This window comes from Paenibacillus sp. S29, from assembly GCF_049319765.1.
Taxonomy (GTDB): domain Bacteria; phylum Bacillota; class Bacilli; order Paenibacillales; family Paenibacillaceae; genus Paenibacillus; species Paenibacillus polymyxa_B.
Map to the genome: position 1 here is coordinate 115,344 of NZ_JBMOUI010000005.1, position 57,671 is coordinate 173,014.

62 protein-coding genes (2 of these 62 cut by a window edge) are annotated in these 57,671 nt (G+C 41.5%); 53 read left to right on the forward strand and 9 right to left on the reverse strand.

Features of this window, described 5'->3' with window-relative positions; translation table 11 throughout:
• A protein-coding gene (locus ACL9RM_RS10335; RefSeq protein ID WP_422759365.1) for a methyl-accepting chemotaxis protein crosses the window boundary here: on the reverse strand, window positions 1-1,277 show its 5' portion. The gene continues 424 nt to the left of window position 1, outside the view; only the first 1,277 of its 1,701 coding nucleotides appear in the window; the start codon lies at window positions 1,275-1,277; its stop codon lies beyond the left edge, outside the window.
• Window positions 1,278-1,816: 539 nt separating this feature from the next.
• Between ACL9RM_RS10335 and ACL9RM_RS10340 the strand changes: the two genes are divergently transcribed.
• Together ACL9RM_RS10340 and ACL9RM_RS10345 are read left to right on the forward strand one after the other, a co-directional pair.
• Window positions 1,817-3,019: an MFS transporter gene (locus ACL9RM_RS10340; RefSeq protein ID WP_250266394.1), complete on the forward strand. Its 1,203-nt coding sequence runs from the start codon at window positions 1,817-1,819 to the stop codon at window positions 3,017-3,019.
• Between the two features lie 117 nt (window positions 3,020-3,136).
• Window positions 3,137-3,298 (forward strand): hypothetical protein, encoded by a 162-nt coding sequence (locus tag ACL9RM_RS10345; protein ID WP_414126320.1) that lies wholly within the window; start codon window positions 3,137-3,139, stop codon window positions 3,296-3,298.
• A gap of 105 nt (window positions 3,299-3,403) precedes the next feature.
• On the opposite strand, the gene ACL9RM_RS10350 is transcribed toward ACL9RM_RS10345, so the two are convergent.
• Window positions 3,404-3,871, reverse strand: coding sequence for a hypothetical protein (locus tag ACL9RM_RS10350; protein WP_250266392.1), 468 nt, complete (start codon window positions 3,869-3,871; stop codon window positions 3,404-3,406).
• Between the two features lie 309 nt (window positions 3,872-4,180).
• Between ACL9RM_RS10350 and ACL9RM_RS10355 the strand changes: the two genes are divergently transcribed.
• The 13 genes from ACL9RM_RS10355 (at window position 4,181) to ACL9RM_RS10415 (ending at window position 17,160) form a co-directional block, all read left to right on the forward strand.
• Window positions 4,181-5,191, forward strand: a complete 1,011-nt coding sequence (locus ACL9RM_RS10355) for an ABC transporter permease (protein ID WP_250266391.1) — start codon at window positions 4,181-4,183, stop codon at window positions 5,189-5,191.
• A gap of 36 nt (window positions 5,192-5,227) precedes the next feature.
• On the forward strand, window positions 5,228-6,136 hold the full coding sequence (locus ACL9RM_RS10360; RefSeq protein WP_250266390.1) for an ABC transporter permease: 909 nt from the start codon (window positions 5,228-5,230) through the stop codon (window positions 6,134-6,136).
• Between the two features lie 35 nt (window positions 6,137-6,171).
• On the forward strand, window positions 6,172-7,764 hold the full coding sequence (locus tag ACL9RM_RS10365; RefSeq protein ID WP_250266389.1) for an ABC transporter substrate-binding protein: 1,593 nt from the start codon (window positions 6,172-6,174) through the stop codon (window positions 7,762-7,764).
• A gap of 134 nt (window positions 7,765-7,898) precedes the next feature.
• On the forward strand, window positions 7,899-9,170 hold the full coding sequence (locus ACL9RM_RS10370) for a M20 family metallopeptidase (RefSeq protein ID WP_250266388.1): 1,272 nt from the start codon (window positions 7,899-7,901) through the stop codon (window positions 9,168-9,170).
• Window positions 9,171-9,183: 13 nt separating this feature from the next.
• Window positions 9,184-10,119, forward strand: coding sequence for a DUF1177 domain-containing protein (locus tag ACL9RM_RS10375; protein ID WP_250266387.1), 936 nt, complete (start codon window positions 9,184-9,186; stop codon window positions 10,117-10,119).
• Window positions 10,120-10,182: 63 nt separating this feature from the next.
• Complete coding sequence (locus ACL9RM_RS10380) at window positions 10,183-11,172, forward strand: ABC transporter ATP-binding protein (RefSeq protein WP_250260796.1); 990 nt, start codon at window positions 10,183-10,185, stop codon at window positions 11,170-11,172.
• On the forward strand, window positions 11,156-12,157 hold the full coding sequence (locus tag ACL9RM_RS10385) for an ABC transporter ATP-binding protein (protein ID WP_013311307.1): 1,002 nt from the start codon (window positions 11,156-11,158) through the stop codon (window positions 12,155-12,157). The genes ACL9RM_RS10380 and ACL9RM_RS10385 overlap by 17 nt, the downstream gene beginning before the upstream one ends.
• A 214-nt stretch (window positions 12,158-12,371) precedes the next feature.
• Window positions 12,372-12,815, forward strand: coding sequence for an Hsp20/alpha crystallin family protein (locus tag ACL9RM_RS10390; RefSeq protein ID WP_250266386.1), 444 nt, complete (start codon window positions 12,372-12,374; stop codon window positions 12,813-12,815).
• 259 nt (window positions 12,816-13,074) lie between these two features.
• Window positions 13,075-14,085 carry a phosphotransferase enzyme family protein gene (locus ACL9RM_RS10395; RefSeq protein ID WP_250266385.1) on the forward strand — a complete coding sequence of 337 codons (1,011 nt, stop codon included), beginning with the start codon at window positions 13,075-13,077 and terminating at the stop codon, window positions 14,083-14,085.
• Window positions 14,086-14,165: 80 nt separating this feature from the next.
• The gene (locus tag ACL9RM_RS10400) at window positions 14,166-15,320 is read left to right on the forward strand and encodes an immunity 26/phosphotriesterase HocA family protein (protein WP_250266384.1); all 1,155 of its coding nucleotides are present in this window, start codon (window positions 14,166-14,168) and stop codon (window positions 15,318-15,320) included.
• A 32-nt stretch (window positions 15,321-15,352) separates the two neighbouring features.
• Window positions 15,353-15,871, forward strand: coding sequence for a hypothetical protein (locus tag ACL9RM_RS10405; RefSeq protein WP_250266383.1), 519 nt, complete (start codon window positions 15,353-15,355; stop codon window positions 15,869-15,871).
• A 36-nt stretch (window positions 15,872-15,907) separates the two neighbouring features.
• Window positions 15,908-16,567, forward strand: coding sequence for a DUF2625 domain-containing protein (locus tag ACL9RM_RS10410; protein ID WP_250266382.1), 660 nt, complete (start codon window positions 15,908-15,910; stop codon window positions 16,565-16,567).
• A 56-nt stretch (window positions 16,568-16,623) separates the two neighbouring features.
• Window positions 16,624-17,160, forward strand: a complete 537-nt coding sequence (locus tag ACL9RM_RS10415) for an SMI1/KNR4 family protein (protein ID WP_250266381.1) — start codon at window positions 16,624-16,626, stop codon at window positions 17,158-17,160.
• A gap of 79 nt (window positions 17,161-17,239) precedes the next feature.
• On the opposite strand, the gene ACL9RM_RS10420 is transcribed toward ACL9RM_RS10415, so the two are convergent.
• Window positions 17,240-17,824 (reverse strand): RBBP9/YdeN family alpha/beta hydrolase, encoded by a 585-nt coding sequence (locus ACL9RM_RS10420; RefSeq protein WP_250266380.1) that lies wholly within the window; start codon window positions 17,822-17,824, stop codon window positions 17,240-17,242.
• 286 nt (window positions 17,825-18,110) lie between these two features.
• Here ACL9RM_RS10420 and ACL9RM_RS10425 point away from each other — a divergent pair, with 286 nt between their 5' ends.
• On the forward strand, window positions 18,111-19,856 hold the full coding sequence (locus ACL9RM_RS10425; protein WP_250266379.1) for a methyl-accepting chemotaxis protein: 1,746 nt from the start codon (window positions 18,111-18,113) through the stop codon (window positions 19,854-19,856).
• 114 nt (window positions 19,857-19,970) lie between these two features.
• Here ACL9RM_RS10425 and ACL9RM_RS10430 read toward each other — a convergent pair whose 3' ends face one another.
• Window positions 19,971-20,540 carry a DUF1697 domain-containing protein gene (locus ACL9RM_RS10430; protein WP_250266378.1) on the reverse strand — a complete coding sequence of 190 codons (570 nt, stop codon included), beginning with the start codon at window positions 20,538-20,540 and terminating at the stop codon, window positions 19,971-19,973.
• Window positions 20,541-20,572: 32 nt separating this feature from the next.
• Window positions 20,573-21,223, reverse strand: coding sequence for a hypothetical protein (locus ACL9RM_RS10435; protein WP_250266377.1), 651 nt, complete (start codon window positions 21,221-21,223; stop codon window positions 20,573-20,575).
• 213 nt (window positions 21,224-21,436) lie between these two features.
• On the opposite strand from ACL9RM_RS10435, the gene ACL9RM_RS10440 reads away from it, so the two are divergent.
• The 20 genes from ACL9RM_RS10440 to ACL9RM_RS10535 all read left to right on the forward strand — a co-directional run bounded on the left by ACL9RM_RS10440 (window position 21,437) and on the right by ACL9RM_RS10535 (window position 42,451).
• On the forward strand, window positions 21,437-22,426 hold the full coding sequence (locus ACL9RM_RS10440; RefSeq protein ID WP_250266376.1) for a hypothetical protein: 990 nt from the start codon (window positions 21,437-21,439) through the stop codon (window positions 22,424-22,426).
• Window positions 22,427-22,458: 32 nt separating this feature from the next.
• A complete protein-coding gene (locus ACL9RM_RS10445; RefSeq protein ID WP_250266375.1) occupies window positions 22,459-23,397 on the forward strand; it encodes an ADP-ribosylglycohydrolase family protein in 939 nt (312 codons plus the stop codon).
• A gap of 234 nt (window positions 23,398-23,631) precedes the next feature.
• Window positions 23,632-26,019, forward strand: coding sequence for a polyprenyl synthetase family protein (locus tag ACL9RM_RS10450; protein ID WP_250266374.1), 2,388 nt, complete (start codon window positions 23,632-23,634; stop codon window positions 26,017-26,019).
• A 228-nt stretch (window positions 26,020-26,247) separates the two neighbouring features.
• On the forward strand, window positions 26,248-26,787 hold the full coding sequence (locus tag ACL9RM_RS10455; RefSeq protein WP_250266373.1) for a CueP family metal-binding protein: 540 nt from the start codon (window positions 26,248-26,250) through the stop codon (window positions 26,785-26,787).
• A gap of 285 nt (window positions 26,788-27,072) precedes the next feature.
• The gene (locus ACL9RM_RS10460; protein ID WP_250266372.1) at window positions 27,073-29,136 is read left to right on the forward strand and encodes a methyl-accepting chemotaxis protein; all 2,064 of its coding nucleotides are present in this window, start codon (window positions 27,073-27,075) and stop codon (window positions 29,134-29,136) included.
• Window positions 29,137-29,354: 218 nt separating this feature from the next.
• Window positions 29,355-29,486 carry a hypothetical protein gene (locus ACL9RM_RS10465; protein ID WP_323873113.1) on the forward strand — a complete coding sequence of 44 codons (132 nt, stop codon included), beginning with the start codon at window positions 29,355-29,357 and terminating at the stop codon, window positions 29,484-29,486.
• A gap of 98 nt (window positions 29,487-29,584) precedes the next feature.
• Complete coding sequence (locus ACL9RM_RS10470) at window positions 29,585-30,286, forward strand: tyrosine-type recombinase/integrase (RefSeq protein ID WP_250266371.1); 702 nt, start codon at window positions 29,585-29,587, stop codon at window positions 30,284-30,286.
• Window positions 30,287-30,434: 148 nt separating this feature from the next.
• A complete protein-coding gene (locus tag ACL9RM_RS10475) occupies window positions 30,435-31,637 on the forward strand; it encodes a protein kinase family protein (RefSeq protein WP_250266370.1) in 1,203 nt (400 codons plus the stop codon).
• A gap of 154 nt (window positions 31,638-31,791) precedes the next feature.
• Complete coding sequence (locus ACL9RM_RS10480; RefSeq protein WP_061829663.1) at window positions 31,792-32,289, forward strand: hypothetical protein; 498 nt, start codon at window positions 31,792-31,794, stop codon at window positions 32,287-32,289.
• A gap of 160 nt (window positions 32,290-32,449) precedes the next feature.
• Window positions 32,450-33,472: a GTP pyrophosphokinase gene (locus tag ACL9RM_RS10485; protein WP_250266369.1), complete on the forward strand. Its 1,023-nt coding sequence runs from the start codon at window positions 32,450-32,452 to the stop codon at window positions 33,470-33,472.
• 166 nt (window positions 33,473-33,638) lie between these two features.
• Window positions 33,639-33,980 (forward strand): hypothetical protein, encoded by a 342-nt coding sequence (locus tag ACL9RM_RS10490; protein ID WP_250266368.1) that lies wholly within the window; start codon window positions 33,639-33,641, stop codon window positions 33,978-33,980.
• Window positions 33,981-33,985: 5 nt separating this feature from the next.
• On the forward strand, window positions 33,986-34,984 hold the full coding sequence (locus ACL9RM_RS10495; RefSeq protein WP_250266367.1) for a Shedu anti-phage system protein SduA domain-containing protein: 999 nt from the start codon (window positions 33,986-33,988) through the stop codon (window positions 34,982-34,984).
• Between the two features lie 100 nt (window positions 34,985-35,084).
• Entirely contained in the window at window positions 35,085-36,179 is a 1,095-nt protein-coding gene (locus ACL9RM_RS10500; RefSeq protein ID WP_250266366.1) for a GTP pyrophosphokinase, read from the forward strand.
• A 599-nt stretch (window positions 36,180-36,778) separates the two neighbouring features.
• Window positions 36,779-37,144, forward strand: coding sequence for a hypothetical protein (locus ACL9RM_RS10505; protein ID WP_250266365.1), 366 nt, complete (start codon window positions 36,779-36,781; stop codon window positions 37,142-37,144).
• A gap of 531 nt (window positions 37,145-37,675) precedes the next feature.
• The gene (locus tag ACL9RM_RS10510; RefSeq protein WP_422759366.1) at window positions 37,676-38,371 is read left to right on the forward strand and encodes a hypothetical protein; all 696 of its coding nucleotides are present in this window, start codon (window positions 37,676-37,678) and stop codon (window positions 38,369-38,371) included.
• Between the two features lie 195 nt (window positions 38,372-38,566).
• Window positions 38,567-39,376 carry a hypothetical protein gene (locus ACL9RM_RS10515; protein ID WP_250266363.1) on the forward strand — a complete coding sequence of 270 codons (810 nt, stop codon included), beginning with the start codon at window positions 38,567-38,569 and terminating at the stop codon, window positions 39,374-39,376.
• Between the two features lie 147 nt (window positions 39,377-39,523).
• On the forward strand, window positions 39,524-40,162 hold the full coding sequence (locus ACL9RM_RS10520) for a hypothetical protein (protein ID WP_250266362.1): 639 nt from the start codon (window positions 39,524-39,526) through the stop codon (window positions 40,160-40,162).
• 197 nt (window positions 40,163-40,359) lie between these two features.
• Entirely contained in the window at window positions 40,360-40,731 is a 372-nt protein-coding gene (locus tag ACL9RM_RS10525; RefSeq protein ID WP_422759368.1) for a DUF5071 domain-containing protein, read from the forward strand.
• 172 nt (window positions 40,732-40,903) lie between these two features.
• A complete protein-coding gene (locus ACL9RM_RS10530; RefSeq protein WP_250266361.1) occupies window positions 40,904-41,392 on the forward strand; it encodes a hypothetical protein in 489 nt (162 codons plus the stop codon).
• Between the two features lie 312 nt (window positions 41,393-41,704).
• Window positions 41,705-42,451 (forward strand): class I SAM-dependent methyltransferase, encoded by a 747-nt coding sequence (locus tag ACL9RM_RS10535; RefSeq protein WP_250266360.1) that lies wholly within the window; start codon window positions 41,705-41,707, stop codon window positions 42,449-42,451.
• 217 nt (window positions 42,452-42,668) lie between these two features.
• On the opposite strand, the gene ACL9RM_RS10540 is transcribed toward ACL9RM_RS10535, so the two are convergent.
• Window positions 42,669-42,956: a DUF6809 family protein gene (locus ACL9RM_RS10540; RefSeq protein WP_023989605.1), complete on the reverse strand. Its 288-nt coding sequence runs from the start codon at window positions 42,954-42,956 to the stop codon at window positions 42,669-42,671.
• Window positions 42,957-43,109: 153 nt separating this feature from the next.
• Here ACL9RM_RS10540 and ACL9RM_RS10545 point away from each other — a divergent pair, with 153 nt between their 5' ends.
• The gene (locus ACL9RM_RS10545) at window positions 43,110-43,334 is read left to right on the forward strand and encodes a helix-turn-helix domain-containing protein (protein WP_250266359.1); all 225 of its coding nucleotides are present in this window, start codon (window positions 43,110-43,112) and stop codon (window positions 43,332-43,334) included.
• A 105-nt stretch (window positions 43,335-43,439) separates the two neighbouring features.
• Window positions 43,440-43,895: an NUDIX hydrolase gene (locus tag ACL9RM_RS10550; RefSeq protein WP_250266358.1), complete on the forward strand. Its 456-nt coding sequence runs from the start codon at window positions 43,440-43,442 to the stop codon at window positions 43,893-43,895.
• Window positions 43,896-44,137: 242 nt separating this feature from the next.
• Here ACL9RM_RS10550 and ACL9RM_RS10555 read toward each other — a convergent pair whose 3' ends face one another.
• Window positions 44,138-44,887 carry an SDR family oxidoreductase gene (locus tag ACL9RM_RS10555; RefSeq protein WP_250266357.1) on the reverse strand — a complete coding sequence of 250 codons (750 nt, stop codon included), beginning with the start codon at window positions 44,885-44,887 and terminating at the stop codon, window positions 44,138-44,140.
• A 238-nt stretch (window positions 44,888-45,125) separates the two neighbouring features.
• Here ACL9RM_RS10555 and ACL9RM_RS10560 point away from each other — a divergent pair, with 238 nt between their 5' ends.
• The 11 genes from ACL9RM_RS10560 to ACL9RM_RS10610 all read left to right on the forward strand — a co-directional run bounded on the left by ACL9RM_RS10560 (window position 45,126) and on the right by ACL9RM_RS10610 (window position 51,918).
• Window positions 45,126-45,695 carry a TetR/AcrR family transcriptional regulator gene (locus ACL9RM_RS10560; protein WP_250266356.1) on the forward strand — a complete coding sequence of 190 codons (570 nt, stop codon included), beginning with the start codon at window positions 45,126-45,128 and terminating at the stop codon, window positions 45,693-45,695.
• Between the two features lie 128 nt (window positions 45,696-45,823).
• Window positions 45,824-46,036: a hypothetical protein gene (locus ACL9RM_RS10565; protein ID WP_104497136.1), complete on the forward strand. Its 213-nt coding sequence runs from the start codon at window positions 45,824-45,826 to the stop codon at window positions 46,034-46,036.
• Window positions 46,037-46,210: 174 nt separating this feature from the next.
• Window positions 46,211-46,660: a GNAT family N-acetyltransferase gene (locus ACL9RM_RS10570; protein WP_250266355.1), complete on the forward strand. Its 450-nt coding sequence runs from the start codon at window positions 46,211-46,213 to the stop codon at window positions 46,658-46,660.
• An 89-nt stretch (window positions 46,661-46,749) separates the two neighbouring features.
• Complete coding sequence (locus ACL9RM_RS10575) at window positions 46,750-47,163, forward strand: GNAT family N-acetyltransferase (protein ID WP_250266354.1); 414 nt, start codon at window positions 46,750-46,752, stop codon at window positions 47,161-47,163.
• 181 nt (window positions 47,164-47,344) lie between these two features.
• Window positions 47,345-47,842, forward strand: a complete 498-nt coding sequence (locus ACL9RM_RS10580) for a GNAT family N-acetyltransferase (RefSeq protein WP_023989595.1) — start codon at window positions 47,345-47,347, stop codon at window positions 47,840-47,842.
• 176 nt (window positions 47,843-48,018) lie between these two features.
• Window positions 48,019-48,672, forward strand: a complete 654-nt coding sequence (locus ACL9RM_RS10585; protein WP_322197567.1) for a hypothetical protein — start codon at window positions 48,019-48,021, stop codon at window positions 48,670-48,672.
• A 70-nt stretch (window positions 48,673-48,742) separates the two neighbouring features.
• Window positions 48,743-49,168 (forward strand): protein export chaperone secb, encoded by a 426-nt coding sequence (locus tag ACL9RM_RS10590; protein WP_235309197.1) that lies wholly within the window; start codon window positions 48,743-48,745, stop codon window positions 49,166-49,168.
• Window positions 49,169-49,402: 234 nt separating this feature from the next.
• Window positions 49,403-49,969 (forward strand): hypothetical protein, encoded by a 567-nt coding sequence (locus tag ACL9RM_RS10595; RefSeq protein ID WP_250266353.1) that lies wholly within the window; start codon window positions 49,403-49,405, stop codon window positions 49,967-49,969.
• Between the two features lie 248 nt (window positions 49,970-50,217).
• Window positions 50,218-50,643, forward strand: a complete 426-nt coding sequence (locus ACL9RM_RS10600; RefSeq protein ID WP_250266352.1) for a hypothetical protein — start codon at window positions 50,218-50,220, stop codon at window positions 50,641-50,643.
• 171 nt (window positions 50,644-50,814) lie between these two features.
• Window positions 50,815-51,270, forward strand: a complete 456-nt coding sequence (locus tag ACL9RM_RS10605) for a DinB family protein (RefSeq protein ID WP_414126316.1) — start codon at window positions 50,815-50,817, stop codon at window positions 51,268-51,270.
• A gap of 108 nt (window positions 51,271-51,378) precedes the next feature.
• Window positions 51,379-51,918 carry a class I SAM-dependent methyltransferase gene (locus ACL9RM_RS10610; RefSeq protein WP_250266350.1) on the forward strand — a complete coding sequence of 180 codons (540 nt, stop codon included), beginning with the start codon at window positions 51,379-51,381 and terminating at the stop codon, window positions 51,916-51,918.
• A 153-nt stretch (window positions 51,919-52,071) separates the two neighbouring features.
• Here ACL9RM_RS10610 and ACL9RM_RS10615 read toward each other — a convergent pair whose 3' ends face one another.
• Window positions 52,072-52,935 (reverse strand): sulfurtransferase, encoded by an 864-nt coding sequence (locus tag ACL9RM_RS10615; RefSeq protein ID WP_250266349.1) that lies wholly within the window; start codon window positions 52,933-52,935, stop codon window positions 52,072-52,074.
• A 75-nt stretch (window positions 52,936-53,010) separates the two neighbouring features.
• Window positions 53,011-53,955 carry a DMT family transporter gene (locus tag ACL9RM_RS10620; protein ID WP_250266348.1) on the reverse strand — a complete coding sequence of 315 codons (945 nt, stop codon included), beginning with the start codon at window positions 53,953-53,955 and terminating at the stop codon, window positions 53,011-53,013.
• A gap of 233 nt (window positions 53,956-54,188) precedes the next feature.
• On the opposite strand from ACL9RM_RS10620, the gene ACL9RM_RS10625 reads away from it, so the two are divergent.
• The 4 genes from ACL9RM_RS10625 to ACL9RM_RS10640 all read left to right on the forward strand — a co-directional run.
• Window positions 54,189-55,097, forward strand: coding sequence for a hypothetical protein (locus tag ACL9RM_RS10625; RefSeq protein WP_414126315.1), 909 nt, complete (start codon window positions 54,189-54,191; stop codon window positions 55,095-55,097).
• 212 nt (window positions 55,098-55,309) lie between these two features.
• Window positions 55,310-56,023 carry a 2,3,4,5-tetrahydropyridine-2,6-dicarboxylate N-acetyltransferase gene (gene dapD, locus ACL9RM_RS10630; RefSeq protein ID WP_414126314.1) on the forward strand — a complete coding sequence of 238 codons (714 nt, stop codon included), beginning with the start codon at window positions 55,310-55,312 and terminating at the stop codon, window positions 56,021-56,023.
• A 181-nt stretch (window positions 56,024-56,204) separates the two neighbouring features.
• Window positions 56,205-57,341: an N-acetyldiaminopimelate deacetylase gene (locus tag ACL9RM_RS10635; RefSeq protein ID WP_250266347.1), complete on the forward strand. Its 1,137-nt coding sequence runs from the start codon at window positions 56,205-56,207 to the stop codon at window positions 57,339-57,341.
• A 76-nt stretch (window positions 57,342-57,417) separates the two neighbouring features.
• Window positions 57,418-57,671 carry the 5' portion of an ABC transporter ATP-binding protein gene (locus ACL9RM_RS10640; RefSeq protein WP_025720927.1) on the forward strand. Its footprint extends 856 nt past the window's final position, so 254 of the gene's 1,110 nt are visible here — the first part of the coding sequence; the start codon lies at window positions 57,418-57,420; the stop codon falls past the right edge of the window.

Consider the following 57,671-nt stretch of genomic DNA (forward strand, 5'->3'; position numbering starts at 1 on the left):
TTTCTCACCTCTGCAGCAACGACGGAGAAACCGCGGCCTTCTTCGTCTGCACGGGCGGCCTCAATCGAAGCATTTAAGGCAAGCAGGTTGGTCTGCTGTGCAATATCCGTAATGGCATGCAGCATCGTGTCGATCTGTTGAGTGCGTTCATCCAACATTCTCATAACCGCATCGGTTTCATTGACGGAATGGTTAATCAGGTCCATTTGCTTCACCGTATGTTGTACAGCAGTACCACCAACGCTCGCCATTTCCATCGCGTCTGCAGACGAATCAGCAATGGCCAAGGAGCTCTCCGTGATCCGCTGCATACCTATTGAAATTTCTTCAAGCGAGCTGGTTGTCTTCTGGAGCATCATCTGCTGCTCCTTCGCACCGGCCGCCGATTCTTGAATCGCGATGGTGATGTGCTCGGTTGCCTGTCCAGTGTGCTCTGCTCCAAGGGTCAATTCTTTCGAGGAAGTAGCTACCTGCTTTGTGGACAGATTTACCTCACCGATCAGAAATCTAATATTTTTAATCATATGATTGAAGTCCTGTGCAAGCTCGCCGATCTCATCTTTTGAATGAATTTTGACTTCTTCGACCGTTAAATCACCGTCCGCAACTGCGTTAAGCCGCTTTGCAATCATGATGATAGGCTTCGTAAAACGTCCCGAAACAACGCTTACGATAATTGCTCCCAGAATAACTGCAACAGTCGTAATAATCAGGACAATATAAAGGACTTTGGTCGCTCCGCTGTTAAATTCGTTAAAATATGCTCCAGAACCGATGATCCATCCCCAATAAGGATCCTTTTCAACATAAGAAATTTTCGTCTCCACTTGATCTGTACCAGGTAAAGCCCATTTATAAGTGACGAATCCCCCGCCGTTTGTACCGACTTCTACAAACTCTTTTCCCACATGCACACCGTCTTCCGACACGGCATTCATTAAATTCTGGCCTTCATTTGAAGGGTTCATCATTGAAACGGCATCTTGGTTGACTGCCCACGGATAACCTGTTTTACCTACAGTATATTTAATCTTTATCGGTCTTTTGTTATTAGCATCTTTTACACCGAGCAGCTCGATGCGCAGTTTTTCCTGTGCTTCCTCCAATGTTAAATTACCGGCTTCGACTTGCCCATTGAGGAAACTAATCATACCAATTACCATTTGCACACTATTCTTAAGTGCCACTTTGCCTGATTCATTCATTTCATTCTTGGAAACAAAATAAGAACTGATTCCAATTACGAATGTGGGTACAATTAAAATAATTAAGCACATTATGGTTAACTTCGTTCTTAGTGATCTCACCTTCATATTTGATCCTATCTTTGTTTTCACTGCATTTCCCCCTTAGACATCGATATACAGACTCAACCCACAACTGCGCTAGTTACTAAAGGGTAAAAAGACTGTACATCATATATCGTAATAACATGTCAGGAAGTTAAGCCCTTTCATCTTGTCAGCGATGAAGAGACCGATGTGGTTCATTTCACAACGAAAGAGCGACCTTTATAAAAGAGACCGATCCTTTCAGAGACTTCTCTTTTCGGGAAAGATAATATCTTTCCAACCGTCTAAACTTCGTATCATGTTACGGCCCCCAGGTGAACTATGCGTCAAGGCCACTATAATCAACGGAACCCATTGGATCATAGAATTAAGATCATCTTATACTGCCCTGAAGGCTGGCCGCTGTTTTATATGCTAAATTAAATCCGTTTAACCGCAAATTTATCCGTATACAGGCAGTAGTTTCTTGGTATGCTCCGTATACTTCTGCATAGAGAGAATCTATACCAGAGGAGTGTGCGAGGATGAATAGAATCAAAGGGAGCATCTTTTTCAGTGTATTTGTGGCTATGCTAGGGCTTATGCTCATTGCTCCAATTATGCCGCCCCTTATTCGTGAGCTGGGGTTAAGAGAAAGTCATTCTGGGTTAATTATATCGCTTGGCTCCATAACGATGGCCTTAATGGCTCCAATTTGGGGGAATCTGAGTGATGCAAAGGGACGCAAGCCTGTGATTTTGCTTGGATTCATAGGGATGTGTGTAAGCTGCTTGCTGTTTACGCTTACTCTTTTTGCAGGATTAAAGGGTTGGCTCAGCGGCGGAATGCTGTTAGTCCTGCTGATTGTTACACGCGGCTTGATCGGCGGGTTTATCCCGGCGGTATTGTCATCCTCCCAAGCTTACATGGGAGACGTGACCGAGGGAGAAGATCGAGGTAGTGGGATGGCTATCATTAGCGCGGCCAATGGACTTGGATTAGTATTTGGGCCCGCTATTGCAGGCGCCTTTACTTTAATAGGCTTGCTGTGGCCTCTGTATTTTGGAATCGTGATTGCGGCTGTAGCATTTGTAGTGGCCTTGCTGGCAATTCCGTCTGCCAAGCCTGTTATTCAGCAAAAGCCAGCTCGGATTAACCCTTTTCAACCTGGTCTACGAATGTATTTGTTTGCAGGTTTGGTTACGATGATTAGTATTGTGACCATCCAGGTTATAGGTGGATTTTATTTTCAAGATCAATTAGGCCTTTCATCCGAAGAAACAGCAAGAGTGGTTTCCTTTGGGCTTATGTTTTCTGGGGCAGCGATGTTGATTGTACAGATCGTTCAAATGAAATGGCTTAAATGGCAACCCAAGCCGATGATTTTGCTCGGCTCTCTGTTTCTTATTGTCGGTATGCTGCTATTCCTCATGTCAGCCAGCATGGTCGTTTACTATTTTGCGTTCTTTATGTTTGGTATAGGTACAGGCTTGCTAATGCCTGGATTTATGGCCGGGGCTTCTCTTTCTGTCAGTAAAGAACAGCAAGGAGGAGCCGCTGGTCTGGTGGCCACTGTCCAAGGCATTTCTGCGATTATTGCTCCTATTTTGACAACGACGCTATATCGGGTGGATAAATATATTCCTTTTGCTCTTATAGCAGTTCTGGTAGCTGTTATGGCCGTCATTATGTTGGGGATAAGAAAGAGAAAAGGGAATAGTGAACTGGTATCTCAGAAGGCCAAATAAATAAAAGAGTGGTTTGATGAACTCATAGGCTTGTCTATTTCATATTGGTGGCGAAGATGCGGTGAAGTGGAGGGAAGGAATGTACAGGGTGCTGGAAGAAGAGGAGCGTGCTGCGGAATGGTTCGAGCTGTAGCCAAAGACAATACTGGATATACCTTTGAACCGCTGCTTCGGGGGGCGACCGAGCGGCGAGCGCTGAGTCGAATGCCTCGTTCCTTGCAGAACACGCGACAGGCCCCTCATCGCAACTGGATTACTACCTTTGCTTCTGAAGTCTGATTAATCTCTGCTCCAATTTGGTATCTCCCATAAATTTGCTGGCAGATACAGCAAGCTGATATTGATCGGTCCCCATATGGTTAGCGGCAGGTTGAAGACTCTCTTTTATCGTTTGCCATAACGATCGATATTAGCTGCATCTTTGCTGAATAAATATTTTTCCAAAATCAACTCTGGGTCAAACCCGGCATATGTATCGAAATTGGCCTCCTTGGCCTGCTGGAACAAGATTTGGTCCTGCTCACGCTCATACTTTTGCAGTAAAAAAACGGCGTAATACAGAGCATCGCCAATCCCCTGAAAACTGTTCGTCTCCCTGTCTATAATCTCATTAACGAGCAACCTTCTAACAATCGGTTCGTAATGCGGGGCATATCGATCCTCGCGATTATACATAGCCAAAAGCACCTTCAAGCGATTGGTATAATTGGCATCACTTTTTCCATATTTCTCACTGTGCTTCTCCAAATAGTCGACCTTCGAAAAATCGGCGTGATCACCTATTAGACTCTGCAGCATTTCATCATAGGGTGTCATCATCTGTTCCAACAGCTTTCTGTAGTTCGTTTCCAATACTGTGATTCTCCTTTCCTGATCGACCTAATACTACAATCCATATTTACAAAAAACAAGCGATTTCCTTTTAAAAGGGGATTGCCTGTTTTGTATTATGCTGTTTTTGATTTCTCAAACCGGATGAATACATAACATTTAAACTACATATTGAGTTACTTTAGTGCACGGACGACAAATTTCGTCATTATTTTTAGTTATTCAGGACGTGGAAACCGTTCTTGTTCCTTAGTACAATGATAAAAATAACAAGTGATGAAAAGAAAGGTAACAAAGAGACGAGGGATTACGGATAAGGGGGGACGGACTGTGGCCGTATACACACTACGTAGATTGGTACAAATGATTCCAGCACTGCTTGGTATTGTCGTCATTACATTCATGATCTCAAGAGTGCTTCCAGGTGATCCTGCTGTGATGCTTGCGGGGGAACAGGCTACACCCGAGACGATTGAAAATATTCGCAGCAGTATGGGACTGGATCAACCGAAGTACATTCAATTCTTTCATTATGTAGTTGGATTGTTCCAAGGTGATCTGGGTCAGGCTTATCACACCGGACAGTCAGTGGCAAGCGACTTTGCTACCCGGTTTCCAGCAACCATCGAGTTGGCGCTGGCAAGCTTGGTTATTGCGATTCTGGTGGCAATCCCGATCGGTATTCTGGCGGCAACCCGTAAAGAATCGATTGTTGATCACATTTCACGCGTGTTTTCCTTGATCGGTGCATGTATGCCCATTTTCTGGATTGGACTGTTATTCATTTATATTTTCTATGCTAAATGGGGCATCGCTCCTGCGCCGATGGGTCGAATTAGCGGTGACATCAATCCGCCGACGCACGTTACGGGACTTTATGTACTCGATAGTCTGATGACCGGTGATTTTGTAGCTTTAAAAAGCAGTTTATCCCATTTGGTTCTACCAGCTGTCTGTCTCAGCACAGGCACCATGGCGATTGTGGCACGGATGATGCGCTCCAGCATGCTGGAAGTCATCGGTCAGGATTTTGTTCGCACAGCCAGAGCCAAAGGTCTGCGCGAAGGAATTGTCATCTATAAGCACGCACTCATTAACGCTTTTATTCCAACGCTTACCGTACTTGGTTTGCAGGTCGGTTACCTGATTGGTGGAGCGGTTATTACCGAAACCATTTTTACCTGGCCAGGAGTGGGCAGTTATGTGACGGACTCCATTTTGGCAGCTGATTACGCACCGATTCAAGCATTTACCCTCGTAAGTGCGCTGATTTACAGCTTTATCAATCTTGGAGTCGACTTGGTTTACGGATTGATTGACCCACGTATCCGGTACGAGTGATAACAATGAAGCACAAAAGTAGGGGGAGGTACTCGGATGAGCACTGCAAGTGATTTGGTGGCAAAAGCGGCTGTACCTCAGCCCAATGCAGCCGCTATACCGAAACGTAAGACCTTTTGGCGATTACTGTTTGGCAATAAACTCGCTTTAATCGGATTCATTTTTATCGTTGGCTGGACGCTCATTGCCATCCTCTCATCATGGATCGTTCCACATGATCCTTATGTAACCGACCCGACGAACAAGCTGCTGCCGCCAAGTGTAGAACATTGGTTTGGGACCGATAATTACGGACGCGACATTCTCAGCCGTGTTATTTACGGAGCTAGAATCAGCATATGGACCGGAATGATCGCCGTGTCGATCTCATTTATCATCGGCGTACCGCTTGGAGCCATCGCAGGTTTCTATGGCGGTCGAATGGGCAGCATTATTATGCGCTGTATGGATATTCTGTTGGCTTTCCCGTCGCTGGTACTCGCCATGGCCATTGCTGCAGCGATGGGACCAGGACTGATGAGTGCACTTATCGCCGTGGGTATTGTAGGCATACCCGAATTCGCCAGGCTGATTCACGGACAAACCATCTCTCTCCGGGAAAAGGAGTTTGTTGAGGCCAGCCGGGCGATTGGTGTAACGAACGGAACGATTCTGTTTCGCCACATCTTGCCTAATGCACTTGCCCCACTGCTTGTGAATGCAACGCTTGGAATGGGCTTCGCCATCCTGACCTCAGCCAGTCTCAGCTTCCTGGGACTCGGTGTGAAACCCCCAATTGCTGAATGGGGCGCAATGATTTCAGAAGGGCGAGCGTATATCATTTCCGGTGAGTGGTGGATTGTAACCTTCCCGGGTCTTGGAATTGCGACAGCTATTTTGGGCTTCAATTTGCTTGGAGACGGTTTGCGGGATGTTCTTGATCCTAGACTGCGCTCTAGCAAATAAAAATAAATAGATCATTAAAGGGGAGAACGTAGGCCATGTTGAAAAAAAGTCTTTCTCTAATTGTCGTCTTGTCTACGTTGCTATGGACGGCAGGTTGTGCGAGCAATGCTAACAGCCCGTCCGCTTCATCTGGAGAGAAGGGCACAGATGCCCCATCCCCACCAAAGACGATTACACTTGCTTACTCGGAGGGAGGGTCAACCATGGACCCTGCTGAAGCAAGTGATCTTACATCGGACACCCTTGTGCTTGCGCTCTATGATCAGCTTGTGACCTACGGCAAAAAGTCTACGGATAGCGGCGAAGTGGCAGATACGGAAGCCATTAAGCCCATGCTGGCTGAAAAATGGGATGTGTCCGCAGATAACATGACTTATACGCTCCATCTGCGTAAAGACGTTAAATTCCAAAGCGGCAACCCGCTAACCGCCAATTCCGTGTTGTATTCCTTTGAGCGGCTTAAAAATTCCGATTCCGGTAGCTTCCTGTATGGTATGAGTTCCATTAAAACCGCTACAGCGCCAGATGAGCACACCGTTGTCGTTACATTGTCCCAACCCAATCATATGTTTCTGCAAATCCTGTCATTGTACAACTTCTCCATTGTGGATGATGTGCTTGTCAAAGAAAATGGCGATGGCGACTTTTTGAAAACACATGCGGCAGGTTCAGGTCCGTTCAAACTTGAAAAATGGGACCCTGCGACAGAAGCTGTCTTTAATGCGAATGACAGCTACTGGCAAGGAGCGCCAAATCTGAGCAAAGTAACGATGAAGTTTACCAAGGAAGCTTCCAACCGTGTACTTTTGCTGGATAAAGGCGATGTGGACATGGCGATTGAGATTCCTGCAAAGGATGTTTCGAAGCTGGAAACCAACGCCGATCTAAAGGTTCAATCCAATGCAAGTAACCGGATTCTGTATTTCGCCATGAATAACAAAGTCAAACCTTTTAATGATCCAAAAGTGCGTCAAGCAATTGCTTATGCCATTCCTTACGACCAATTAATCGACGATGTCATGTACGGTCAAGCGAAACAAATGAAGAGTTCTGTAGCGAGTAACACGCCTGGCTACACCGATGCGGGTTACAGCTATAAGCACGACCTGGACAAAGCAAAACAGCTGCTTGCAGAAGCGGGTTATCCTAATGGGTTTAATTTTGACCTGACACTGGGCTCCGGCTTCCAGGACTGGGCAGATGATGCCGTATTGATTCAAGCTGAACTTGCCAAGATTGGCGTAAAGATGAATGTTGTCAATGTTGCTCGTGCACAGTTCCTTGAACAGCAACGAGAAGGCAACCTGACAGCATACATTTCCAAATGGACTTCCTTCGTCAACGACCCTGGTTACCATCTCGGGTTTCTGATGTACAGCGGCGGTTCATCGAATTATATGCATTACGCTAATGCAGAAGTGGATAAGCTTTGGGAACAAGCAGGCAAAGAGCAAGATGAAAATAAACGTAAAGAGCTGTATGGCAGAGCACAAGAACTTATAAATCAAGATTCGCCATGGGCGTACCTGTATGAGTACAATCGCGTTGTTGGCATGAGCAAAGATGTCACTGGATATGTCTACTACCCAGATGAGGTTATCCGATTCTATTCATTGAATAAAGAGTAAGTTGTGATCTTACCTTATGCCTTCGGTTTTTACAGCCGAAGGCTATCATTTTACACCTGAAGTAGGAAGCTGATCCCGATGGATCGTAAAAATTGTAGTTGGCTAAATGGAAAACGTGAAGGGACTGAATGGAAATGACAGATTGGAAAACGTTAGTTCTTGATGAAATAGATAAACGGCAGGACGAATTGCTTGAGCTATGCTCGCGGTTGATTCAATTTCCTTCGGAAAATCCTCCAGGTGATTCACGCGAAATTAGTCAGTTCATTATGGACTATCTTAAAGAAGCAGGTATAAAAACAACGGTGCATGAATCCGGGCCGAATATGTGGAATCTCATTTCTGATTATGGCGCTGAAACGGCGGACGGAAAAAAACTGATTTTCTGTGGGCATACAGACGTTGTGCCGGCAGGGGATCGTACTCGTTGGGATTTTGATCCGTTCTGTGGTGAAATTCGTGATGGCTATCTCCTGGGCCGCGGCGCTTCGGACATGAAAGCCGGCCTGGGTGGATTAATATTTACCGTTGCGCTGTTCTCCAAATTGGGCGTGCCGCTCGAAGGTGCGTTGTCGTTGCTTGTAGTTCCAGACGAGGAAACCGGGGGACATCTTGGAGTACCTTGGGTGCTGGAAAGAAAGCTGATTGAAGGAACAGCTGCTGTGATCGCCGAGCCTTCAGGCCCGCAAAACCCGACCATCGGGCAAAAAGGAAGCTGCTGGTTTGAATTTACTGTTGAAGGCACACCGGGTCATGGCAGTTTGCAGCCAATTGCAGGTGAAAGTGCTATTTTGAAGGCTGCAAAAGGGATTGAAGCGCTGCAACAACTGTGGGACATCAAGCCGGACATCCCGGAAGAAGTCAAAGAGATCATTGAAATTTCCAAGCGTTATGCAAGCGAACGAGAGAACCCAAGCTATGGACAAGCGTTTGATCATGTAACGGTGAACATTGGTACGATCCAGGGGGGCACGAAAGTCAATGTGGTTGCGGACCGTTGCACAGTGCAAGTGGATTCCCGTGTTCCATTTGGCGTAGACCACCGGGATGTACTGGCCAAAGCCAAAGAATTGCTTGCAAGTGTTGGCATTGACGCGGAGCCCAGACAATTCGGATTTTATGGTAATGCCAACTGGACCCCGCCCACCGAGCCGATTGTACAGGAGCTTGTGGAATCTATCGCTGAAGTCAGCGGTAAAGAGGCCTATGGCGTACTGCAATGGGCAACCAGCGATGCACGTGCATTCCGCAAATACAATATCCCGGTATTGCAATACGGGCCTGCCGAACTGTCGACCATTCACAATTTTAATGAAAAAGCTCCGGTATGGCAGATCATTCAATCTGCGAAAGTATACGCCTTGACGGCGCTTAAATATCTGAAAACAACACAAAAAGAAGCATAAGGGGATCTGCCGTATGATGAAACAAGTTTTTGAAGTTTATGACCTTTTGGATAATCCGTTCGCCAGCGGGGCAGAAGTCAAAGCTTATTTGGAACAACTGGGTCAAGCGGAGATTACGATCACCACCGTGCAAGGTGAAAAGGGCTCTACGGATTTTATTAAAATTGTCATTGCCGGTAAAACGGGTCGCATTCAGGGGGGCGATTCTCCAACCTTGGGTGTAGTAGGGCGACTTGGTGGACTAGGAGCACGGCCGGAAATGATCGGATTTGTATCCGATGGTGACGGTGCGGCAGCGGCAATTTCGGCGGCGGCTAAACTTTTGAGCATGCAGTCCAAAGGAGATGTGCTTGATGGAGATGTGATTATCTGTACACATATTTGTCCAGATGCACCCACTCAGCCCCATGATCCGGTTCCATTTATGGATTCACCCGTAGATATTTTGACAATGAACAAATATGAAGTGACACCCGAAATGGAAGCGATCCTGTCCATTGATACGACCAAAGGGAATCGGGTCATTAACCATAAAGGTATTGCCATTTCCCCAACGGTACGTGAAGGCTACGTGCTACGCATTAGTGAAGACCTCGTCGATATTGTTCAGACTGTTACTGGCGAACCCTGTGTCACGTTTGCTGTAACAACGCAGGATATCACACCTTATGGTAACGATCTGTATCACATCAACAGCATTTTGCAGCCAGCGGTGGCCACTTCCGCTCCAGTGGTTGGTGTAGCCATCACGGCCGCTGCTCCTGTCCCAGGCAGTGCAACGGGGGCCAGCCACGAAAGCGATATTGCGCTGGCGGCCAAATTGGCTGTAGAAACAGCCAAAGCTTATGGACGTGGGCAATGCTCTTTTCATTCGGAAAAGGAGTTTCAACATATTACTAAATTGTACGGTACCATGAAGCATCTGCAAACGATGGGTAAGTCTGAATAAGCTTATTCCCTAAGATAAAAAGAACATGAAGGTTTAATGATGGACAAGGAGGAGGAAGAGGGCATGACACAACTGCTTGAAGTAACTAACCTCCGGACGGAGTTCAAGACTGCGGCTGGCACCATCCGGGCTGTGGACGGCGTCGATCTATCGGTTGGCAAAGGCGAAACACTCGGAATCGTTGGCGAATCCGGGTGCGGCAAGAGCATTACCTCCCTTTCCATTATGCAGCTCCTCCCCAAGGGACTTGGGAAAGTAGCCGCTGGTGAAGTACGGTTTAACGGTGAAAACATGCTGGATTTTTCGGAGCGGAAAATGCGCTCGATTCGTGGCAACGAGATGGCTATGATTTTTCAGGAGCCCATGACTTCGCTAAATCCTGTGTTCAAAATCGGCAAGCAAATTGCGGAGTCTGCCCGCTACCACCACGGTGTAAGCAAACACAAAGCAAAAGACATGGCTGTGGAAATGCTGACGAAAGTAGGAATTCCACGTCCAGAAAAAGTAGCCGCTTCTTATCCGCATGAACTCTCGGGCGGTATGCGCCAACGGGTGATGATTGCGATGGCGATGGTGTGCAATCCGAAGCTGCTGATCGCCGATGAACCGACAACGGCACTCGATGTAACCATTCAAGCACAGATTCTTGACTTGATGCGTGAGCTACAGAAGTCCGAAGGAACTTCCATTCTGATGATTACTCATGACCTTGGTGTCGTTGCTGAAATGTGCGATCGGGTCGTGATTATGTACGCCGGACAAGTCGTAGAAGAAACGGATGTTAAAACACTTTTTAAAGATCCCAAGCATCCGTATACCCAAAGTTTGCTAGCCTCACTGCCACAATTGAACAGTGATCAGGAGCGTCTGGCTTCCATTCCGGGCCAGGTTCCCAACCCACTTGATATGCCAAAAGGCTGTCGCTTTGCACCACGTTGTCAGTTTGCCAAGGAAATTTGCCGTGCAGAGGCCCCGGAGCTTACAGAAGTGGAACCCGGACACAAAAGCCGCTGCTTGCTACAGCAGGAGGGATATCATGAGTACACTGCTTGAAATACGTAATTTGAAAAAGCACTATCCGATCAAAAAAGGACTTTTTTCCAAACAAGTGGGAGCAGTCAAAGCGGTGGATGGTATTAACCTGACTGTACAGCAGGGTGAAACCCTGGCAATCGTGGGAGAATCCGGCTGCGGCAAATCCACAACTGGACGGGCAATTCTCAGATTGATCGAACCGACGGATGGAGAGATTCTGTTTAATGGCACGGATATACGTAAGCTAAACACAGAGCAGCTGCGCAAATTCAGAACGGATATGCAGATGGTGTTTCAAGATCCGTTTGCTTCGCTTGATCCCAGATGGACAGTACAGCAGGTGCTGGAAGAACCGCTCATCACGCATGAAAAGCTAAGCAAAACGCAGCTCAAAGAGCGGGTGGAAGAGCTGCTCGAAGTGGTCGGATTGTCTCCTTATCACGCCCATCGTTATCCGCATGAGTTCTCGGGTGGTCAACGCCAGCGGATCGGGATCGCAAGGGCACTGGCGCTTCATCCCAAATTTATCGTGTGTGACGAGCCAGTCTCGGCCCTCGATGTGTCGATTCAGGCGCAAGTGCTCAATCTGATGAAGGACCTGCAAAAACAATATGACCTGACGTATATGTTCATTTCCCATGATCTGTCGGTCGTCAAATTTATCAGCGACCGCGTGGGTGTGATGTACCTGGGCAAGCTGGTCGAACTCGCACCGACCCAAGCAGTGTTCAGAGAGCCGCTGCACCCGTATACAAAGGCGTTAATGTCTGCGGTACCTGTAGCTGATCCGGAAGCGGAACGTGATCGGATTGTACTTAAAGGGGATGTGCCCAGTCCAGAAAATCCGCCAAGTGGTTGTGCGTTTCATAACCGCTGCCCGGCAGCCATGGAGATATGCAGCAAAGTACAGCCCATCTTTGCCGAAGCTGCACCAGGGCGGCAGGTGGCCTGTCACTTGTACCCAGCTTCCACGCCGGAACAAGCGATAGCAGGGCAAGCCTGAGTTGGCTGCCAAAGAATATGTAGTCTCTTGTGAAGTCGAAAGGTCAAAAAAGGTCGAATTGATTGAAATCTAAAACTATTTTTGACAGATCGCTTAGGATCGGGTTATTTCAGTATTTTCAGCCTCTTTTGAACTTTGAGCCTCGCTCTATTCGGTACTATAATATGAATCGTAAGGAACACAAACAACAACCAATTAAAAGGAGCTGATTTTCATGTTTGATCTGGTCCCATTTCGTAAAAGAAATGAAGACTTCTTTGGACAAATGTTTAAATCCTTCAATGGTATGGTTGATGACCACTGGCTTGCTCCATTTGGCAGCAACTCTCAGACGTTTCGGACGGATATTCGTGAAGAAAACGACAGATATCTGGTGGAAGCTGAGCTTCCAGGCATTGCAAAAGAAGATATCGACATCGATATTGCCCATAATTATTTGACGATTCGTGCTAAACGGAATGAATATCATGAAGAGAAGGATGATACGAATAAAATGATTCGACGGGAGCGCCGTTCTGGGGAATTTGTCCGACGCTTCTATGTGGATCATGTTGATGAAGAAGGCATTAAGGCAAAACTGGATCAAGGTGTATTGAAACTTGAAATTCCTAAACGTCAGGGTGACGATCGTTCCCGCAGACAGATCCAGATTGACTAAAGGGGTATGATGTACAAGACAGGGCTGATCAATCAGTCCTGTTTTTTTGTGTATGTCCTGTTTAAAAAGACTCGATCACATTGTAAGTGAGGTATTCCTCCTTCGGTTTAAATTCTTGTGAATTAGAGTCGCTCTCTGCTATAAAATAGGCTATCTGCTATGCTAAAATAATGAAATTACCTGTAAAGCTATTATAACCATACTTCTCGCATGCCGGGGTCAGCCGATGCTATGGACACGAAGAAGGGAGGATACATCCTTGGAAGCAATACTAAGACGTCACTGGCCGGAGTGGAACGGAACGCTACAGAAACGAACCGGGGGTTGGAATAATACGACGTATTTTGTTAAGAGTGGTGGACGAAGCGGGGTGCTGCGCGTCTACGATACACACAGGGATCGGGATAAAATTGAATTTGAGCATGCGGTTTTGCAGGAGCTGAGTAAGCATTCTCTATCATTCAGGATACCCCAGCCTATTCCAACGGTCACGGGAGAGACGCTTGCTCAACTGGAGAAGGAAAGCGGCAAATATGTGTGTCTGTTCAAATACATAGAAGGCATATCACCCCTGGAGCAGGATTCAAGCTTTGCCTATTCTTTGGGCGAGACTACGGGGGAATTATCTGCTGTGCTTGCGACATTCAATCTTGATATGACTCCAGTCTATCGACCGTATTATGCTTTGCAGCAATCCTATCCATTGTGTAACCGGGAAACGGTTCAAGGCTTTTGTTTACATCCGCCTGAGCCTCTAAAGGATTTACATGAAGAGCTGCGATTGATAGGAGAAGTTTATGAAGAGATTACAGATTCGCTTCATGCATTGGAAGAGTTGCCGCATCAGCTTGTACATGGAGACTTGAACGCTTCCAATTTGTTAGTAAAGGATTCGGATCATAGTCTAGTCACTGCACTGCTTGATTTTGAATTTTGTACGCTAGACGTTCGGGTCATGGAGCCGGCGGTCATCTTATCAGGATTTTTGGGACAACCGGAGGAGGAGACAGCAGTTCGGGATTTTTGCCGGGGCTTCAGCCGCCAGGTTCATTTAAGCCACAACGAGATTGATGCTTTGCCTGTTTTGATGCTGTTTAGGAAGGTAGACGTATTTCTTCATTTTTTGAGTCGCTTTCTGGAAGGAACGGATCAATCACACGTGTTGCAAGAGCAAGTCAAACAGATCTCTGCTGATTTGCTCCAACTGTCTACCAAAAGTAGCTGGATTCAGGAGGAGTTGATCCAAGCTGTAATGTATAGGAATAAATGAGCTGCATGCCATGTTATGTTATAGTCTCTGGAAAAAATTGAGCTGAGTCCATTGAGATGTACTCGGAACTGGAGGAGTAGATGAATAGTTGGCTAACGAACGCGTTACGACCGTACTTCGGGCTGGAGACGCTGGAAGAACATTGGGACGTGGTAGAAATTAAAAATGGATACTTTATTTGTATGGATGGGAATGTCATTCGCAAGCGAATTTCTTCCACTGAGGATACTTATGGAGAAACCGATGTAGAGATTCTTACGCGTGACCGGGCATTTGTTTTGCCTAAAACGGCTCGTGGCAAAGAGAAAAAGCTGAATTACACAAGTGTTTCGAGCATCAAGGCAGAAGGCGTAACCTTTTCAGCAGGCATACGAAGGGATCGTCCTCTTAGTTATGTTACTGCTGTGAATAGCAAAACGGGTGTGAAACTCCCTATTACGGGATGTGAGCATTTACATAGTAAAGAAGAGATCATCGATTGGCTTCAGCAATATCCGTCACTTGTGCCCAAGGATTACGATCGCAGGTTGCACCGACTGAAGCATATGAAAAACCAGCGTTATAAAACGGTCCCGGGAGACATCTTCCGCGTGGAAATAGACCTTTTCACAGATGGATATGTACTGGTCATTGGAGATCTGCGCCAAATGCAAAAGGATCAGTTGTTTGCAGAGGAAAGCATTTGGAACAGTGTCATGACCATGCCTTTATTCGTGCGTCCGTATTTGTTTACGAGTCGTGACCGTTCAACAGCTTTGGAATCTATCACAGCCGCCCCATTATCCGAAACGACCTGGATTGTTATGGATGATTCCTTTATGCGGGGTGCCTATGAGTGGGTAGGGCATAAGCTGTTAGTGGAAGAGGATATTTTGTTCCCCATCGGCTATGGCTGTAGTACGGATAGCAGGAAAGAAAGAACGTATAGTCTATCCTGGGGAACGGGCACGGTTTCCAAACCGGAAGGGGATACAGTGTTCAAGTCTTCGCAAAATTTTTTAAATAATGGTGTGTATTCAAGTGTCGTTGCCGACTGCTTTGGACCCTGGGAAGAGCGGGAGTGGCACAAAACGCTGGATAATCCGTTGCATCGGGAGGAGCGTCGAAAAGCACTGGCCGAATTCGGATTCCTGGAAGACATTTCGTATGATGAGTTCAACCGCCAAGCGGGAGGACTGACACGTTCAGAATATCTCGCATATTTGATAAGAATCTATGGCGGGAAAAAAGGATGACAACGGATTTAGTTCTTTAATAGGAGGAGCACATGAAGTATCTTAAAGATTGCCCGGAGCCAGGCATGGGAACCTGGTATTTTGAAATAGATTCGGATGGAATAGCCTATCGACAAATTGTCATCCAGGATGATGGCACGTATATCGCCTCTAATCGCAAGCACGAGCAGTATCATTTCTTATTAGCTGAGAAAGCGATTGATGATACAGAGCCCTATTATACGCAAATTACAAAAAAAGAGTTTGAAGAAATCTGGTCCAATTATCTTCACACCTTCAACCAGAAATGGCATCAAATCAAAAGTGGCCTGCCCGTTGGGACTAAGGTAAAGGGTTATATTGAAGCGTTTTTCCCACACGGTACGATTATTCATATTTTCCAGCATCATGCGGTCGGATTGTCAGACACTCGTACATATGAGGAAAAGACACCATCCGAGTGGATGTATCCGAAGCATGAGGTCACGGCAATTGTAAAAGGATACGACGAAGTGAATCAGTGGGTGATTTTAGATCAAATGCAGGTTTTCAAAAATCAGTTCGCGGGTTGAAAGGGAATTTTAGGATATGCGGGAAGGGGAATGAACATGCATACTTTAAAGGTTGATGAACTGGTGGATAAGGATAACCATGCATGGGAAGAGGTCACAAATATTCTGAAAGAAGGCCGGAATTCTCATCACATTGTATCGGCCGAATCGGAATCCGCTCCAGGGGACACGCTGTATCGTTTGCAGGTGAGTACGAAATCGTATTTGGGAACAGTTGCCTATGAGACAGGAGGAATCGTGTTTGATTACGGTTGGATCACCTTGCTGGGTGCAGGTGGCTCTGGAATTTTTGGTAGCTTGACCTCATGGAACGGGCTTCAGGAGCCAGAAAGTGTTCCTGCACTTGAGGGGATGCTGATTGTGGCTTATGATGCAGCAGGTGGATTTTTTGGATTGGATACAGGGAAATTCGGACGTAGCGGTCATATCTATTATTTTGCACCAGATGCATTAGAATGGGAATCCACAGAGCTGGCCTATTCCGGTTTCTTGGGCTGGTTGGCTGAGGGAGATTTAGACTTGTTCTACCAGACATTCCGCTGGAACGGTTGGCAGAAGGATATGGAGCAACTTCAGCCGGGAGAGGTATTTGCATATTATCCGCCGCTATGGACTCAGGAAGGTGGAGGGGAGACCAGCAGCAAGTCGCCTATAGACATTACAAAAGCATGGCAGGCGGTAGTGGATAAGGAATAGCTTGCTCGGTAGAAATAACAACTCTTAGAGGCATCGAGGTATGGAGGTTGGTTGATATGTGGAGTATTCACTTTGAACAACCGTTTGTAATAAGTCAGGAAGCAACGGATGAACAAATCGCGAATTTTTTGAAAACATGGAACATAAAGCTATCCGAGCAAGAGATTCACGAAATCAAGCAAAGACAAGTGAACCCTTTTCCAAAGTCGTCTCCATTCCATGATCAATATAAACCTTTAGATCCTGTGGGCTGGCTTCTGCCCCAAGGGCAATTTCCTGACAGCTATATGGATTTTTTGAGATACTCTAACGGCGGGGAGTTTCAAAATGGAGAACGTTATTTTCAGTTTTTCAATACCGAAGATTTGAGAGAAATGAACCTCGCCTACGAGTTACCGGAATATATGCCGGGTGCTGTGTCGTTTGCGATGGATGGGTGCGGAAACCACTATATGTTTGATATGAGAGAGGAAAAAAGAAACAATGAGTATCCCGTTCTTTTTGCTCATTCTGGTAGTTTGGGATATGACGAATGTGAACAGGTTGCCCATTCATTTATAGAGCTGTGTACGGAAAAATGGGCATTGTATTGATGTATTGAACCCGCAATAATGAACCCTTCGCCGGTTTCATTTTGCGGGTTATGTAAGTTTCCACACTATGCCTGTCATGCTACTTATTTGCATTCATCATTTCAATTAACACTTGATGTACCATCGGTAAGGTGGTAAAACCGTCACTTTGTAAAAAGTGTCCTCCATGGTCTACTTCATGGAAATCGGCTCGGATGTCTTCAGCTAGTTTCTTACTGAGTGCAAAGGGCACAATTGTGTCATCCTTTGAAGCGATAACTGAACGCGCTTTTAGCGAATCCATGATTTGCTGATAATCCAAATGGCCATTTGTAAATTCATCTAATGACGGTAGACTCGGCACTGGATCAGTAAAACCGGAAACGAAAACGAGACCACCTAGTGGTTCTGGGATACTTACTTGCTGTAGGTATCTTAATATGGATACACATCCCAAGCTATGACCAATAAAATAGGTGTCTTTATGTAGAACTTTAATATTTTGTAATAGATGCTCGATCCACTCATTAAGTTTGGGGGATTGCGAGTTGGGCATCTCCAGTATACCTACCGATACTCCATCTTCCTGTAATTTGTCTTGTAACCAAGGGAACCAATGATCGGCTGGCGAAGCTGTGTATCCGTGGATTATATATACTTGTTTTTTATTTTGTATGTTTGTCACAATACTTTCTCTCCCATCATTCAGCGTCGTTGTTTATATGTGCCCCACTTCGTGTAAGGACTCCTCTTCTAGTTTAGCAAATTCTTTAAGCCCATGAGTATCTAAAATTTTGAGTTACATAGCAAGTCTAACTATGAAATTGCCTACTATAATATTCTTATTTTTGCAGTACCGTTATTTTACTTATAAATTTAAGCGCTTTCTACCGATATATAGATATATATATTATCACGTTCTGTGATCTGCAGCGTGAACTATTATCCATAGACGATCTGGAGGGGTTTGGATGAGTAACAAGCTATTAGACAGGACTAAAAAAGGAAAGGGTTTTAGAGATTTAAAGGTTACGACAACGATGATCTCCATGATTGTAATCAGCTTAGTGGGTTTACTCATTGTATCGTTGGTAGGGGTTATCGGGATGTATCAAGCTAAAGAGGGTCAAGGTATTTTGTATGTGGATCGCTTTCAACACCAAACGAATATTCTTGAAGTCAAAAGTGATTTCTACAATATGCGGGCTAATTATACAAAAATACTTGACAATAAGGAGTACACAGATAAACAGTATAAGCAAGTGCAGAAAGGAAAAGATAGCGTTACAACCGGACTAAATGAATTCTCACAAAGGAATTTGGATGCTAAGGAACAGAAATTATACGAGGAACTACAGGGGAGTATAGACACATATTATCAGGATATTGAGCAAATCATGGCAGTCAAAAAAAATAGCGGAACGTATGACACGGAAGAGAGAGGCCGGATTAATAAATCCAGTACGGCAATTGTTACGATGTTGACTACGATTTCAGATTATAACAATGAGCAATCCTCCAACTTATATCAAAATACGCAAAATGAGATTAAAATGCGCACAATTGTTTTGATCACGGTTCTGGCACTCGTGCTGGCTATTCTTATCACCATCTCCTTTGCGGCCATTCGAAATATCCGTTTTCGGATGAGTACAATTACGAAATACTGTGAGGAGATTACCCAAGGGAATTTAACGGCAGCACTTGATCCTACCTTGCTCAAAGGAAATAATGAGATCGCTGTCATTGCTCGTGCCATTCAACAAATGACAGATTCAACCTCAATGGTCATAACGGGGGTTATCAATGAGTCACGCCAAATTAACCAACTGAGTGACCAGACGAATCAAAATATGACAGATCTCAATGAGCGGATTAGAGATGTATCTGCCACGGTCGAACAGCTGTCAGCAGCTATGGAAGAGACTTCGGCATACACCGAAAATATGAACCATTCTGCGGAAGAAATGCAGCGGGCAGCAGAGTACATTTCGGTCAAAACTCAAGAAAGAGCTCAGTCTGCCAATGATACAAGTGTAAAAGCCGAAACATTGAAGCATGCGGCTAGTGAATCCAATAAAGCGGCCAAGGAAATTTACCGGAAGGCCAATGAAAAGATGAAGGAAGCGCTAGAACGAGCCAAGGGCGTAGACCAAATTCGTTTACTTTCTCAGTCCATCTTAGAAATTACGGCACAAACCAATTTGCTGGCTCTAAATGCATCCATTGAAGCGGCTCGTGCGGGTGAGTCAGGTCGAGGGTTTGCGGTTGTGGCTAACGAGATTCGCAAGTTGGCAGACGGCTCCAAACACGCAGTAGACCAAATTCAGAGTGTTACTCAAGAAGTTGTGCAATCTGTTGAGAATTTAACTACTAATGCCGAAGAATTACCGCACTTCCTGCAAGCCCAGGTAGGCAAGGATTATCAGCTGCTTGAGGATACAGCAGGACAATATTACAATGATGCCGTTGAGCATACGAACACGGTCAATGATTTGAACGCCACCTCTAAGCAGGTGAATGAAACGATCCAAACCATGGTGAGAGCAATCCATGAGATTGCAACAGCCAGCGAACAGTCTGCTATATCCACTCAGCACATTGCAGAGAATATGGTTTCATCGACGGAGAAATCTCTTGAAGTGGCACACCAATCTGATCAGGTGAAGGAAAGTGCTGCGCGACTGAATGAACTGGTCGAAGGATTTAAAATTTAACGAGGCCCATCGTAAAGACTAGGGAAAACATTCCATCGAAGAAAAACAGTTGGGGAGCCGAACAATAGGCTCCCTTTTTGAGTTTACTCTTCCAAGATTGCTTTTGGACTACAGTCAGGAGCTCGTATCCCGTAGCTCTTCCTGTTCAGCCATTTGCATCAGCTTATAAATCTGACGAGTTGTGTTCACATTCCGCACCGTCATTTGCTGATACAGCTTGGAGCCGACTAATTTCGTTAACCCGCTTTTTGTGACTTGTTCTTTGCTGACAGAAAACAGAACGGCCCCGTTCGTATATATAACATGCCCAATTCCTGGTTTCAAAGGAAGCTTGTCTAGTACGGAAATATCGTTAATTTCATCCCACAGAAACATTACATCACTTTTCATCTGTGTATCATTAGACCATTCATTCGGTAGTGCCTCCATAATGCTCTGAATCTCCTTTATATTACGGACGATGACACGGATGGGTAAGCTAAAATCCTCCAGAATCGCCTGTTCCAGTACGAGCGATAGCTCCTGATTGGACCGCCCCTGACTGGAAAAAACGATATTTCCAGAATTGATGTAAGTCGTCACATGTCCCATACCTGCATGTTCAAACGTTTGCTTGAGCTTCTTCATCTCGATCTTGTTGTTGCCGCCAACATTGATGCCCCGCAGTAATGCGATATAGATCATATAAGCTCCACCTCTCTTCAAAAAAAGGATTTCTAACAAAGGGATAGGTATTCCATTAAATACGTGGTTTGATTTTCGCTCAACAGCGGATGCAGCAATGGTTTTACGTGCTCGATATATTCTGTTTTGGTTTCGTATGTTTCTTCATCTTTCACTTCTCCCTTAAAGGTACAGGCACCTTCAATCAGGATGGAAAGAGCCGTAAAGAAGTTAGCCAAAGAGTCAGCCACCTGCTGCGGTGCACCGCCTTCGAATGCAGCATATACAGGGGAAGCGGGTGCGCTAGTATCGACAATGATTGGATCGTCATTAAAAGTGGCAATCACGACATGATGGGGCGGCCACGAAGAAGATTCTTGGACAAGCTCACCAGATGTAATCCAGCGATAGCCTAGCTGTTGGCGATACAGATGTTCTGGTGCGGCAAAAAAGAGAACCGCGGCATCCCCGATTTCAACTGCTGCATTTTTTAATTTGTGTGTTCCCGCTGCCTTAGCATCGATCATTTCATAATGGCTATACAGATACTCAAGTTCGGGGGATACAGGAATCTGGCTGTCCCAGCAATCTGAAATTTTCTCCATCCGGGGCTGGATGTCGTGGTTTTGGAACAGCCCGTAGGCTTCATTATACAAGTTTTGTTGTTGTACAAAACGGGACAAAGCTTCACTTAGTTGTTTCATGGATTTCCATTCCTTTCTAAATTATAGGCTATGACCTCCGACAATAACGTTTCATTTCTAGCATAAAGATATCATAATACAGACATGGAGAACATATGTTTCTGTAATTGTGCCACCTTGCCAGTCTAACCAGATTAATTTTACAATATAGGAGTTCGAACATGTTTTGTGCTTAGTTTAATATGCTCAGGCTTACTTGTAAGGAGGATAAGCATGTCATTTTCTAAAATATACGATTACAAATTAAGAGCTTATTTTAATGAGCGTATTTCTGATTTAAGTCATGAATATCTATTTTATTCTTATCCCGATCAAGAGCAAAATTTAAGAATATTAACCCTGAATATAAACGAGCAGGATTATGTTTCTCTAGTGCGATGGCATGATCTGTTTGACAGGTCGCAATTTACAAAAATGGATCATGTCATTCGAAGCGAACTGGATGCTGAACGCCTGATTCGATTGCTTTCGCTCATTTTTAATGTGTTTGATATACATAAAGATGTTGCTTATAGGAGAAAAAACTTATTTTGTTTTTATTATCAATATCAAGTTTCACATCTAGCAGATAGAGGCAATGAATTCACGTTTGCTCAGGACAGACTATTTTTCCTTCAACATCTTTTATTTGAACTGGGTTTAGGTGACGACATTTATGATCGTTTAACGATTGAAAATAATAGGATTATGTACAGAATGGAAGACGCACAACATTATGATCTGCACATTCTTATTAACATTTTGCATGAGCATATTCACAAAAGTAAGATGGATATGGATACACAAGCAGCGCTGGAAAAAATAAAATTTTTACAAGGCCAATGGGTTAACTTCATGCTGGGTAGTCATGATGTATATGATTTTCCATTCGATGATTTCAACAAGCCGTTTGTAGAAGCAACGATGTTTATACAAGCCTATAACTCTAATAAAAATAGGGTATTAGAGGTGCTGATCGACTGTATCAATGAGCATCAATCTCCAACAGAGCAGTTCATCTCCAACTTGATCTTGATGAATTACTCCTATTTTGTTCTCAAAAGTAATCCTAGCGAAATTACATATCTTAAGTTGTTTTGCAAGAAAAAACCGGGAGTTTTTATGAAAGTATTGACTGCATTGCTTGATATCAGATTTTTCGTTGATAAATCCAGCTTCACAAATGCGGGTATAAACCTGGCGAGATGGGAAAATATGCGTTAGTTATTACATTTGAAAAGGGGCGTAAAATCAAAATGGCACTTATCAAGGATCGTTTTTTGGGATGTCTGGTTGGGCTGGCTGTGGGCGATGCTTTGGGAACCACTGTGGAATTCAGCAGTCCAGGTACATTTGAACCTGTAACGGATATCGTGGGCGGCGGTGTATTTGGGTTAAAGCCGGGCCAGTGGACAGACGATACGTCGATGGCGCTCTGCTTGGCCGAGAGTATGGTACGTAAAGATGGCTTTGATCCGGCAGATCAAATGCGCCGATACACTAATTGGTACCACTTGGGATATATGAGTAGTACGGGAACGTGCTTTGATATCGGTGGTGCAACGAGAGCAGCACTGCATCGCTTCGAAGCTACCGGAGATCCGTACAGCGGGTCCGTTGACCCCATGACTGCCGGCAATGGCTCTATTATGAGGCTTGCACCTGTGGCTATGACCTATGTGAACCGTCCGAAAGAGGCGGTGAAGTACGCTGAGATGAGCTCGCGAACCACTCATGGAGCAGTCGAAAGTGTGGAGGCTTGTGCTGTGCTTGCTTCAATCCTTGTGGCAGGTCTGCGAGGAGCGGACAAAGAATCCATGTTATCGGCGGAGTTCTGTTATAAGTGGCGGCAGGACGAGCCCGCTTATTCGGCAGCCATTGAAGAAATAATTCGGGGATCTTACCGGCATAAGGAGCCACCCGAAATACAAGGAACCGGGTATGTCATTCGTTCCCTTGAGGCTGCGTTGTGGGCATTTCACCATTCGACTTCATTTGAAGAGGGCGCACTGCTGGCAGTGAATCTGGGGGATGATGCCGATACGACCGGGGCGGTGTACGGGCAAATTGCAGGAGCTTATTACGGAATAAGTGGTATCCCGAGTCGTTGGCGCGAGAAGCTGGCGATGAAGGAGACGATAAATGAACTGACTGAGGCTTTATGGCAGAAGGTTGAGAAGGACCAAACACTCTAAGGGGAACATCTATAAAGATCAAGCTGGGCTGCTTTTCTTATGGAGCAGAGCCAGCTTTTTTGTTCACTATATTTCATGACGATTCACCTCTTGAGATTACTTCTTATATCGCCTCGACCCCATTAAATTTCGTAACCTCACAGATTATTTTCCGTATAAAGATAAAAACATGATCCGAATTCGTTCCCTCAGGGAGAAATGCAACCATGTTTAACAAAATGAGAAGTAGAGGTAATGCATCATATGAATGAAAAATTACAAGCCAATACAGGATATCAGCTGGCTGAGCGGAAGGCGATTCAGTATTTTGCATTACTGTATGATCAGGTCATAGACAAATCTTATGTGACTACCCTGACAGAAGATATTCAAAAGTGGAAAAAAAATCATCTTCAACATTCCTCATGGTTATCCTTTTTTTCGCGGAGAAAAAGAAAACCTGATACTCGGGACTATAATAGATACATTCAATGGCTAAATTATACAGGCAAATTGGATGATTATCTGGACCGAAGTGTCTCCTATATTTATATGAGGGACCTAGGCAAAGCTCTGGATTCTCCTGACACACATACCCGGATTCAGCGTGTGATTGCAGACGTAAAAAAACACTTGATCCAATCCACCCGTGCAAATGGGGGAGACCAACCGGAATTTATGAATTTGGCCGGGGTGTATCGGTGGGCCCAGAGGGAAGGTATAGAGACCGCGATAATTTGGGTGATCAACAAACTTAGGTCCGTATCCTCCCATATTCCCAAGGAGATGGATGCCGAGCAAGCCCAGCGCAAACTGATTAAGATCATTGTCGGGGTTATTCTGCATGTGATGGAAGAAATGGACGATACAGTGTCGCCTGTGGAACGTGCTCGCAGACTTGATGAAGCCATCAGGCTGGGGTACTCCTATGGTCTAACCTATCCTTTCATCGATGATCTTCTCGATTCCCAGGTTCTGAACGTTCAAGAGAAAGAACAATATTCCCGTATGATACGTGCCGCGCTTCTCAGTGGATCTGTGCCTGAGTTGGGCAATTGGACTGGAAATCATATGAAGTTGATTCAATACATACATTCGGAGCTCTCGGATGCATTTGAGTATATTAAGGAACATCAGCGACCGGACACACAGCAAACCTTTTTCGAGCAGGCCTATGTCTTTTTTCATGCTCAAGATATTGACCGTGTTAAGGATCTAACGCGAGCTACTTATACCAATGAAGAGCTTTATATACCCGTTATTTTGAAGTCCTCTTCGTCCCGCTTGATTGTCCGTTCCGTGATTAGTGCTCCTGCGGATGAGGGCTTTGAGCAACGAACATTCTTTTATGGTATCTATAACCAGCTTGCTGATGATTTTGCGGATATGGTTGACGATATGAGAGACGGTGCGGTAACACCTTATACCTACTATTTAAAATATCATCATCAGAGACCGGATTTGATCAATCCTTTTGAATTATACTGGGCGGTTATTTCCTATTTGATCCATAACGTATATGACTCCGATGCCATGGCTCGTGAGGTGATACTGGATCGTGCAATGAATGGACTCAAACGTTATAAAGAACGTGTAGGTATAGAAAAGTATAATGAAATGATGGAGATCTTTGCATCCGGAAATCCAGAATTTAATAATCTCATTCAGAAGATGGTACAAAAAGCGGATGATGTAGATTTCTTAGATAAGCTGCTTCGGGACCAAATGATTACCCATCTGAAAAACGATGCGAGGGAAAAGGAAGACTTTTTTAATACGGTCAAAATGGTCCGTGAGCAGATTAACAACCAATTGAAAATTACCAAGCCTCAAGGGATTCCGGCCATGAAAGAACAGCTTATTGAGGCTGCAAATTACAGTCTTGAAGGGGACGGGAAGCGGATACGGCCTATATTGACTTGGGTCATGGGCGTGAACGAATATGGATTAGATTCATCGTCAATCGTACCGCTTCTGAGATCACTGGAGTATATGCATACCGCATCCCTGATCTTTGATGATCTGCCTTCCCAGGATAATGCGTCTACCCGTAGAGGGCGTCAAACCTTGCATCAGGTGCACAATAGCGCTACCGCGGAATTAACCGGTCTGTATCTGATCCAGAAGGCGATTGGGGAACAATCGTCACTTGACCAGTTCAATGCTGAAACGGTGCTTGCCTTGATACAATACTCGGCCCAGAAAGCAGAAGATATGTGTATGGGGCAGGCGATGGATCTGGATTCCAAAGGAAAGGCACTGACCTTGGAGCAGCTGAATATGGTGTGCTTTTACAAAACCGGAGTGGCGTTTGAGGCTTGTCTGGTTATGCCAGCCATGCTTGCACAGGTCAAGGAGCCGGAAATTGCTGCTTTGAAGAAATTTGCCTATCATATGGGGATTGCTTTTCAGATTAAAGATGATTTGCTTGATGTGGAAGGAGATATGCTCTTACTTGGAAAACCTGTTGGTCAGGATTCGGATAACAACAATTCGAATTTCGTGTCCATCCTCGGTCTAGAAGATGCCAGTAAAGAGATGTGGGAACACTATTGTCTCGCTCTGGAAGCATTGGAAGAGATCCCACGCAATATTGCTTTTCTGAAGCACTTAATACATTATGTCGTGAACCGGGACCGTTAAAAAATGAGTGTGCCCCATTGCTCCACAAGAGTAATGGGGTGTTTTTACGTTGAGACAGAAGAGCTGCTCATGTTCCTTCGTTCATCGGTAATCCTCTAATGTGATATAAATATGTCTGAGCACACAACACAGATATGTGAATATCTGGTGACTTCAGCACCCCATTTTGCCCATTATGGTGCATTCTCCCTTATAATAATACAAAACAGACGAGGAGATGAACTCCAGATGAAAAAAGGAATCTTGGTCGCTTCAGGGTTGGTTGTTGCCGCATTGGGGACGTACCTAATTGCAGGGAATATTCAGAGAGAAGGGACGGACAACCTGGGGAAGACAAATATCAAGCAGTTGGTGCATGATATCAGTGCAGGCAAGGCAACAGCCCAGTCCGCTTCCATTAATTCCAGTCAGTTGATTGTCACAGGGGACGATACTCAGACCGTGAATTATGATTTGCCTGACAACGAGTTTTTTGTTTCGATTGCGCCATATGTGGAACAGACCCACCCTTGTGCAACTCATAGTCTAACGGGCTGCCAAGGCGAAATAAAAAACGGAGCGTTCAATGTGACCGTTCACGACTCCGAAGGGAATGTCATCATGGAGAACGCCGCCATGAAATCACAATCCAATGGTTTTATTGATCTATGGCTACCGAGGGATAAAACATACCGCATTAGCGTGAATCATGAAGGTAAAACGGCTGAAACTGAATTCTCTACATATGAGAAAAACGATACGTGTATCACAACGATGCAGTTGGGTTAACGACGGAGGATGAGGGGGGAGCTTACGGATCGCTGAAACGCTCTAAATCCGCAAAACTCTGCGTTCCCATATATAGCTTTTAGTAAAGAGCCTACGTCTGACGGAGGCTCTTTGTGCTGCCCTAATCTTTTGCTGAAGTTACCGAACAGGTTGGGAGGGAATCTATGAGGAATCAGATAGCGAAACTTTAAATTGTGTATACTAAAAAACCTATTAAAACAGCTGCAAACTTCCGACATATTATCTAAGAGCTTTTCGCTCAATATTCCTCGGGGAGATGGCAGCATGTCACAAAATATTAAGAAGCGCGTATTCAGATCATCCAGCATCGCGAACACATTAGCCATGGTCTTGTTAGTCATTATCGTTGTCGTCTTTGCAACCTTGGGGACGTTCATGTTTGCAAGCACGCAAAGCATACTTGTCAAGCAGCAAGAGGCCATGCTCCAGACCAAGACGCAGGCCGTTGTCACTCAATTCGATGCGTTGTTTAAGGAAAAGGGATCACTTGTCAAACAAATGTCAACGAACAATCTTTTTAAGCAATATTTAGAAACCACCCCATCGGCAGAAATGGTGAAAACTTCTCCTTATGCTGCGGAAACAGTAGCGACTCTGGCAGCCATTGTAAAGGCAGAGCCATCTTTTGCCGACGCTTGGATTGCAGGAATATCTGGTAAAGGCTTCTTTCTTCAGAATGATGGTGTTGCTTCTAAACTGGATTTTGATATCCATACACGCCCATACTTCAAGCCAGCTGTTGAAGCAGACGGTTTATACTACTCAGAACCCTATAAGGATGTCAATTCGGGTAATGTGCTCATGGGCATTTTCTATCCGATCAAAGATAGCAGTAATCAATTAATCGGATTTGCTGCTGTCGATATTGCTTTCAAAGACATCCCTGCCGTTATGCAAAGTTATTCGCTTGGAAGCACAGGTTATTCGATTCTTGCATCCAAAACAGGTGATATTTTGTATCACCCCGATCAAAATAAAGTGCTGAAAGAAAAGATTAACGAAAGCACAGGTGATCTTGGGGAGATCGGAAAGAAAATGATTGCCGGCGAGTCTGGAGTACAGCTAATTAATGATAATGGGGAACGTCGTTATATCGGGTATGCAACCAGTAAAGATACGGGGTGGTCTGTAGGCTTAACCATTTCTGAAGATGAGGTGCTCTCAGAATTAAAAGCGTTTACCTGGATTACCATTGGCGGTTTTGCGGCAGCCACCATTCTGCTCGTTGTGATTTGTTATATAACGCTCCGTTATCTGTTGAGATCAATCCCGAAATTGCTTGCAAAAATCAAGCTGATTGAAAATGGAGATTTGACCGTTCAGTTTGATACGCAATCCAACAATGAAATCGGGCAAATTTCTCAAGGGATTTACAATATGGTTCAAAAAATTCAAGGCATGCTCCAAATGGTGGGTGGCTCAGCTCAAGTCTTGAATCAGTCTTCAAATGATTTGCAATCCATTTCTTCCAGAACCGCGATCACGATGAACGATACGGCGACAGCGATTAATGAGATTGCCAATGCAACGAACTACCAATCCATCGAAACGGATAACATTTTACAAAAAACCGGAGCATTATCCGGCCAAATTGACGAAATTGCCAATGATGCCAAAGCCATCGAAACGATGGTGCAGATCTCCGCTGAGCAAAGCGGACAGGGGCTTGCTGTAGTAGATCAGTTATCCAGATGGGCAGAAGAAAATCACAATTCCACACAAGCGATGTCGTCTATTATTCAGGATATTGATCTGAGCCGTCATGAGATTTCCAGCATCGTCGATACGGTCAACCAAATTGCAACGCAGACCAACCTGCTGGCGCTCAATGCTTCCATTGAAGCTGCACGTGCAGGAGAACAGGGCAAAGGGTTTGCTGTTGTTGCCGGGGAGGTTCGCAAGCTGGCTGAGCAGACGGCACTGGCGACACAGGAAATCTATAAGAAGGTACGTGTGATTGAAGAAAAAACCAGCGTATCGGTTGAGCATACAGTTCATGGTCTGAAAATTGCAGAAGAAAATGCCAGATCGGTGGAGGACACGAAGCAAGTATTCTTTAGCATTAATAAGGATTTGGAAGATTTGAAATTGCGAATGATCCAGATCAGCACCAACACCTCCAAAGTCCACAAGCACAAAGATGAGATTTTGCAGGCGCTGGAGATCATTTCTTCCACCACGGAGGAAAACTCAGCTTCAACCGAAGAGGTCAGCGCCAGCACGCAGGAACAATTGGAGAGCTTCGAACAAGTTGCTGAACTATCCAAACAATTAAACCAATTGTCCAATAAGCTTCAAGACGAATTAAAACAGTTTAAGGTCGAGTAACATGGTAGGTGGCGGCGATGCTATGGTATGATGTGACGGAAGAACTGGACAAGTAAAGGCAAGACACTTTATGATGATGAAAATTGGACTTAATGGATCAATAATTTACTCTGAAAGAATCAGGGACTTAAGATGAATATCCATCTTAAGTCCCTTTTTTTGTGTAAAATTAGATTTCCAATTTTTTGAACGGCTGATATACTAAGGAGGCAAGTGAGATGAAGATAAACCTACTTTATCGGGATGAAAAAACGATCGGCGGGACGTGCAGGCTAATGCGGTTCCTTCTTCTTCGGAACGAGGTGAATGGAACCCGGATCAGCGGCAAGAAATGCGCGATGCATTGGTAGCAAGGGGGTACAGCAGCAAGACGATAAAAGCATACATATCGCAAACGGAACGCTTTTTTTGCCGGATTGCAAGGGACCGAAGCAAGTAAAATGATGCGGTGGTGCAAAAATATGCGCTGGTGCTGCTCGAAAAAGGTCTTTCGCACGCTTATGTTAACCAAGCGATCAGCGCGCTGAAATTTTACTTTCGCCATGTGCTAAAGCAGCCCAAATCCGCCGCCTATGTTCGTCCGAAAAAGGAGAGTAAACTGCCAGATGTGCTGTCCCTGAATGAGGTTATGCGTCTGTTGAAAGCAGTGAAAAATCTAAAGCATAAGGCTATTCTGTACCTGACGTATACATCCGGGCTGCGGGTAAGCGAAGTGGTGAGGTTGCGTCTTGAAGACTGCGACCGTGAACGGAAAGTACTGAAAGTTCGTCAGGGAAAGGGCAGGAAGGATCGGCAAACGCTGCTATCCGAAGCGGCTTTTGCGGTGGTCGAGCAGTATATAGGGGTGGAGCATCCAGCAGACTGGCTGTTTCCAGGGCAGAGGGAAGGCCGCCACCTGACGGAACGTTCAGCGCAGAAAGTGTTTGAAAAAGCGCTGGCTGAAGCGGGCATTCGCAAACAGGTGAGTATCCATTCGCTAAGGCATTCCTTTGCGACCCACTTGCTGGAGAATGGGATTGATCTTCGCTATATTCAGGAACTGCTAGGGCATCAGAGTGTGCGAACGACGGAGCGGTATACACATGTGAGCAGACGGGACATTGGGCGGATTCAAAGTCCGTTGGATCGGATGAGCGGGCTGGAGGATTGAAACGCAGAAAGTGCGGGAATCAGGAACAAAGTGCAGGATTCACGAAGTTCGTGAATATGACGAAGAGAACATTTTTTCTGAAGTTCGTAAATAAGACGTTATAGGAAATCAGCTTACAAGGAATTTAAATATCTAATGAGGTGGGTACATGCAGAATATAGATGGATTCTTGAACTTAAAGATCAATCAACTTTCAGCCTATAAAAATGAAAAAATCGTGCTATTTTATGAGTTTTATAAAAGTATACCTAACGAGAAATTAAAAGAAATATTTTCTATACTGCATAGTAGTTTGAATGATTTGTTCTCATTCATGAATAGTAAAAATAGACCAGGATCAGGAGGGCATTACAATGCTCATGAAAGTAGATCATTAATTGAAATAATTGATAATGTAAGAGTTTTTCAAGCTTCCCTTAAAGACAACCATAGTTTTGAAATAGATCAAGAATACAAAGATATTATGGATTTTTGTAAAACTTTTTTATCAGATAGTGGAGGTAGCGCAATTCCAGACGAATTAAAGCGAATAAAGATAATCGAAGATAGACCCATATTCGTATTACTTGACACAACAGTGGTAAAAACATTAAAAGCAACAACTACAATAGATTTAAAGCAAATAGGAGAAGGATCGTATGCAAAGGTCTTTAAATATAAAGATCCATTTTATGATTGTGATTTTGTAATTAAAAGAGCTAAACAAAATTTAAGGGAAGACGAATTAATAAGATTTGAAAATGAGTATAACGATTTAAAAGTTTTAGACTCTCCATTTATTATTAAGGCCTACTACTATGACAAAGAGAAAAACGAATACACAATGGAGTACGCAAATAAAACGCTGGAAAAGTATATGAATGAGAACAACAACAAATTAACTTTAGATAAAAGACGGATTTTGATAAATCAATTGCTGAACGCTTTCGAATACATACATTCAAAAGGGTACTTGCATAGGGATATTAGCTACCAAAATATTCTTGTGAAAATTTATGACGATAGTTCCTCAATGATAAAGATATCAGATTTCGGCCTAGTAAAACGACCTGATAGTAAGCTTACCCGACAGGGAACAGAGGTAAAAGGTGCCATTAACGATTATTCTGATCTTGCTGTAGTTGGATTTGAGAACTATGAGGTGCGTCATGAAACATTTGCTCTAATCAAGATCATTTACTTTATTTTAACGGGTAGACAAACAAATTTTCATAAAGAAAAGAATGATATTGTTAAAGAGTTTATTTTAAAAGGAATATCATCTGATAAAAATCAGAGATATTCATCTATAGAACAAATAAGAGGGAAATTAATAGAAGATGTATATCCTGCTATACGATCAATGAAGTGATTTCGAAGAAGCTGCTGACATCCTATAACATAATATTCACGCTGCGGGCATACGCCCTTGGTCCGGCATACGCCGGACACCCGACATACGTCGGGTCGTGAATACAGGAACGTTATGTGAAATCAGCTTAAATAAGAGAGAAAGAGTGAGATAGATGATTCAAAGCAGATATTTATTTGTATCTCGTGCAGGCAAAGTTATAAAGATCGCCCGACCTAAAGATCATAAGCATAAATCTGTTCCTCAATTAGCAGGTGAGGAAGTACTTGAAGTGATCTTATATTACAGGAATAAAGACAGGAAGCCGCATAAACTACTTATGGTGGAATTTGATAGATTCCATTTAGATTCGGACGGAAATTATAAACAGACAGAAGAAGATAGAAAAAGAGCTATTCATAATTTTCTTTCTTTTGGGATGGCTGATTTACATGAAGGAATAGAAGTAGAAGATAAGCCACTACCTATACCTGTTGCGCCGATAATTCCGACGACTGCTGAGAAAAAATCATTATACGATTACATAAATGAGAAACTACCCAGTTTTTCAGATGATGCTCCTTATGTAGTGGAAAGTAAAATTAAAGCTGCTAAAGAGAAATATGAAGAGTTTAAAAGTATGGCAAAGAAATCAAACAAGCTGTCTAAGTAGTTCGAAGAAGAAGCAGACATCACATAACATAATATTCACGCTGCGGACATTCGTCCTTGGCCCGGCATGCGCCGGACACCCAGCATATGCTGGCTCGTGAATACAGGAACGTTATGCGCAATCTGTAGGGATTTAAATCTATTTTGAAGGGAATAAAGTTATGGAAAACAAGGAAAGTCTTAAACAAGAATTTTTAAAGGTGAGTCCCTTATATCAGAGGTTATCAATTAATATCACTGAGTCATTGAAATTTTTATTGAACGAAAATAACATTCCTTATCTAGATGTGTATTCAAGGGTCAAAGAATTCGATTCTTTTTTCGACAAGATTGATAGAAAGCAGTACAAAAAACCTTTTGATCAGATAGAAGATATATGTGGCTTACGTATCGTCTGTTATTATCCTTCTGATGTTTTGTTAATTAAAAAGATAATAGCAGATGAATTTGAAATTCTAAATTCAGAAGATAAGCTTGATTCTTTAGGGACGGATAAATTCGGCTATAGGTCTTATCATTTTGTTGTTAAATTGAAAAACGAATGGTTAAATGTTCCTAATTATAGAGGTTTAGAAAATTACAAAGCAGAAATTCAAGTGAGAACAATATTGATGCATGCTTGGGCAGATATCTCTCACAAATTATCGTATAAAAAGCAAGAACATGTCCCAGAATTATTTCTTAGAAACCTTTTTCAATTGAGTGCTTTATTCGAAATTGCAGATGATAGATTTGAAATGCTTCGAGCAGAGCGTGAGAATTATCGCAATAACATGATCCATGAGGGGAATTTTAATTTTGATCAAGAACTCAATTTAGATAGTCTCCAAGCCTTTTTAGATTTTTATTTTCCGGATCGAGTTAAAAGAACCGAAGATACTATTAGTTTATTGGATGAATTAATAGAACATAATATTTCTCTTAAGGATTTAAATGAATCTTATACAAGAGTAAAAGACGAAATTAGAGAATTTGAAGTAGAATTCTTCTTCAATGAAAACAGGATGAGAGAATTGGATGAAGATGAACATAAATGGTACCAGACGGGGGTTACTAGACACATTTTGGAGCTTACTAATGATCAGTACTGGGAGTCTAGAAGTGAATATTATCAGGGAATATCTGATAGTTCAGAAGAATTAACAAAAATGCAAAGAGCTAAAGTGAACCGAAATAATTTTTAGTTCTAATTGATACTTTGGACAGCGCATAACAATATATTCACGCTGCGGGCATATGCCCTGGGTCACGGCTGGAGCCGAACACCTCGGCATTCGCCGAGGTCGTGAATACAGAAACGTTATATGTAATTCCAAACGAAATTAAAGTTAAAAAGGGAGTTGAATATCTATGGACAAACTCAATAAGTTGATCCAAACAGTAGAAACTAGAAAACCAATTACTTTCACTTACAACAAACCTGGAAAAATTCAAGGTACAAGAATTGGAAATGTGCATGCAGTTTTTATTTTTATAGCTAAGAGTGGATTGAAAAGCACAAAAGTTCATATTGTGCAAACAGCGGGCGTATCAGATTCTGATTGTGAAAATCCTTTCCCTGATTTCAGAATGTTCGATATAGGAACTATCGATAATATAGAAATTCTTGAAAGTGAGCCACAGTTTGAAATATTTAAAGAGAAATATAATTCTGAATGGCACGGCTATGCAAACACTATAGCAAAGGTGTGAGAATAATGAGTGTTCCTTACCACCTAGAAATCTATTCAACAGATCGATTTAAATTAATGATGAATTATTCAGGTATAGTGAATGATATTGCCGATGCAAATCTTTGTTTGAATATATTTGCAATTGATGCTCAAGGAATGCCTATATTCACAGAGCGACTCTATTTGGATCATATAAGAAAAGTTTTTAAACATTTAAATTCTGTCTCAATCATCAGAGAAGATGCTTCTGTTTCCTCTAAGTTTGTTGAAACTACAGATGAGATCAATGTGCTATTGGAAAGTTTAAAAGAAAGTGATTTACAAGTCATACTAACTTTACTGGGTAAATTTAAATCAGAAAATAAGATAATTGGTTTACTAGAGTCATTGAGTGATCTTGAAATAGAAAATTTGCATGGTGCTTATCATCATAAATTGATTGTAAGCGAAATTTCTAATTTAAAAAAACTTTTACTTTTCGAAGAGAATGGAAACGTAGTTGATGAAGTGTATGCAGATGAAAGTTTAATTAAATATCAAGCCAGACAACCAGAAAAAGTTTTTCAGAATTGGATCGAACAAAATTTATGGATCTTTGGAGTGGATTACATAAAAAAACATGATGCAAGAAAAATTGCATTATTTAGCGAAGGCGATTTATTGATGGAATCTGTTGATGGTTATCTTGATCTAATTGAATTAAAACGGCCATCACACGATTTATTAAAATATGATGCAAGCCATAAATGTTATTATCCTCATCCAGATTTATCAATCGTTATAGGTCAAAGTCTCTTTTATTTGCAAAAGTTAGAAGAATATAAGCTGAACTTGGAAAAGGAGTATTCTATCAAAGTAATAATGCCTCGCATCAGAATAATTGTTGGGTGCAATAAGAGCTTTAATGATGACCAAAGAGATTGTTTGAGAGTTTTAAATTCTAAACTGAATTCAATCCAAATAATCACTTACGATGATTTAGTTTCTTACGGCGTGTTGTTATTGAAACAATATGAATATTAAGTTTTAAAACCGTTTGGAACTACATATAACATAATATTCACGCTGCGGACATTCGTCCTTGATCCGGCAGGAGCCGAACACCCCAGCATTAGCTGGGGTCGTGAATACAGGAACGTTATCAGAAATTTTATTATGGAGGTATGCAATGAAGCAATTAATAAAAGATCAATTTTTGAATAAGTATCATCTGGATGAGAAGATGCTTATTGAGAACAATATTGATTGGGGAAAACTGAATGATATTTACAATCATTTCATTGAAATTAGAAACAACTTAATAACGCAAGCTGAATTTGTTGCAAGCACATTAAGAACAAATGAAAAAATTCATACTGTTCGGTCGAGAGTGAAAGATCCAGAACACTTGATGGAAAAACTCATCAGAAAGACTTCTCAAAGAAAAGAAAAGCATGGTGAAGATTTTCAATTCACTGTAGATAATTACTTAGATGAAATAACTGACTTGATAGGAGTAAGAGCAATACACATTTTCAAAGAAGATTGGGAAGAGATTCACCAATTCATTAAAAATACATGGAATGTAATTGAAACCACAGCAAACGTAAGGGATGGAGATGATGTAAAAAGATTCAATGAGCTTGATGTTAAAATTGACTCTCGACATACTGGATATCGTTCAGTACATTACTTAATAGAATTTTTTCCGACAAACAAGCGCGTAGTTGCAGAAATACAGGTTAGAACCATATTTGAAGAGGGATACGGTGAAATAGATCATCAATTAAGATATCCTCATGGACAAGTTCCAGAGGTACTTGCTCTAAACTTGTTACTTTTCAACCGCATTGCTGGAAGTGCAGATGAAATGGCTTCATTTATTAATATGTTAAAAAGAAGTTGGACAGATATGGAGGAGAAATATGAAAGTATAATTAACGATAAAAATAATGAAATTGAAGAATTAAAGAATAAAATTGAGAACAGTAATCTGGAGAAGAGTGATAAAAGCTCCTTGTTATCCAGTGTTGCTAAGATTAATACGAAAAATGAATTTTTAAATAAAATAAACAAAATTTACTTAAATAATTCATACAATGATACCTTTGAAAAGTATAGCAAAATTAAATTTGAAGATAATGTAAGCACTTTGACCCAACTAATGAACTCTGATTATTTTAAAACTACGTCCAAGTTTTTGAATATAAATTCAGATAGCAAGAGTTCAGATGGTTGAGAGGAAAAATAAAACTTCTGATAACAAATTATTCACGCTGCGGACATTCGTCCTGGGTCTGGCATTCGCCAGACACCCAGCATACGCTGGGTCGTGAATACGGGAACGTTATCGGAATAGACTTGCAATAGGGTTAAAAACCTTGAATAAATCAGGCAAAAGGATTGAAAGATCAAAAAACAGATGAAAAAAGAGATCGAACAATATGGAAGGACGAAAACGATTTTTAGAAATCAAAGTAAAATATAAAGATCAAGTAACATTGAAAAGATCAAAAGACATTGAAGTTCAAAGGACAGATTGAAGAACGAAGACCAATGAAAGTCAAAGGGCATAAAAATCGAAGAACAATGAGATACCAAAAACACATAAAAACCGATCAAGATGAAGGAATGATTGGGAGAACAAGAGCAGTGTGCAGTAGATTCGAAGAAGACAAGACCGTCCGATAACATAATATTCAAGCAGCGGCTCCGATGGAGCCTTGGTCTGCTGGAGGAATTCGAGAAGGAATTTCAGCAGACAACCCCTTCGGGGTTCATGAATACAGAAACGTTAGCTGAAATTGCTGAAATCAAAAAAAGTTTCTTGAGGTGAACATGGGAGTAAGAAAAAAATACAAACGAAAGATCATACGTGCAAATCGATTATTCTATTGGTATGTTGAACCGGATATTGATGACGAAGGAATAATTAAATTACACATTATAGCTAAGAATAAGAAGTTTTTAGTTACCTATGAAGTGGGACAGCACAGCATTAAAAATAAAACCCCTATAATTGTAATCATTGGAAAAGAATTTGAAGGATGGACTAAAGAATATATAGGATACAGAAGAGTGATAACACTAAATTGGAATGATGAAATAATCACTCCGAACTTGATAGGTGAAATAATTGATTGGTGCCTTTTAAGGGATAAAGAAATAAAAGTCGTTAATTGGAAAGGAGAGTTAATAGAATAAGAGATAATTATAAGTAATATCGAGGAGCCAGCAATATCAGCTAACATTATATTCACGCATTGGGCATACGCTCTCGGTCCGGCAGAATGGATTTCGGGGAAGCAGAAGCAGCTGGACACCCAGCATTCGCTGGGTCGTGAATACAGAAATGTTATTGGAAATCAGCGGAAATCACAAATAAACCTTATAAATCTCCTTCCTAGATATTCAGTTAACAGAAAGTTGATGAATAGAATAACATTTTATTTATACTTAAAAAATCATATCTAAGTCAAACGGAAGGACTGTTTACGATAAATAGTAAAGGGATCTCGTTAGTTCAAAACTATGCTTACATGTTTAAACAGGATCAACTTAAGACACTAAAGGAACAGTACAAGGATAAAGATAATTTTCACATTTATATGGTTGGTAAAAGACCTCTTATTGATGTTTGATACATCCTCTTATGAAACTTCAGGGTCGATTTTTAAAGGAAATATCCGTATTGCTCATGAGGGTACATTTAAGAACGTCAGTATTCAAATACCTATGGATGAAATGATCGTTAAGGTGAGCTTTGAGATGAATGATCAATATATTATAATTGAAACCCTTACACAACCAGCTTTTAAAGCTCATGCTGCGTTATTATTGCAAACATTTCTTGCTCAATCTGAAATGGACTCTTCCATCATGGATCTTCAAGTATTATATATTGGTCGCGCTTTTGGTTCTAAGGAAACACCAACTCGCAATGTTTTTGATCGACTACAACAGCATGAAACCGTACAAAAAATTTATAGTGAAAGAAGTTGGGACACTGATGTTTGGTTGACAGCTTGGAAATTTAGTCCCAATTCAATTGCGTTCTTCGATCCCAATGAATCCAATGATGACCTAAGAAGTTACATCCATGACCTAGTTGAATCAAAAAAGAATAATACTAGTTTTTTACGAATATCCGACAAACAAAATATTGCTGTTGCAGAAGCTGCTCTAATTAACTACTTTAAGCCCATCTATAACGATAAATTTAAAAATAACTTTCCTTCATCAGATCATGAATACAAAGAGTGTTATGAACTAGGTCTCGATTATGTGATGGTTGAATTAGATACAAGTGGTTTGGGTTTTAGGCTTTGGAGTGAAGAGGCTGAAGTTAATAATGAACATATAATTAAATATACGTTTGATTCGAAACAAGACTTTGAAAATATGTTTTCTTATATAGATCAGCCTAAATAAGTCCGTTATTTTAAAGTAAAATAGTGATTTGAAAATTACTTAAGTAATTCAAAGAAGTCACTGACATCCAATAACATAATATTCACGCTGCGGACATTTGTCCTTGGTCCGGCATTCGCCGGACACCCAGCATGCGCTGGGTCGTGAATACAGGAACGTTAGGCGAAAGTATTCAAAAGGTTAAGGTGATATGAAATGGAACTAGTAATAAATTCGATTAACAACGAAAAATTATCTATTTTAAAATTTGAGAGTCTCTCAACTACAGAAAAGGAAATTGTAAAAAGAAATTTAGTGTGCTTAGAGTGTAGGGTTCAAGCCTTTTATAGAAGAAAAACTAAGGATGGTAAACAAGCTTGCTTTTTTGCTAAACATGTAAGTGGTTGTAAGCAGGGAATGAGCAATCCTAGAAATGTCGATAATGCAATTAAAGAAGAAGTTAACAAAGTAAATGTCACATATAACGAGTTAATCCTGAGCTTAGACCAAAGCAATGATCCGTATGAGAAAAGAAATGAAGGTTTGATTTCAGTTGAAGCTGGGCAAAAAAAGAATTCTCGATCATATACAATTGATCCTTCAAAAAATAAGTCCTGTAAAATTACATTGAAAAAACTATTAAAGTATGCGATTCATAATCTTTTAGATGATATTGATATCCCAATAATTTTTGAAGGTAAAACATACAAAGATCCTTTTGATTTAATTATAGATTTTAAAAGTGCAGATCATTCACTCAAAGGAGAAAAAAGAATATTTTGGGGCGAAGTTAATTCAATCTCATCGAACAAACAATTTTTAAACTGTGGCGCATGGGATGGAAAAGGATATGAATTTTCTGTTTTATTAAGCGAGAGCATCTCTAATAGTTCCAAATTGAAAAAGATACTCTGGAATAAAGGCGTTTATTGTATTTTTATAGCAACATTATACTTTAATAAAAATGATAAGCCTTATATTCGGTTGAATGATATTAACTTAATGGCTTTAGAAACTAAACAATAATTCAAGAACGAATACCATCGCCTAACATAATATTCACGCTGCGGACTTTCGTCCTAGGTCCGGCATTCGCCGGACACCCAGCATGCGCTGGGTCGTGAATACGGGAACGTTAGCTGAAATAACTGGGAGAACAAGGAGTGATATTGAGTGACAGATAAGGAAATCTTTAATGAAGTAATTCAAGAAGGAGGGATGATAAATCCATACTTTGGACAAATATTAGAAAATGGAATTGATTTTGTGCCTTACATAGGAAAATTAGTTCAGACAGTTAAAATTAATCGGCTAATTCGCAGATTCAAAGAGCATGACAAAAAAATTAATTTTATATCGGACCTTGCAGCAGATTCTGTATTATCATCCGAATATATCAGTCAAAGGATTTTCCCAATTATCTTTTCGGATTTGTTTGAAGAACATGAAGATGCAAAAATAAATTTAATACTTAATGGCTTTGAAAATATTTTTATTGAACAGAATGGTAATGAATCGGTAATAATTAACTTTTATGATATGTTAAGGAGTTTAAGATACCTGGATCTGAAAAGATTATTTTATTTAGCCGGATTGACTGAAGAAACTATTACTTTTGTCCAAGGAAGTGACGTACATGGTTTGATACGAAATATAGATAGAAGATTAGAGAACAATGGATTACTAAATATAAAGAAAACATTGAAAGACATTGGTGGCAGTGATTCAGATAAAGATAGAAAAGATGTTGAAATTTCATTGTACGGAAAGAAATTCTTGAAATTTATTCTTGAAGGGGATGGGCTACAGTAATTTCAATGAAGTCAGTTAATTCAGCTAACATAATATTCAAGCAAAGGCTCCTAACGGAGCCTTGGTCTGCTGGAAGGATTTCAAGGAGGCATTTCGGCAGACAACCCCTCCGGGGTTCGTGAATACAGGAACGTTATCAGAAATACTCGCAACTGGAATAAAGAAAGGAGGTCAATATTATAAACACAAATCAATTAATACCACAGCATAAACACGATTTAGAAAGAGTAGAGTTACTAAAGAAACAACCCATAGAGAAATTAAAACCAATCTTACCAGAAATACTGGAATGGCTACAAGATGGAAACTGGCCGATTGCTGAACCGATAGAAAATGTATTGTTGAATTTCGAAGAAGAATTGATACCCTACATTAGGGAAATATTCAGTACGAATGATGGATGTTGGAAATACTTTTTATTGCATGGATTAATAAGAAAATTGCCCGATTATACATTGAAAGAGTTGAAAGCTGATCTAAATAGAATGCTTAATACGCCCACAGAAGATGAAAAACAAGAAGAATTAGATGACATACTAATAGAATTACTTGAGAGAGTTGGTAGATAACTCGAGAAGACAAGTACATCTGATAACATAATATTCAAGCAGTGGCTCCTGACGGAGCCTTGGCCTGCGAGATGGATTTCGGAGAGGCATTTCAGCAGACAACCCCTTCGGGGCTCATGAATACAGAAACGTTATCTGCAATTTCTCAAATACGTTTAGGGAGGGAGAAGTAATGAAAAATCATGATGATGAAAAATCTGCCTTAGAAGAAGCTGCCGTTAGCATCTTTGTAGATTTATATAATTTAAATCGCGAAGATCACTTAGAAGTAATAGAGAGACGTGAGCGTCCAGATTATATCTTAAAGAGCATAAAAGATGGATTAGTAGGTCTAGAAGTAACTCACCTATTCTACGATGCCGCCGAAGCTAAAATGTTATTTGGAAGATCGGCTGAGGAAATGCATGGATTAGAAAATTCAGCAAGCTATATGCAGGTTCTTAATGAACTACTGAAACAGAAGGGAAAAAAGATAGAGAAGTATGATGCTGCATATCCAATAGCGCTTTTAATTAGGAACGCTTCTCCTATATTCGGAATGAGTGATTTTCTTAGAAATAAAAATGCAATATACAAGCCAGAAAAATACACTCATATTTGGTTTGTTTCAAAAGACGGAAATGATAATGAATGGTCGTTAAAAGACTTGCTTACTGTTTAGTCAAAGAAGAGAGAAACAGCAGATAACATAATATTCATGCATCGGACATTCGTCCTCGGTCCGGCAGTCGCCGGACATCCAGCATGCGCTGGGTCATGAATACAAGAACGTTATCTGAAATCAGCTAAAATCATAGACACTTAAGTAATGAGGTGAACTCCTTTGGATGGACACCAGATAATGTTACAACTAATTTTATTCTTTCATTTATTGCTGCTTACTTTATTTCAGATAAATTAACTAAACCTAATAAATGACTAATAGGTAAACACCTGAGCAGCGAACAAAATTTATATTAGAGGAGGTCACAGGATGAACAAGCATAGTGTTTATGAAACAAACAGCTTCTATTGGGATACAAAAGGAAATGACTTTTTAGGAGCAATCGTACTTCCTTTTTATGGAGCATTTGTCTCAGAAGAAAAATGCCAACTTTTTGGCGATGTCTCAGGAAAAAAGATGTTAGAGATAGGCTGTGGAAATGGTCAATCCTTGCAATATCAGGGGGATCGAAAAGCATCTGAACTATGGGGGATGGATATATCAGAAAAACAAATTGAGAAGGCAAAACAACATTTGACGGCGTGTGGTCTTTCGGCAAAATTGATCTGTTCTCCCATGGAAGAAGAATGTGACATACCTGTAGATTATTTTGACTTTGTTTATTCGATTTACACCATAGGCTGGACAACCGACCTAGAAGGCACTTTTTGTCGAATTGCTTCTTATTTAAAAAAAGACTGCGTTTTTATTTTCAGTTGGTCTCATCCTATACACAAATGTGTTGTTGAAGAAAATAATAAATTTGCTTTTAACAAGTGTTATTTCGATGAATCTTGGTATTCGGTATCTCCTGATTTTTGTCAAGGCGCGCTAACCTTATCTGACCGTAAACTATCAACCTATATAAATGCGTTGGCGAAAGCAGGGTTTGTTATTGAACAAATGATTGAAGAAACCGAGAATGAAATCATACAATTGCACGATAAAAATAATGATTTCGTAAAAAGAGCGAAGATGTTTCCTGTAACCTTTGTTATCAAAGCAAGAAAACTTTAAAATTACTGAAGAAGCCCAAAATAAGTGAGTTAGTGGCTCTAAGGAGGACTGACATCAGATAACATTATATTCACGCATCGGACATACACCCTCGGTCCGGCAGGAGGATTTCGGGGAAGCGGGGACAGCCGGACACACCCAGCATTCGCTGGGCGTCGTGAATACGGGAACGTTAAACGACAGAATCAAACAACAGAAAAGAGGATCATATGATCCTCTAGATGTTAGAATTTTTCAATTCACTAAAGAGTTGTAGAGCGTCTTTGAAACCTTGTATGTAGATGCTTCTTTCTAAGATGGATTGGAGAGATATTTGAGCATCTTCGTACAGAAAAACCGTATGTTGAAGTTGATCGGGTAACGCTTCACGAAGTGTTCTAAAGTATCGATCTGTCTCCGAAGAAAGCTGATTGTACTCCGTATGATACTCCAGAAGCTCAGCAAAGAGTAATTCTAAACGTATTCTTATAAGTGGCTCTGTCAATGATTCTAATGTATTAATCATATATTCTTCCTCCTTTAATTAACTTCATAGAGTTATTATATAACCTTATAGAGTTAATTACAAGGTGAATATTTGACTTTGTAGAGTTAAATCTTTGCTTTTCGTTGATGATTATTGATATGGGAGATAAGATAGAATTATGGAGGGGAAAAGATGACCGTAATCAAGTGCAATATAAGGGAACTCATGGCAGAACATCGAATAGATGATATAACAGAACTGATGGTGAAATCGGGATTGAGTCGGAATTCAATCAATAAGCTATATAGGGAAACAAATATAGAAACAACAAAGCTGGAAACTTTATTCAAGCTTTGCGATACATTTAACTGTAAATTATCTGATTTGATTGAATATCTACCTGGAGACCATCAATAGTGAGGGCAGACTCAAAAAGTGAATCCGTCGTATAACGTTAAATTCAAGCAGTGGCTCCTAACGGAGCCTTGGTCTGTTGGAGGATCTCAAAGGGGCGTGAAGATATTGAATTATATAAGAGAATTAAGAGAGTTAGTAGGTACCCGACCTATAATTATGGCAGGAGCATGTGTGATTCTCATAGATGATGAGGGACGATTATTATTGCAACAGAGAACTGACAATGGTCTACGGGGATTACCAGGAGGTTCAATGGAGCCTGGTGAGAATATGAAGGAGGTTGCAAGCCGGGAACTTTTTGAAGAGGTAGGCTTAGAAGCTGAAGAGTTAGAATTACTTGATATATTTTCAGGCCCGGAACTTTACTATCGATATCCTCATGGAGATGAAGTATATAACGTAGTTGCAGCTTATATATGTAAAGAATACAGTGGAATAATTAAAGGTGATGAAGCTGAAGTACAAGATATACGATTTTTTGATTTAAACAAGATACCTAATCAAATAAGTCCTCCCGACCTACCGATAATAACAAGATTTTTAAATAAAGTAAGATCATAAAAACATTTTTTTAGTAAATCGAGGATGTCCCTGACATCACCTAACAAAGGGCTGTTTGAACTTCGGGAATTCCCTACATTATGTGAAATCAACGAAATTATTTAAGAGGTAAACATGGGTGTGACCGCTTGGCGCTTTTTCTTACTTCACGAGCAAGTTATAATAAAATGAACATGAAGTAGACGGAGCTGAGTGTCTACTTCATGTTCGCTTAAATTTTTAAAAACTGAATTACAGGTGGATCAATGAATCTTTGGAGGTTCAGAATTCATCGTATCGTTAAGCTGGGTCACAAAAACACCTTCGTTCGGGCCAGGGTTATTTCGAAACATTTTCGCTTCTTCCACCAGAACTTCGTCTGTATCCGTGCCAAGTATCTTTATTGTTGCATCAATGAATGAAGTAAGTGGCATCGCCCGTGGTTCATCGTTGTTGCTTTGAACCCATGGGGGCACAATTTCTATTACTTTTACCGATGTGTCTTTAAGCATGTACCTTTGAGACAGCGTATAGGTATGAAGTGCTGCCTTCGTCGCGGAGTATACAGCAGTTGTCGCTAACGGTACAAATCCAAGTATTGAAGTCGTGTTGATGACAACCGCTTCCTCTTTGGATTTCAAATGCTCGATGAATGCAGAAGTCAACCGAATGGGACCTAGCAAGTTTGTAGTGACAGTCGAAATCAAAACATCCTCATCGATCACGCCCGCCGCGTCATCGGGCTGTATGATGCCGGCGTTGTTAATCAAGACATTCACATCCGGGTATTCTTCGATTAGCTGCTTGGCGGTCGCCTCTATGCTGGCAGGATCTTGTACATTCAATTCCACTGCGGACATGCCGGGATTCGCTTTGATCGTCTCCTCCAGACGCTCTTTACGTCGACCGGAGATAATAACCTTGTTTCCAAGATTGTGGAGAGCTTCTGCTAACGCACGTCCAATTCCCGAACCGCCGCCTGTAATAAAAATCGTGTTTCCTGTAAGTTTCAATTTTTAAACCCTCCTAATTCAATGTAAATTAAATCATTTCAAAGATTGTAAAATAATAGATTTCATGATTACAGCTCCTCTAAAATTGAACATATGTTGAATCATCAACATAAATTTTATAAAGTGAATGTATAGAGCGGTATATGGGGTTCAATGGTTAAAACAAGCGTGGTTGTTGATTTTTCAACAGAGGACTTCGAAATGTTCATTTTTTCGGATGGTACAAAGGGGGAAGGATATGGACAGGCGTATTCAAAAATCGAGGCAAGCCATTATTGATGCTTTTATGAGGCTGATGTCAGAAAAGGAATTCGAGAGAATTACGATCAATCAAATTGCGGAGGAAGCGAATGTTAATCGTGGAACGGTTTATTTGCATTTCGCTGACAAGTACGATCTGCGCGATCAATGCATGGAAGTTCAAATTAACGAGTTACTACGCAATTGTATGTCTGAAGATAATTTCTTTCATGTCCCTTCCAAAACCGCACTACTGCGCACGTTTGAATATTTGGAGCAGCATGCTTCATTCTACTCTAGAATGCTAACGAACAAGGGAAGTACGGTTTTTCGGAACCAAATGGAGACCATGTTTCGGCAAAGTCTGAGCGAGCATCTGGATTCCATCAACCTCGATCAGGAAATGAACAGGGACATTACGGTGCAATTTTTAATTTCAGCAGCGGTGGGGGTAGTGGAATGGTGGATTACCCGTTCGATGCCATATCCGGCATCGGTCATGGTTGAACAATTTTGGAATTTGCTGAACTGTGGTGTCGAGGGACATGAACGAACATCGTCCATATGAGCCTCTAATTTAGAGGCTTTATACACAAACGTTATCAGAAATTCTTGAATTACTAAAACATAATAATAAGATCTCAAAAGTACTAAAAACTATAGTATAAAGAACGCGAAAGATCTGGAGGTCATTTTATGGATATACTCTTTGCCAAGTATGGGATTAATATAATCCGAAGAGATGGGGGAATATTCATTAGTTTTGATGCTGGTGGAATAGTGGTTCAAATGATAGAAATAGAAATAACAGAAGAAGAGTCACTAAAAGCTCAGAAAAGTGAAAGAGATGCATATGAACTAATAATCAAACTACAAAATGAAAAAAGACCATATAAGAAAATTCGCTGATAAAAAATTTGCAGATTGATTTTGAATGCATAGTGAAGAAGTTCGGTAACTTCTGATAACATAATATTCAAGCATAAGAATCCTCACGGAGCTTTGGCCTGTTGAGATGGAGTTGGAGGAGGGATTTCAGCAGACAACCCCAGAAAAAATAAAAAGACAATGGAGGTATGTTTGGTGCTGACATTAGAAAAAGCTAGAAAAAATGATGCACAAAAACTTGCTGAAATACAAAAGACCAGTTTTGAGGATGAATCAAAGCATTTTAAGAATAACGAAACCGTTGGGCCAATAGGATATGACTCCATAAGTTGGCAAGAAGAGATGATGCAAAATTGCGAATATTTCAAGGTACTCTTTAATGGAGAAATAATCGGGGGAGCAATGATATTTGTAGAATGTAATCAAGTGCATAATCTAGGAAGAATCTTTATTGATCCAAATTTTAAAAATCAAGGAATCGGAACGAAGGTGATGGAGAAAATTGAAAGTAAATTTCCAGACAGCACTGAATGGTGGCTGGATACTCCTAGCTGGAGTGTGAAGAATCATCACTTCTATTCAAAGTGTGGGTTTACTAAAGTTAGAGAAAAAGGTGACTTACACATTTTTAAAAAGACTTTATAAACTTATGTAATGTACAAACGTTATGAGACATCAGTGCTAAGTGTTACCAAGAAGATATTCAATGAAAAGAGTGAAAGGGAGGATTTACAATGAAGATTGATTTTGCGATTGAATCAGATTATGAGTATATCTCGTTAAGAGACAAGCACATACATAAGACACTGATAAGACCAAAAATAAAAGAAAATGAAATTCTAATAATTAGAGAATCCAATCAAGAAATAGGTTGGATGAGATATGGATTTTTTTGGGACAACACACCATTTATGAATATGATATGGATAGATGAGGAGTATAGAGGAACAGGTATTGGTAAAAAAGTTGTCCACTATTGGGAAGAATTAATGAAACAAAAAGGATTTGAAATGGTCATGACCTCAACACTTTCAAATGAAGGAGCCCAACATTTTTATAGAAAGCTTGGATATAGAGATGCTGGATGTTTAATGCTTGAGAATGAACCTCTGGAAATAATACTGACAAAGGAGTTGAACAAAAATTAACGTTGAGGAAATCAATGAAGGAAGTGACATTTAAAATATAATATTCAAGCTGCGTTCACAATGGAGCCTAGGTCTGGGAGTTGAAATTCGAAGAGGGATTTCAGCAGACAACCCCTTTGGGGTTCATGAATACAGAAACGTTATGCGAAACCTTTGAGAATCTAGAAATGAGGTAACTTCAATGATGCAATACAGAATCCGACCAATAATAGAAGATGATGTGTTTTTTTTATGGGAGATGTTATATGAATCATTATTTGTCCCAGAAGGTCAAGAGCCATTCGATAAAGCGATAATAAAAGACCCTTATATATCAAAGTATATTGAAGGTTGGGGAAGAGATGGGGATTTTGGATTTATAGCAATGAACCATGAGGGTGAACCCGTCGGATCAATAACAGTTCGATATTTTAACGAGGATAATAAGGGATTTGGATTTATTGATAATGATGTACCCGAACTAGGAATGGCTTTGTTAAAAGAATACAGGGGAAGAAAAATCGGAATGGCCTTAATGGATGAATTATTTAAAGAAGCTAGGAAAAGGAATATAAAAAAATTATCCCTCAGTGTTGATCCGAGCAATGCAGCGGCAATGAAGCTCTACGAGAGATTCGGATTTAAAGAAGTTGGGAAAGTTGATTCATCAATCACGATGGTTGTCGATTTGAGAAGTTAAAATACAGTAGTAATAGGGATTATTTTAAGGAACTCAAAAGAGATCAAGGGTATCGTCTAACATCATATTCAAGCAGCGGCTCCTTACGGAGTCTGGGTCTGCGAGGTGGATTTCGGAGAGGAATTTCAGCAGACAACCCCTTAGGGGTTCATGAATAAAAGAACGTTAGCTGAAATATGACTAAAGAAACAAAAAGGGGCAAAACAATGAGTGAATTGACTTCAGGATGCTTATCACTTTTGAAATATAAAGAAGCAATTCTTGAGCATGATCCTATATACGCGGAGGATTTAAATGACAAATGGTTTGTTTTCGTAACCAAAGATACAGAAGAAAGTGAAGAAATTCCAGAAAGTCTATTTCAAATTTCAGAAAAAATCCCAGTGTTATATTTTTATAATTTTGAAGATCACTGTTGGGGATACCGTGTAGTTTACAATTCACAAGAGATAGCAAGTCTTCATATATCATACGTGTTATTAGATACTTCAATTATTAAGCTTGCAGAAGAAAGATATCCAGAGGAAGATCACATTGAATTTTTATATGTCGACCCTAGAGGGGACAAAATCAGAACTGAATTAATTGAAGAAGTTCTGAGATCTAATGAATACAATGAGAAAATAGCAAAACAGTTTACAAATTGCAATCTAAAAACATTTAGATTTTTTGAACTAGATAATGAGCGAATAAAACAATTAGACGATATTTTGAATAATAATTACTATACACAACTGGAATCTGAGCATCAGTTAGTAGAAGAGTTTAAAGAATTATTAAACATTGAGGAAATGAGCTGGATACGAGCAGATAGAATGAATGAAGATTAGAAGCTAATAGATAGTGAGGGCTTGTAGATATAAGAACGTTAGGTGAAATACGGAGTGTTAGGAGGTTTGCATGAATTATTATGTACTAATGAATGAAGTATTCTTTAAAGATGGAAGTCTAAGGGATATTTATATATTGGATACAGACATCCAAGTATGGGCTCTAATTTTTGATCATTTGGAAAGTAATAGAATTAATTATCGAGTGACTATAGATGGGCTAATAACTAGAATTAGGGATATTGCTGAATTGTTAAGAATAAAAAAAGAAGCAAGTATTGGGATAACTATTGAATATAGTGAAATTGATATTTGTGGGCATTTTTATGAAGGGAGCGTTATTGAATTTGATATTTCACCAATACAGATAGACTCAGAGAAAAAAATAGATGTACTCATGAACTTCCTAAAAGATTTAAGTCGGAACCTAAACAAAACGATAATTATAACTCCAGAAATGACTATGGAAGAGGTATTAGTTCGAGTAGAGCCCTAAAGGGAAAATTGAATTAATTATGTGAGTATTTCAGTGTATTCCACCTAACATCGTAATTCACACTGTGGCCGCTTTCGCTTCCTTAATCCGCTAGATGCGACCCAAGAAGCGAATTCAGTGGACGTCTGAGAACTTAACCACGTAGCGGATAGCTTCTACAGAGTCTTAAGGTTCGCATGTTCGTGAATACACAAACGTTAGCCGATAACTGTAATATTGAAAAGGAGAATATACATGAAATTTACTTATACACTAAGTAATATTGGTTGGGCAGATGTACATCTTCGAATTGAAAATTCGGAAATTTATATTTCTCCAAGCTATCTCTCTGAGCCATTAATTGACTTAGTAAGAGCAATTGAAGTGTTGCTGCCTGAATGTACACCTGCGGATGAAGTTAAAAGTATTGTTCACTTTGATTGGGATTCGGAACCAGCTATACATAACTGGAAAATTGTAAAGAAATCACAAGAAATAGTGCAAGTTAATATAACTGTCTATGAAGATGGGATAAAGACACACCCAGGGAAATTAGAGTTCAGTGAAGAATGTAACTTTAATGAATTCATATCAGAGGTTGTACAATCAATGGAAGTATTACTAAAGGATCATGGAATTTTAGGATATAGAAAACAATGGTATGCTCAAGATTTTCCGATTAGTAGTTATCTTCAATTGAAATATTATCTTGAGAATAAGAGCAGCTTTCCAACTAAAATTAGAAATCCAAATGATTGGATTGAAAAAATAGAAACTAATTTGAAAGACGAACTAGATATTTTAAAGAAATACATTTTGTAAGCATTTCAGGAAGTTGATAACTTCAGATAACATTATTTTCGCGCATTGAACCATTCGACCCTCAGTCCGCGAGAAGGCGTCAGCAAAATATCAGCGTACACATCCGCACCGACTAACCACATTTTAGCCAGCTCCTGACGAGCCTTGAGTTGGTGGGACGTTGTGAATACAGTAATGTTATGCGAAACCTCAGTAAATTAAATACGATACATGGAAGTGAATTGATGGAGGAACCAATCATAACTTGTATGAGTATAGGCGTTTATGCTCATGCACTTACAAGAGGGAATAGATACATTGTAAAAAATGAGGATGGGGACAAGTATAGAATCATTGGAAACCACGGGAAAGCTGTTTGGATATCAAAAGCATTTTTTATTGATGGAAATATAGAAGTGCCTTATTTAGAAACATGGAAGTTTGATGATGATCCAAAGGAGTTTGATTTGGTGGAGGTGACCCTTACTTTTTCGGATGGAAGTAAACGGTGGAGTTTGGTGACAACCCCTCAAAAGTTAGTAAATCACTTTAAAAAAGAAATGGAACCACCAGGGCTTAATATTAAGCATCTAATTATAACGAAAACAATGTACAACGACGATATTGAAAAAACATTGAAATATTTAGAGGCAAATGATGAATTAACAGAAGCAAGCAAAGCTTTGGAACGTTGATTCTGAGAGGCAGAGGAAGCCCATAACATATATTCAACTGCGTCTCCTGACGGAGCCTAGGCCTGCGAGAAGGAGTCTCGAAAAGGGATTTTCAGCAGACAACCCCTTTGGGGTCCATGAGTCAGAGACGTTGTCCTAGATAAATGAAATTTGAAAAAAGAGCGTGAAACCATGAATGAGAAGTCGCGGTTACTAGAGGAGTTCAAGGAATGGATTCGTTTTGTTTCTGAGATTCGTGAAATGGATTGGCAAATAACGATTGCTGAAGGTAAATGGTCAGTTCAGGATATCGTAAGTCATATACTGCTGTGGGATAAATACTTTCTTGAAGCAGCAATAAGTCCCATATTAAACAATACACCTTTGACATTAACACATATGGATTTTGAACAATTTAATCAGGATGCTATTGAATATGGAAAAACAAAAACGAAAGAAGAATTAATTAAAATGACTATTCAGTATCGTAACATGATATTGGAGAGTATAGAGAGTTTTGAAGACGATAAGTTTACTAAAGAATATGCTGACGGGAACTTTACTGTAATATCCTATTTAAGAGATTTTATCTGGCATGATCAACATCATATCAGACAGATTGATGAGCTTAAAAGAAGAGCTATGTGAGTATATAGGCGGGTGAATCATATGGGGGATTATTGGAACAAAAGATTTACTGAAGAAGGGATGATTTGGGGCTGTTAACCAAGTCAAACTGTAACCCAAGCTATAGATTTGTTCAAAAAGAATCATGTACATGATATTTTGGTTCCTGGTGCTGGATATGGAAGAAATACGAAAGCGTTCTCTTCTTATTTTCAGGTTGATGGAATTGAGATATCTAGTTCAGCTATAAATCTAGCAAAAGAATGGGACTTAAAAACGAATTTTATTCAAGAATCGGTATTAGAGTTTAGTACATGCCAAAGGTATGATGGAATATATTGTTATGATTTATTACATTTATTTTTGTTAGAAGACCGAAAAAAACTGATACAGAATTGCGTGAAGCATTTGAAGGAATTGGGAGTAATGTATTTCACATGTTTTTCTAATTGTGATTTTAATAATGGTGTGGGTAGGGAAATTGAAGAAGGAACATATGAATACAAGGAAGGGAAATATGCTCACTTCTTTACTGAAGAAGATTTAAAAGAACATTTTAATGATTTGAATATATTAGAAACGGGTTCCATAAGAGAAACTCTGATATATGCAGAAAAACAACAGAAAAAATATGAATTAAGATATATATTTGTTCAAAAGATGGGATAGCTATTCAAAAAAAGCAAGCAACTTCAACTACATCGTTTTATTGCTTCACTCAGCTCAAGTTGTTTTTTTAAACAAAGACAAATACACTGCCGTAAGCCTAATCGCTAGGACAGTGTATTTGTCTTTAGAACCTGTATATCCGTTGAAAACTTTTTATTCCTCTCCGGTCGCCACCGGATTCTCCTCATAACTGATCCAGTCGCTCCAGCTTCCCGGATATAAACGGACCTTACTAAATCCAGCTTCATTCAGGGCCAGTACATTGGGACAGGCGGATACGCCGGAACCGCAATACACGATAATTTCTGCGTTTGGATCAAGGTCGGCAAAGTGCTGCTGCAATTGTTCCGCATTTTTAAAGCTGCCTTGTTCGTCCAATACTTCTTTCCAAAAGAAATTCACCGCACCCGGGATATGCCCCGCTGCTTGATCTATGGGCTCTTCCAGTCCCAGGTAGCGCGGCCGCTCTCTGGAGTCGATCAGTATAGGTGAAAAACCGATATAGGAGCCAACAGGAGCAGAATCTTCGGATATATGTTGTACTTCTTGCATACTTGTGAGCATTTGCGGCTGTACATTCGGTGTGAATGTACTTGGAATGCGAATCGGCTGGTCTGACGTCACCGGGAACTTCGCTTCTTTCCAAGCGCTGTAGCCTTCTTCCAGCACATATACCTGCTCATGCCCGAGATAGCGCAGGAGCCACCAGAAGCGGGAAGCCATCATACCGCCTTGGTCATCATAAGCGACGATGCGTGAAGATGCGTTGATCCCGGCACGACTTAGACGTGCGGCAAGTGTATCCGCATCAGGTAATGGATGGCGACCACCATGCTCACCAAGAGGAGCAGTAAGGTCTTCTTCCAAATCGAAGTGAACCGCCCCTGGAATATGGTCTTCATTAAATTGAGTCCGTCCAGCCCCGGCTTGTCCGAGCAGGGAACGGCAGTCGGCAATGATCATGTCCGGCTCATACAATCGGGCCAGCAGCCAGCGTTTGGATACGATGGATTTCATAGAGGATTCCGCCTTCCTTTATTTAACAGTAAATTCGATCCGTTGAGTATGGTTTATGAAAATGGGGTAAATAAGTTAAGAGCTGGCCTTCAAGGGGTGCTCAGTGTCGGGCAACTCACTTTGGTGGATAACTTTCTTTTTAAAATCCGCTCCGTATCGGATAAAAATCCATACCCCGAACAGGATGAAAAAGCCTGCACCAAATTGTAAGGCAGACAGCCTTTCCCCGAGCAGCATCCAAGCTAGCAGGGAAGAAATAACGGGCTCGCCGAGTACCGCCATCGACACCGCAGTGGCGTTAATGTATTTGAGCAGCCAGTTAAACAGGTAATGTCCGAACAGCGTAGGCACAATGGCAAGCAGCAGGAACAGTCCCCATTCCCGTGGAGCATATCCCGTAAAAGGAATGGCATTGACCATATTATACAGCGCAAGTGATGTGGCTGCGATGGCGAAAACCCAAAAATTATACACAAACGCGCTCAAATGCTCGCGTAGATGCTTACCCATCAGCATATGGATGGACACGGCTACCATACCCAAGAAGGACAGTGCGTCCCCGAGCAGGGCTTGTCCCGAGACATGAAAGTCTCCAGCTCCGATGGCCAGTGAGCCGATAAAAGCCATACCCATTCCGATGAGCATAGCGCGATTCGTGCCCGTCCGGAAAAACAAAAAAGAACCGAGCATGACAAGGATCGGCTCCAATGTCATAATAACGGTAGAGCTTGCAACGGTGGTCAGTCGCAGTGAGCCCATCCAGAGCAAGAAATGCAGCCCCAGCGCTATACCGGACCAGAGGATCAGCATCCACTGCTTGCGGGTCAGGCTAAACAGCTCGGTGCGGTATTTCCAGACCAAAGGCAGCATGATCAGATTGGTTAGGTACAAACGGTACATAGCGATGACGGACACCTCGGCTTCAGACCATCTTACGAAGATCGAGGAGAACGAAATAGCGATAATACCTATGATGTACAATAATTCAAAGGAAAACGACGGTTTATGTGCTTGATTCATGTGGCAGCTCCATCCGTATGGAGGAAAATAAATACGTTGATGTTCCTTCCAAGCGGTATCTCGAAAATTGGGTTTAATACAGCCCATTATACCGTACCTGACATTCCCGTGGTATTAGGATTTTGCAAAATCCTGAGAATATAATAAACGGGAGCAGGAGGTAGGGTTTTAAGTGAGATGCTGCGTAGAACTTTTGCTGCACAAGCTCGTCTATCATAGTGGAGGTGGATTTTATGAAAAAACAAAACACATTTTCAATCATACTACTGACTTTAGTGGCAGTGCTGGCTCTGTCAGCCTGTGGAACGAAACCGCAAACCAATAACACCGCACCTCAAGGGTCAGACCAACCGCAAACGCAACAGCAACCGCAAGTTAAACCGGAGCCAATCGCTGAGCCGGAAGTTAAAAAAGGCACAGGTGTATACAATGGAGCTGCTGACCCGCATACGGTAGAGATTGAAACCAATGGCGAAGCCCAATCCTTCCAATTGGGGGAGGGACTGGACACGGTAATAGCTGGCCTTAAAGAAGGCGATACAGTAGCGTTTGAATACAACGAAAAAGCAGTAGAAGGCGACGCGACGGCGAAGCAACTGACTTTAACGAAAATACAAAAAACAGAGGCTGCAACAGATGGCAATCAAAACGGAAGTTCTGGTCAAGCAGTAGGCGGAGAACGCTCGAAGACTCAAACTTTTGAGCTTACCCTTGAAGGAAAAAAGGAAAAGCAGACAGCAACATTGGCAAAAGGAGAGGGATATTCACTGTATGTGTTTGATCCGATGTCCCTGTTTCCCGATCAAAACCGTGTTGCCTTGGCTGTAGATGATAACTATTATGCTGAAATTACGAAGCTGCCCTCCGACTTTAATCTGGATGAGCTTCAAAAAGAAGGCGAAAAGGACCTAGCTTCCATCGGCAAGGTGCAAAAGCTGGACAAAGCAGCCGTACCTCAAGCGCTGTCCAGTAGCCGTCTGTTCTTACAAGCGAGCGGTTCGAAGATGACACAGCAATATATTGTTGTAGAAAATAAAACAGGTGGTTTCATCGTGAAAGTGAACATTCCACAAGGTGAACCTGCTGAAGGATTCGAATCCTTCATTTATACATCGCTGGAGAGCCTGCAAGCTAATAAATAACCCTACTTTGCTGCGGGATGGTCGGCGGCTTACAATTATGAATTTAAGGCAGTCATGCCGCTGGAAATTGTTATTTTAAGGGTTAGGTTAGAGCTATAAGGGTCTAATCTATAATTGCGAGACCTGCACTTTTGTGCTATAAAGGATGAGAGAATAAGATCATTCCGGCTTGCGAAGTCGTATGAAGCGATGAAGGAGTTGTTAGATTTACTATGTCCATCGAAATGAATACACAAGAAGTCATCAACGTGATTAAAAACAGCAAGAAAAAGACGCCTGTTAAAGTATATGTAAAAGGAGCTTTGGCTTCCGCATCTTTTGGCGAGAATATTCAAGCTTTTATTTCTGGAGACAGTGGTGTTGTATTTGGGGATTGGGCTGATATCAAGCCTGTACTGGATAGCGCAAACGCTAAAGAAGAAGACTATGTGGTGGAAAATGACCGCCGTAACTCTGCTGTTCCTATGCTCGATCTGAAAGGCATCAATGCCCGCATTGAGCCAGGCGCATATATTCGTGATATGGTTGGCATCGGTAACAACGCAGTCATCATGATGGGTGCAGTGATTAACATCGGTGTCACCATTGGTGAAGGCACGATGATTGATATGAATGCTGTGCTGGGCGGTCGTGTTAAAGTAGGTAACATGTGTCACATCGGTGCAGGCGTTGTCCTGGCAGGTGTCATTGAACCACCATCTGCACAGCCAGTTGTAGTAGAAGACGATGTATTGATCGGTGCAAACTCGGTTGTATTGGAAGGCGTGCGAATTGGTAAAGGTGCAGTTGTTGCAGCCGGAGCTGTCGTAACTGAAGATGTACCTGAATACTCCGTAGTGGCGGGGACACCTGCACGTGTGATCAAACAGGTTGACGATAAGACCAAATCTAAAACTGAGATTTTGAAAGAACTGCGCGTTCTGTAAGAAGGCAAAAGTTTTTTAATGTACCAAAGGTGAACGATTCCTTGTCAGAAGCATGATGCACTGACAGCATAACTTAGGGACGAAGCACAACGGACAAGGCTCGGCGGCTGCGCCGGGCTTTTGTCCTTTTGTTCTTTTGCAGATAAAAGCTGATGAGCTATAAAGAGGAGGCGTAGCAGCAATGAGTACGGTCGACTATCGTTCTTTTGTCCAAATACGAAGGGATTTACACCAAATTCCCGAACCGGGTTTTGAGGAATACAAAACACAACAATATTTGCTGAATTATTTGGAAACGCTCCCTCAGGAGCGGTTGGACATTCGTACATGGCGTACGGGCGTGTTAGTGTTCATTCATGGAACAGCTCCTGAACGCCGCTATGGATATCGTTGTGATATGGACGGTTTGCCGATTGAAGAAGAGACAGGGTACGATTTCCGTTCGACCCATCCCGGCTATATGCATGCTTGTGGACACGATTTACATATGACGATTGGATTGGGAATTGTTACTCACTTTGCAAGCCATCCGATTAAGGATGACCTGGTTGTGCTGTTTCAACCTGCTGAGGAAGGGCCGGGCGGAGCCTTGCCTATGCGGGACAGCACGGAGCTGGCAGACTGGATACCCGATGAAATTGTCGCGCTGCATGTTGCACCTGAATATCCTGTCGGTACAATTGCGACTCGCCCGGGCATTCTATTTGCCAATACGTCGGAGCTTTTCATCGACCTGAAGGGTATGGGTGGGCATGCTGCGTATCCACACAAGGCGAATGATATGGTAGTGGCTGCTTGTCAGCTGGTGGGACAATTACAGACGGTTGTAGCCCGTAATGTGAATCCACTCGATGCAGCGGTCATTACCGTGGGTAAGGTTAGCGGAGGCACGAAGCAAAATATTATCGCGGAAACCGCCCGTTTGGAGGGTACGATCCGAACGTTGTCAGCCGATACGATGAAGCTGGTTAAATCACGGATTGAAGCACTAGTGCGAGGTGTGGAGGCTGGATTTGAATGTCATGCCGAGATTCATTATGGCTCCAATTATTTGCAAGTGTACAATGAAGCTCAGGTGACCGAGGAATTCATGAACTGGGTCCGTAATCGGCAGGATGTGCAGCTTATTGAATGCGGAGAAGCGATGACCGGAGAAGACTTTGGATATTTTCTGGAGCGAATTCCCGGTCTGATGTTCTGGCTTGGTGTTGATACGCCTTATGGTTTGCATCATGCCAAGCTGGAGCCTGCGGAGGAAGCGATTGGTGTAGCCATTCGTGTGCTGACAGACTATTTTACCTGGAAGTCTCAAGGGTAAATGATACGCCCTGAATAAATAGGTTTAATGAAAAGAATGAAATGGAATGAAGTCGAATTTTTTGAAGGAGGGTGTTATGGGAGAGCAAACCATCATCCGATTTGAACGGGTGACCAAGCAATATGACAACGATCCCCCAGTGCTGGCGGACGTCAGCTTTGAGATTGAGCGTGGTAAATTTTATACACTGCTGGGGCCTTCCGGCTGTGGTAAAACGACGATTCTGCGTATGATTGCAGGTTTTGCGGAGCCGACAGAAGGCTCTATTTATTTAAATGGAAAACTCATTAATCGTGTTCCAGCCAATGAGCGGCAGGTCAATACGGTTTT

Bases quoted from the DNA above. Each gene is read 5' to 3' on its own strand.
- ACL9RM_RS10340 (WP_250266394.1), top strand. From the start codon at position 1,817: ATGAATAGAATCAAAGGGAGCATCTTTTTCAGTGTATTTGTGGCTATG.
- ACL9RM_RS10345 (WP_414126320.1), top strand. From the start codon at position 3,137: ATGGTTCGAGCTGTAGCCAAAGACAATACTGGATATACCTTTGAACCG.
- ACL9RM_RS10360 (WP_250266390.1), top strand. From the start codon at position 5,228: ATGAGCACTGCAAGTGATTTGGTGGCAAAAGCGGCTGTACCTCAGCCC.
- ACL9RM_RS10365 (WP_250266389.1), top strand. From the start codon at position 6,172: ATGTTGAAAAAAAGTCTTTCTCTAATTGTCGTCTTGTCTACGTTGCTA.
- ACL9RM_RS10370 (WP_250266388.1), top strand. From the start codon at position 7,899: ATGACAGATTGGAAAACGTTAGTTCTTGATGAAATAGATAAACGGCAG.
- ACL9RM_RS10375 (WP_250266387.1), top strand. From the start codon at position 9,184: ATGATGAAACAAGTTTTTGAAGTTTATGACCTTTTGGATAATCCGTTC.
- ACL9RM_RS10380 (WP_250260796.1), top strand. From the start codon at position 10,183: ATGACACAACTGCTTGAAGTAACTAACCTCCGGACGGAGTTCAAGACT.
- ACL9RM_RS10385 (WP_013311307.1), top strand. From the start codon at position 11,156: ATGAGTACACTGCTTGAAATACGTAATTTGAAAAAGCACTATCCGATC.
- ACL9RM_RS10390 (WP_250266386.1), top strand. From the start codon at position 12,372: ATGTTTGATCTGGTCCCATTTCGTAAAAGAAATGAAGACTTCTTTGGA.
- ACL9RM_RS10400 (WP_250266384.1), top strand. From the start codon at position 14,166: ATGAATAGTTGGCTAACGAACGCGTTACGACCGTACTTCGGGCTGGAG.
- ACL9RM_RS10405 (WP_250266383.1), top strand. From the start codon at position 15,353: ATGAAGTATCTTAAAGATTGCCCGGAGCCAGGCATGGGAACCTGGTAT.
- ACL9RM_RS10410 (WP_250266382.1), top strand. From the start codon at position 15,908: ATGCATACTTTAAAGGTTGATGAACTGGTGGATAAGGATAACCATGCA.
- ACL9RM_RS10415 (WP_250266381.1), top strand. From the start codon at position 16,624: ATGTGGAGTATTCACTTTGAACAACCGTTTGTAATAAGTCAGGAAGCA.
- ACL9RM_RS10425 (WP_250266379.1), top strand. From the start codon at position 18,111: ATGAGTAACAAGCTATTAGACAGGACTAAAAAAGGAAAGGGTTTTAGA.
- ACL9RM_RS10430 (WP_250266378.1), bottom strand. From the start codon at position 20,540: ATGATCTATATCGCATTACTGCGGGGCATCAATGTTGGCGGCAACAAC.
- ACL9RM_RS10435 (WP_250266377.1), bottom strand. From the start codon at position 21,223: ATGAAACAACTAAGTGAAGCTTTGTCCCGTTTTGTACAACAACAAAAC.
- ACL9RM_RS10440 (WP_250266376.1), top strand. From the start codon at position 21,437: ATGTCATTTTCTAAAATATACGATTACAAATTAAGAGCTTATTTTAAT.
- ACL9RM_RS10445 (WP_250266375.1), top strand. From the start codon at position 22,459: ATGGCACTTATCAAGGATCGTTTTTTGGGATGTCTGGTTGGGCTGGCT.
- ACL9RM_RS10450 (WP_250266374.1), top strand. From the start codon at position 23,632: ATGCATCATATGAATGAAAAATTACAAGCCAATACAGGATATCAGCTG.
- ACL9RM_RS10455 (WP_250266373.1), top strand. From the start codon at position 26,248: ATGAAAAAAGGAATCTTGGTCGCTTCAGGGTTGGTTGTTGCCGCATTG.
- ACL9RM_RS10460 (WP_250266372.1), top strand. From the start codon at position 27,073: ATGTCACAAAATATTAAGAAGCGCGTATTCAGATCATCCAGCATCGCG.
- ACL9RM_RS10465 (WP_323873113.1), top strand. From the start codon at position 29,355: ATGAAGATAAACCTACTTTATCGGGATGAAAAAACGATCGGCGGGACG.
- ACL9RM_RS10475 (WP_250266370.1), top strand. From the start codon at position 30,435: ATGCAGAATATAGATGGATTCTTGAACTTAAAGATCAATCAACTTTCA.
- ACL9RM_RS10480 (WP_061829663.1), top strand. From the start codon at position 31,792: ATGATTCAAAGCAGATATTTATTTGTATCTCGTGCAGGCAAAGTTATA.
- ACL9RM_RS10485 (WP_250266369.1), top strand. From the start codon at position 32,450: ATGGAAAACAAGGAAAGTCTTAAACAAGAATTTTTAAAGGTGAGTCCC.
- ACL9RM_RS10490 (WP_250266368.1), top strand. From the start codon at position 33,639: ATGGACAAACTCAATAAGTTGATCCAAACAGTAGAAACTAGAAAACCA.
- ACL9RM_RS10495 (WP_250266367.1), top strand. From the start codon at position 33,986: ATGAGTGTTCCTTACCACCTAGAAATCTATTCAACAGATCGATTTAAA.
- ACL9RM_RS10505 (WP_250266365.1), top strand. From the start codon at position 36,779: ATGGGAGTAAGAAAAAAATACAAACGAAAGATCATACGTGCAAATCGA.
- ACL9RM_RS10510 (WP_422759366.1), top strand. From the start codon at position 37,676: ATGGATGAAATGATCGTTAAGGTGAGCTTTGAGATGAATGATCAATAT.
- ACL9RM_RS10515 (WP_250266363.1), top strand. From the start codon at position 38,567: ATGGAACTAGTAATAAATTCGATTAACAACGAAAAATTATCTATTTTA.
- ACL9RM_RS10530 (WP_250266361.1), top strand. From the start codon at position 40,904: ATGAAAAATCATGATGATGAAAAATCTGCCTTAGAAGAAGCTGCCGTT.
- ACL9RM_RS10535 (WP_250266360.1), top strand. From the start codon at position 41,705: ATGAACAAGCATAGTGTTTATGAAACAAACAGCTTCTATTGGGATACA.
- ACL9RM_RS10540 (WP_023989605.1), bottom strand. From the start codon at position 42,956: ATGATTAATACATTAGAATCATTGACAGAGCCACTTATAAGAATACGT.
- ACL9RM_RS10545 (WP_250266359.1), top strand. From the start codon at position 43,110: ATGACCGTAATCAAGTGCAATATAAGGGAACTCATGGCAGAACATCGA.
- ACL9RM_RS10560 (WP_250266356.1), top strand. From the start codon at position 45,126: ATGGACAGGCGTATTCAAAAATCGAGGCAAGCCATTATTGATGCTTTT.
- ACL9RM_RS10565 (WP_104497136.1), top strand. From the start codon at position 45,824: ATGGATATACTCTTTGCCAAGTATGGGATTAATATAATCCGAAGAGAT.
- ACL9RM_RS10575 (WP_250266354.1), top strand. From the start codon at position 46,750: ATGAAGATTGATTTTGCGATTGAATCAGATTATGAGTATATCTCGTTA.
- ACL9RM_RS10580 (WP_023989595.1), top strand. From the start codon at position 47,345: ATGATGCAATACAGAATCCGACCAATAATAGAAGATGATGTGTTTTTT.
- ACL9RM_RS10585 (WP_322197567.1), top strand. From the start codon at position 48,019: ATGACTAAAGAAACAAAAAGGGGCAAAACAATGAGTGAATTGACTTCA.
- ACL9RM_RS10590 (WP_235309197.1), top strand. From the start codon at position 48,743: ATGAATTATTATGTACTAATGAATGAAGTATTCTTTAAAGATGGAAGT.
- ACL9RM_RS10595 (WP_250266353.1), top strand. From the start codon at position 49,403: ATGAAATTTACTTATACACTAAGTAATATTGGTTGGGCAGATGTACAT.
- ACL9RM_RS10600 (WP_250266352.1), top strand. From the start codon at position 50,218: ATGAGTATAGGCGTTTATGCTCATGCACTTACAAGAGGGAATAGATAC.
- ACL9RM_RS10605 (WP_414126316.1), top strand. From the start codon at position 50,815: ATGAATGAGAAGTCGCGGTTACTAGAGGAGTTCAAGGAATGGATTCGT.
- ACL9RM_RS10615 (WP_250266349.1), bottom strand. From the start codon at position 52,935: ATGAAATCCATCGTATCCAAACGCTGGCTGCTGGCCCGATTGTATGAG.
- ACL9RM_RS10620 (WP_250266348.1), bottom strand. From the start codon at position 53,955: ATGAATCAAGCACATAAACCGTCGTTTTCCTTTGAATTATTGTACATC.
- ACL9RM_RS10625 (WP_414126315.1), top strand. From the start codon at position 54,189: ATGAAAAAACAAAACACATTTTCAATCATACTACTGACTTTAGTGGCA.
- dapD (WP_414126314.1), top strand. From the start codon at position 55,310: ATGTCCATCGAAATGAATACACAAGAAGTCATCAACGTGATTAAAAAC.
- ACL9RM_RS10635 (WP_250266347.1), top strand. From the start codon at position 56,205: ATGAGTACGGTCGACTATCGTTCTTTTGTCCAAATACGAAGGGATTTA.